General features: G+C 70.9%; 53 protein-coding genes, 1 tRNA gene, 1 rRNA gene and 1 pseudogene (1 of these 56 running past the window's edge). 16 read left to right on the top strand and 40 right to left on the bottom strand.

What is annotated here, in order from left to right; translation table 11 throughout:
- From ACFPM7_RS23505 to ACFPM7_RS23475, 7 genes and pseudogenes are all read right to left on the bottom strand, one after another.
- On the bottom strand, nt 1–2,215 hold the 5' portion of the coding sequence (locus ACFPM7_RS23505) for a hypothetical protein (RefSeq protein ID WP_378249901.1). It extends 218 nt beyond the left edge of the window; the window shows 2,215 of its 2,433 coding nt (coding positions 1–2,215); the start codon lies at nt 2,213–2,215; its stop codon lies beyond the left edge, outside the window.
- Nucleotides 2,216–2,662: 447 nt separating this feature from the next.
- Nucleotides 2,663–3,830: pseudogene (locus ACFPM7_RS23500) on the bottom strand (IS3 family transposase).
- Between the two features lie 38 nt (nt 3,831–3,868).
- Entirely contained in the window at nt 3,869–4,075 is a 207-nt protein-coding gene (locus tag ACFPM7_RS23495; protein ID WP_378249900.1) for a hypothetical protein, read from the bottom strand.
- Nucleotides 4,076–5,054: 979 nt separating this feature from the next.
- Nucleotides 5,055–6,419 carry an AAA family ATPase gene (locus tag ACFPM7_RS23490; protein WP_378249899.1) on the bottom strand — a complete coding sequence of 455 codons (1,365 nt, stop codon included), beginning with the start codon at nt 6,417–6,419 and terminating at the stop codon, nt 5,055–5,057.
- A 276-nt stretch (nt 6,420–6,695) separates the two neighbouring features.
- The gene (locus ACFPM7_RS23485; RefSeq protein ID WP_378249898.1) at nt 6,696–9,929 is read right to left on the bottom strand and encodes a type I restriction endonuclease subunit R; all 3,234 of its coding nucleotides are present in this window, start codon (nt 9,927–9,929) and stop codon (nt 6,696–6,698) included.
- Nucleotides 9,926–11,116, bottom strand: coding sequence for a restriction endonuclease subunit S (locus ACFPM7_RS23480; protein WP_378249897.1), 1,191 nt, complete (start codon nt 11,114–11,116; stop codon nt 9,926–9,928). The genes ACFPM7_RS23485 and ACFPM7_RS23480 overlap by 4 nt, the downstream gene beginning before the upstream one ends.
- Nucleotides 11,117–11,133: 17 nt before the next feature.
- Nucleotides 11,134–12,774, bottom strand: coding sequence for a class I SAM-dependent DNA methyltransferase (locus ACFPM7_RS23475; RefSeq protein ID WP_378249896.1), 1,641 nt, complete (start codon nt 12,772–12,774; stop codon nt 11,134–11,136).
- Between the two features lie 157 nt (nt 12,775–12,931).
- Here ACFPM7_RS23475 and ACFPM7_RS23470 point away from each other — a divergent pair, with 157 nt between their 5' ends.
- Nucleotides 12,932–13,279 (top strand): helix-turn-helix domain-containing protein, encoded by a 348-nt coding sequence (locus ACFPM7_RS23470; protein WP_378249895.1) that lies wholly within the window; start codon nt 12,932–12,934, stop codon nt 13,277–13,279.
- A gap of 84 nt (nt 13,280–13,363) precedes the next feature.
- Here ACFPM7_RS23470 and ACFPM7_RS23465 read toward each other — a convergent pair whose 3' ends face one another.
- The 4 genes from ACFPM7_RS23465 to ACFPM7_RS23450 form a co-directional block, all read right to left on the bottom strand.
- A complete protein-coding gene (locus ACFPM7_RS23465) occupies nt 13,364–13,714 on the bottom strand; it encodes a transposase (protein ID WP_378250025.1) in 351 nt (116 codons plus the stop codon).
- Nucleotides 13,715–14,869: 1,155 nt separating this feature from the next.
- Nucleotides 14,870–14,943 (bottom strand) — tRNA-Pro (locus ACFPM7_RS23460).
- Between the two features lie 186 nt (nt 14,944–15,129).
- Nucleotides 15,130–16,287: a sensor histidine kinase gene (locus ACFPM7_RS23455; protein WP_378249893.1), complete on the bottom strand. Its 1,158-nt coding sequence runs from the start codon at nt 16,285–16,287 to the stop codon at nt 15,130–15,132.
- Between the two features lie 150 nt (nt 16,288–16,437).
- The gene (locus ACFPM7_RS23450; protein WP_378249891.1) at nt 16,438–17,103 is read right to left on the bottom strand and encodes a response regulator; all 666 of its coding nucleotides are present in this window, start codon (nt 17,101–17,103) and stop codon (nt 16,438–16,440) included.
- A 66-nt stretch (nt 17,104–17,169) separates the two neighbouring features.
- Here ACFPM7_RS23450 and ACFPM7_RS23445 point away from each other — a divergent pair, with 66 nt between their 5' ends.
- The 3 genes from ACFPM7_RS23445 to ACFPM7_RS23435 all read left to right on the top strand — a co-directional run bounded on the left by ACFPM7_RS23445 (nt 17,170) and on the right by ACFPM7_RS23435 (nt 20,111).
- Nucleotides 17,170–17,964 (top strand): alpha/beta fold hydrolase, encoded by a 795-nt coding sequence (locus ACFPM7_RS23445; RefSeq protein WP_378249890.1) that lies wholly within the window; start codon nt 17,170–17,172, stop codon nt 17,962–17,964.
- 121 nt (nt 17,965–18,085) lie between these two features.
- Nucleotides 18,086–19,633, top strand: a complete 1,548-nt coding sequence (locus ACFPM7_RS23440; RefSeq protein ID WP_378249889.1) for an MDR family MFS transporter — start codon at nt 18,086–18,088, stop codon at nt 19,631–19,633.
- Between the two features lie 4 nt (nt 19,634–19,637).
- Nucleotides 19,638–20,111 (top strand): universal stress protein, encoded by a 474-nt coding sequence (locus ACFPM7_RS23435; protein ID WP_378249888.1) that lies wholly within the window; start codon nt 19,638–19,640, stop codon nt 20,109–20,111.
- Nucleotides 20,112–20,113: 2 nt separating this feature from the next.
- Here the strand turns inward: ACFPM7_RS23435 and der are convergent, their stop codons facing one another.
- From der to ACFPM7_RS23400, 7 genes are all read right to left on the bottom strand, one after another.
- Nucleotides 20,114–21,523 (bottom strand): ribosome biogenesis GTPase Der, encoded by a 1,410-nt coding sequence (gene der / locus ACFPM7_RS23430; RefSeq protein ID WP_378249886.1) that lies wholly within the window; start codon nt 21,521–21,523, stop codon nt 20,114–20,116.
- Nucleotides 21,520–22,155, bottom strand: coding sequence for a lysophospholipid acyltransferase family protein (locus ACFPM7_RS23425; RefSeq protein ID WP_378249885.1), 636 nt, complete (start codon nt 22,153–22,155; stop codon nt 21,520–21,522). The genes der and ACFPM7_RS23425 overlap by 4 nt, the downstream gene beginning before the upstream one ends.
- Entirely contained in the window at nt 22,152–22,841 is a 690-nt protein-coding gene (gene cmk, locus ACFPM7_RS23420; protein ID WP_378250024.1) for a (d)CMP kinase, read from the bottom strand. The genes ACFPM7_RS23425 and cmk overlap by 4 nt, the downstream gene beginning before the upstream one ends.
- A 111-nt stretch (nt 22,842–22,952) precedes the next feature.
- Nucleotides 22,953–23,705 (bottom strand): M50 family metallopeptidase, encoded by a 753-nt coding sequence (locus ACFPM7_RS23415; RefSeq protein ID WP_378249884.1) that lies wholly within the window; start codon nt 23,703–23,705, stop codon nt 22,953–22,955.
- 52 nt (nt 23,706–23,757) lie between these two features.
- On the bottom strand, nt 23,758–24,921 hold the full coding sequence (locus ACFPM7_RS23410) for a kynureninase (RefSeq protein WP_378249883.1): 1,164 nt from the start codon (nt 24,919–24,921) through the stop codon (nt 23,758–23,760).
- Nucleotides 24,918–25,724 (bottom strand): tryptophan 2,3-dioxygenase, encoded by an 807-nt coding sequence (locus ACFPM7_RS23405; RefSeq protein ID WP_378249882.1) that lies wholly within the window; start codon nt 25,722–25,724, stop codon nt 24,918–24,920. The genes ACFPM7_RS23410 and ACFPM7_RS23405 overlap by 4 nt, the downstream gene beginning before the upstream one ends.
- Complete coding sequence (locus tag ACFPM7_RS23400; RefSeq protein WP_378249881.1) at nt 25,721–26,512, bottom strand: PaaX family transcriptional regulator; 792 nt, start codon at nt 26,510–26,512, stop codon at nt 25,721–25,723. Before ACFPM7_RS23400 ends, ACFPM7_RS23405 begins: the two co-directional genes overlap by 4 nt.
- An 86-nt stretch (nt 26,513–26,598) precedes the next feature.
- Here ACFPM7_RS23400 and ACFPM7_RS23395 point away from each other — a divergent pair, with 86 nt between their 5' ends.
- Genes ACFPM7_RS23395 through ACFPM7_RS23345 form a run of 11 tightly spaced genes read left to right on the top strand, consistent with a single transcriptional unit; the run spans nt 26,599 to nt 36,896 of the window.
- Entirely contained in the window at nt 26,599–27,429 is an 831-nt protein-coding gene (locus tag ACFPM7_RS23395; protein ID WP_378249880.1) for an LLM class flavin-dependent oxidoreductase, read from the top strand.
- The gene (locus tag ACFPM7_RS23390; RefSeq protein WP_378249878.1) at nt 27,426–29,465 is read left to right on the top strand and encodes an FAD-dependent monooxygenase; all 2,040 of its coding nucleotides are present in this window, start codon (nt 27,426–27,428) and stop codon (nt 29,463–29,465) included. Before ACFPM7_RS23395 ends, ACFPM7_RS23390 begins: the two co-directional genes overlap by 4 nt.
- The gene (locus tag ACFPM7_RS23385; RefSeq protein WP_378249877.1) at nt 29,447–30,172 is read left to right on the top strand and encodes a creatininase family protein; all 726 of its coding nucleotides are present in this window, start codon (nt 29,447–29,449) and stop codon (nt 30,170–30,172) included. Before ACFPM7_RS23390 ends, ACFPM7_RS23385 begins: the two co-directional genes overlap by 19 nt.
- Entirely contained in the window at nt 30,172–31,668 is a 1,497-nt protein-coding gene (locus ACFPM7_RS23380; RefSeq protein WP_378249876.1) for a benzoate-CoA ligase family protein, read from the top strand. Before ACFPM7_RS23385 ends, ACFPM7_RS23380 begins: the two co-directional genes overlap by 1 nt.
- Nucleotides 31,669–31,670: 2 nt before the next feature.
- Nucleotides 31,671–32,342 carry an SDR family NAD(P)-dependent oxidoreductase gene (locus tag ACFPM7_RS23375; protein WP_378250023.1) on the top strand — a complete coding sequence of 224 codons (672 nt, stop codon included), beginning with the start codon at nt 31,671–31,673 and terminating at the stop codon, nt 32,340–32,342.
- Entirely contained in the window at nt 32,339–33,160 is an 822-nt protein-coding gene (locus tag ACFPM7_RS23370; protein WP_378249875.1) for an enoyl-CoA hydratase family protein, read from the top strand. The genes ACFPM7_RS23375 and ACFPM7_RS23370 overlap by 4 nt, the downstream gene beginning before the upstream one ends.
- On the top strand, nt 33,157–33,555 hold the full coding sequence (locus ACFPM7_RS23365) for a RidA family protein (protein WP_378249874.1): 399 nt from the start codon (nt 33,157–33,159) through the stop codon (nt 33,553–33,555). Before ACFPM7_RS23370 ends, ACFPM7_RS23365 begins: the two co-directional genes overlap by 4 nt.
- The gene (locus ACFPM7_RS23360) at nt 33,552–34,649 is read left to right on the top strand and encodes an acyl-CoA dehydrogenase family protein (protein ID WP_378249873.1); all 1,098 of its coding nucleotides are present in this window, start codon (nt 33,552–33,554) and stop codon (nt 34,647–34,649) included. The genes ACFPM7_RS23365 and ACFPM7_RS23360 overlap by 4 nt, the downstream gene beginning before the upstream one ends.
- Before the next feature lie 31 nt (nt 34,650–34,680).
- On the top strand, nt 34,681–35,220 hold the full coding sequence (locus ACFPM7_RS23355) for a DUF4240 domain-containing protein (protein ID WP_378249872.1): 540 nt from the start codon (nt 34,681–34,683) through the stop codon (nt 35,218–35,220).
- Nucleotides 35,217–35,699: a cation:proton antiporter regulatory subunit gene (locus ACFPM7_RS23350; RefSeq protein ID WP_378249871.1), complete on the top strand. Its 483-nt coding sequence runs from the start codon at nt 35,217–35,219 to the stop codon at nt 35,697–35,699. Before ACFPM7_RS23355 ends, ACFPM7_RS23350 begins: the two co-directional genes overlap by 4 nt.
- A 12-nt stretch (nt 35,700–35,711) precedes the next feature.
- Entirely contained in the window at nt 35,712–36,896 is a 1,185-nt protein-coding gene (locus ACFPM7_RS23345; protein ID WP_378249870.1) for a cation:proton antiporter, read from the top strand.
- Nucleotides 36,897–36,922: 26 nt separating this feature from the next.
- Here the strand turns inward: ACFPM7_RS23345 and ACFPM7_RS23340 are convergent, their stop codons facing one another.
- The 9 genes from ACFPM7_RS23340 to xerD all read right to left on the bottom strand — a co-directional run bounded on the left by ACFPM7_RS23340 (nt 36,923) and on the right by xerD (nt 43,917).
- Nucleotides 36,923–38,023 carry a DUF1015 family protein gene (locus ACFPM7_RS23340; protein ID WP_378249869.1) on the bottom strand — a complete coding sequence of 367 codons (1,101 nt, stop codon included), beginning with the start codon at nt 38,021–38,023 and terminating at the stop codon, nt 36,923–36,925.
- Between the two features lie 3 nt (nt 38,024–38,026).
- Complete coding sequence (locus tag ACFPM7_RS23335; protein WP_378249868.1) at nt 38,027–38,770, bottom strand: pseudouridine synthase; 744 nt, start codon at nt 38,768–38,770, stop codon at nt 38,027–38,029.
- Nucleotides 38,760–39,452 (bottom strand): SMC-Scp complex subunit ScpB, encoded by a 693-nt coding sequence (scpB, locus tag ACFPM7_RS23330; protein WP_378249867.1) that lies wholly within the window; start codon nt 39,450–39,452, stop codon nt 38,760–38,762. Before scpB ends, ACFPM7_RS23335 begins: the two co-directional genes overlap by 11 nt.
- The gene (locus tag ACFPM7_RS23325) at nt 39,449–40,279 is read right to left on the bottom strand and encodes a segregation and condensation protein A (RefSeq protein ID WP_378250021.1); all 831 of its coding nucleotides are present in this window, start codon (nt 40,277–40,279) and stop codon (nt 39,449–39,451) included. Before ACFPM7_RS23325 ends, scpB begins: the two co-directional genes overlap by 4 nt.
- A gap of 50 nt (nt 40,280–40,329) precedes the next feature.
- Complete coding sequence (locus ACFPM7_RS23320) at nt 40,330–40,575, bottom strand: hypothetical protein (RefSeq protein ID WP_378249866.1); 246 nt, start codon at nt 40,573–40,575, stop codon at nt 40,330–40,332.
- The gene (locus tag ACFPM7_RS23315; protein WP_378249865.1) at nt 40,572–41,522 is read right to left on the bottom strand and encodes a ParA family protein; all 951 of its coding nucleotides are present in this window, start codon (nt 41,520–41,522) and stop codon (nt 40,572–40,574) included. The genes ACFPM7_RS23320 and ACFPM7_RS23315 overlap by 4 nt, the downstream gene beginning before the upstream one ends.
- Before the next feature lie 94 nt (nt 41,523–41,616).
- On the bottom strand, nt 41,617–41,925 hold the full coding sequence (locus ACFPM7_RS23310) for an ArsR/SmtB family transcription factor (RefSeq protein ID WP_378249864.1): 309 nt from the start codon (nt 41,923–41,925) through the stop codon (nt 41,617–41,619).
- A gap of 33 nt (nt 41,926–41,958) precedes the next feature.
- A complete protein-coding gene (locus tag ACFPM7_RS23305; RefSeq protein WP_378249863.1) occupies nt 41,959–42,963 on the bottom strand; it encodes a Gfo/Idh/MocA family protein in 1,005 nt (334 codons plus the stop codon).
- A 27-nt stretch (nt 42,964–42,990) separates the two neighbouring features.
- Nucleotides 42,991–43,917 carry a site-specific tyrosine recombinase XerD gene (xerD, locus tag ACFPM7_RS23300; protein WP_378249862.1) on the bottom strand — a complete coding sequence of 309 codons (927 nt, stop codon included), beginning with the start codon at nt 43,915–43,917 and terminating at the stop codon, nt 42,991–42,993.
- A gap of 72 nt (nt 43,918–43,989) precedes the next feature.
- On the opposite strand from xerD, the gene ACFPM7_RS23295 reads away from it, so the two are divergent.
- Nucleotides 43,990–44,502 carry a DUF1707 domain-containing protein gene (locus ACFPM7_RS23295; RefSeq protein ID WP_378249861.1) on the top strand — a complete coding sequence of 171 codons (513 nt, stop codon included), beginning with the start codon at nt 43,990–43,992 and terminating at the stop codon, nt 44,500–44,502.
- On the opposite strand, the gene ACFPM7_RS23290 is transcribed toward ACFPM7_RS23295, so the two are convergent.
- From ACFPM7_RS23290 to rrf, 13 genes are all read right to left on the bottom strand, one after another.
- Complete coding sequence (locus ACFPM7_RS23290) at nt 44,492–45,118, bottom strand: NUDIX domain-containing protein (protein WP_378249860.1); 627 nt, start codon at nt 45,116–45,118, stop codon at nt 44,492–44,494. The two genes, ACFPM7_RS23295 and ACFPM7_RS23290, sit on opposite strands and share 11 nt — an antisense overlap.
- Nucleotides 45,115–46,815 carry a CTP synthase gene (locus ACFPM7_RS23285; protein ID WP_378249859.1) on the bottom strand — a complete coding sequence of 567 codons (1,701 nt, stop codon included), beginning with the start codon at nt 46,813–46,815 and terminating at the stop codon, nt 45,115–45,117. Before ACFPM7_RS23285 ends, ACFPM7_RS23290 begins: the two co-directional genes overlap by 4 nt.
- Before the next feature lie 113 nt (nt 46,816–46,928).
- Entirely contained in the window at nt 46,929–47,570 is a 642-nt protein-coding gene (locus tag ACFPM7_RS23280; protein WP_378249858.1) for a hypothetical protein, read from the bottom strand.
- A gap of 176 nt (nt 47,571–47,746) precedes the next feature.
- Nucleotides 47,747–48,688: a copper transporter gene (locus tag ACFPM7_RS23275; protein WP_378249857.1), complete on the bottom strand. Its 942-nt coding sequence runs from the start codon at nt 48,686–48,688 to the stop codon at nt 47,747–47,749.
- Nucleotides 48,685–49,869, bottom strand: coding sequence for a putative cytokinetic ring protein SteA (gene steA / locus ACFPM7_RS23270; RefSeq protein ID WP_378249856.1), 1,185 nt, complete (start codon nt 49,867–49,869; stop codon nt 48,685–48,687). The genes ACFPM7_RS23275 and steA overlap by 4 nt, the downstream gene beginning before the upstream one ends.
- A gap of 114 nt (nt 49,870–49,983) precedes the next feature.
- On the bottom strand, nt 49,984–51,783 hold the full coding sequence (gene recN, locus ACFPM7_RS23265; protein WP_378249855.1) for a DNA repair protein RecN: 1,800 nt from the start codon (nt 51,781–51,783) through the stop codon (nt 49,984–49,986).
- Nucleotides 51,784–51,826: 43 nt separating this feature from the next.
- A complete protein-coding gene (locus tag ACFPM7_RS23260) occupies nt 51,827–52,711 on the bottom strand; it encodes an NAD kinase (RefSeq protein WP_378249854.1) in 885 nt (294 codons plus the stop codon).
- A complete protein-coding gene (locus ACFPM7_RS23255; protein WP_378249853.1) occupies nt 52,708–53,505 on the bottom strand; it encodes a TlyA family RNA methyltransferase in 798 nt (265 codons plus the stop codon). The genes ACFPM7_RS23260 and ACFPM7_RS23255 overlap by 4 nt, the downstream gene beginning before the upstream one ends.
- A gap of 2 nt (nt 53,506–53,507) precedes the next feature.
- Nucleotides 53,508–53,681, bottom strand: a complete 174-nt coding sequence (locus ACFPM7_RS23250) for a hypothetical protein (protein WP_378249852.1) — start codon at nt 53,679–53,681, stop codon at nt 53,508–53,510.
- 9 nt (nt 53,682–53,690) lie between these two features.
- Complete coding sequence (locus tag ACFPM7_RS23245) at nt 53,691–54,683, bottom strand: HAD-IIA family hydrolase (RefSeq protein ID WP_378249851.1); 993 nt, start codon at nt 54,681–54,683, stop codon at nt 53,691–53,693.
- Between the two features lie 3 nt (nt 54,684–54,686).
- On the bottom strand, nt 54,687–55,916 hold the full coding sequence (locus ACFPM7_RS23240; protein ID WP_378249850.1) for a tetratricopeptide repeat protein: 1,230 nt from the start codon (nt 55,914–55,916) through the stop codon (nt 54,687–54,689).
- 20 nt (nt 55,917–55,936) lie between these two features.
- Nucleotides 55,937–56,419: a hypothetical protein gene (locus tag ACFPM7_RS23235; RefSeq protein ID WP_378249849.1), complete on the bottom strand. Its 483-nt coding sequence runs from the start codon at nt 56,417–56,419 to the stop codon at nt 55,937–55,939.
- Nucleotides 56,420–57,551: 1,132 nt separating this feature from the next.
- Nucleotides 57,552–57,668: ribosomal RNA gene (rrf, locus tag ACFPM7_RS23230) — 5S ribosomal RNA — on the bottom strand.
- Between the last annotated feature and the right edge of the window lie 3 nt (nt 57,669–57,671).

The raw sequence follows: 57,671 nt of genomic DNA, 5'->3' as shown, positions 1-57,671 counted from the left end.
TGTACTCGCGGAGACGCTGTTGCGACGCCTTCGTGGAAATGGCGGGCGCCGTGGTCATCAACACAAGCAGCACGCTGTCGCCGCGTCGCGTGCCCATGGGGATGGCTTGGCTATGAGGTAGGCCGTCGGCTCTAGTCTGGGCTGCGAGGCGAGTGCCGGCGGTCGCGCAGTGGCGCTGAGCACTCTCGTCGAGGTGCAGCAGGGTCGCGGTCAAAGCGAGCCAGCCCGAGTCGCGCCGTTCGGCGAGTTCGTCGATGAGGTTCAGCATGGCGAGATTGGCCTTCATGCGGGGCTTGTCGATCGGTGTGGCGCGGATGCCGAGCTCGTGGAAGTACCAGGCGTCTAGGGGGTCTGTGAGACTGGTCAGCAGCTCCAAGCCCTGCCGACGGTGTCGGCGCCGATCTCTGGTGCGGGGTGCGCCGAGTTGGGGCAGCGCGTCATGGACTTCGTCCGGGTCGGGCTCGACATAGAGCTGCGCGGCGAGGAAGTGCAGGAAGAAGTCGAGTTCGTCGACGGCGTGGAACCGGCGAGTGGTGTCAGGTTCGGTGCGGCGGCGCAGGTAGAGCAGCAGTTCGGCGGGGCGGTCGATGAGTTCGCTGATGATGCGCAGGTCATGTAGAGAGACGGTCCAGGGCAGGTCGTCGGTGGTCAACAGGCCGCTGGTGACCAGTTCGCTGGTGATGGTGGCGATGCCGGACAGGTCTTCGAGGCTGACCGCGACGGTGTGGATCTCTCGGATTGTGGTGAGGTCGAGCCAGGTCTCGTCGCGCAGACGCAGTCCTCGGTCGTGGAAGATACGGCGGCGGAGACGGTCGCCCTGGTCGGCGGCATCGGTGACGATGCGGCGCAGATCCTGGCGCAGTCGAAGTGGATCTCCGGTGCGTGAGCGCGGCCTCAGGGCCACGGCCTTGGCCTCGATGATGATTGCGATGTCGTCGAGCAGCAGCAGGCCGTCCCCCTCGACGAGCTTGGTGTAGGAGGCGGGGTGCCTCTCGGTGTCCCGCGCGGGGACGAAGTACTCGAACCCGAGGTGTTGTGCGCAGCCGGGCAGATGAACGGTGATCAGGCGGGCCGCCTCTGCTTCCAAATACGCGCCGCGGTGTTTGCTGTAGATGTTCCAGGCGTCGGTGTCATGACGCAGCGCGTCTTCGACGCGTTCGCGAATCGCCGGAACCAGCAGCGCGTGGTGCACCACGGTGTACTCGCCTTCGGGGGTGGCGAGGACCGGGCGGGTGCGGAAAGGCGATTTGCCCTCGAAGAACTCAAGGACTGCGTCGACGGGCGGGCGAACGCTCATCGGGGTCGAGAACAGGTCCAACACGGTGGCGATCGTCCGGACATCGAGGTCGACTGCGGCGGCGAGCGTCTCAGGGGTGTGCATCGCGTTCGCCCCAGGGCCCACGGCGAGGCGACCGAGCAACCGCCGTGCCTGTTCGAGGTCGGAGGCGCTCAGGTCGGTGACCCCACTGTCCGCCAGACCGGCCAGCCTCTCCAACGCATCGAGGTTGTTCGTCCAACTGTCGGCGGTGAGCCGCTGCAACACCGCGAACACCGTGCGGATATCGCTCACGGTGCAGCCCAGGACTGAGCGGCACGCCGCTTCCACCGCAGGCTCGTCGAACAGAGCGGTGAGCGTGTCCTCCACCATGTGAGGGTAGGAGGAGTTACGCACCGCCACCTCGCGCAACCGCGTCCCGAAACTGATCCGGTGCAACGCGTCGTCGCGATCGACGCTGAACATGTTCAGCACCTGGCCCGCATCCATCAAGTTTTGGAGGTGCGCCTGCAGCGCACCGATGACCTCGCTCGGGTTTGGCTCCACATCGCCCGGCGGCGTGGTGCCCGGCCGGGCACCACGCGAGGCGAGGATGAGCGCGGTCAACTCAATCATCGCCACGGTGGCGCCGTGCTCGCTTTCCCGGTACGTCTCGGGATCGACCAAGGAGGCCCGGAGCTTGACGGCCTCCAACACGTCGAAGGTGTCGACGTGGGCCACTGCGGCGGCGATCTTCTCGACCGCGTCGTCGAGGCGTTGCCTGGCCAACGGAACAACCGCCGCCGGATCACCGGACAGCGCCAGGTACGAGTCCAACCGGACCGCGCTGTCCAGCAGCACGCTCGTCGAAGGGAACTGATCAACGCTCGTGTGAACCCTCCGTGCCGCGCGCTCCCGCTTCTTGCGCTTCGCGGTCCGCTTCCGCTGCTGCTTGGACATGGCGGGCACCGTACAGACCAGCACCGACAAAGTCCGTACGGTCGACTTGCGGTGAGCTTGAAACTGCGGTGAGGCGTCGTTTCCGAGGCATGAGCGAGTGCTGTTGATTGAGCCAAGTGGCGACTACGTTGCGGCTCCGGTGCAAATTGCGCGATAGGCGTGGCGTGCCGGAATTGACCTTGGTTTTCGAAAGTCCGGCGGCCTCATGATCAAGAGAATGCCTCAGGGACCAGGTTCTAGGTTGCGACGATCGCACCGCTGAACCTCGGCGAGCGCGTAGGCGGGACGCCACGCCACGTCCTCGAAGGCGGTGTTGGCGATCGAGGCCGCAGGGTTGAAGTGGCTGCCGCTGACCGAGCTGAAGATATACGCCGACTACATGTTCGGCTTCATGCTGGTTCGGCGTCACTCGAACGGGTCTGCTGCACCGATAGGTGACAGTGGTAGTCACGCGGCCTGGTTGGCCGGTGGGGTCATGCTGGTCTCGTACTCGATGGGGGTCAATCGGGTCAGGGATCGTTGGCGTCTGCGGCGGTGGTAGGTGCGTTCGATCCAGGTGACGATCGCGGTTCTCAGGTGTTGGCGGGTTGGCCAGGTCTGTCGGTCGAGGACGTTGTTCTGGAGCAGACCGAAGAAGGATTCCATGGCGGCGTTGTCGCCTGCGGCGCCGACTCTGCCCATGGAGCCGATCATGTTGTTCTGGTGGAGGGCGCGAACGAACTTTCGTGATCGGAACTGGGATCCGCGGTCGGTGTGGACCACGCATCCGGCCACGTGACCGCGTCGGGCGACGGCGTTGCGCAGGGCGTTGACGGCCAGGCGGGACTTCATTCGCGAGTCGATGGAGTAGCCGACGATCCGTCTCGACCAGGCGTCCTTGATCGCGCAGAGGTAGAGCTTGCCTTCCGTGGTGCGGTGTTCGGTGATGTCGGCCAGCCACAACCGGTTCGGTCCGTCGGCGGTGAAGTCGCGCTGGACGAGATCGTCGTGCACCGGCGGCCCTGGCCTGCCGCCCTTGCCCCGCCGCCGCGTGCGGCTGAACGCGCTCCACCAGCGCATGCCGGAGCAGATCTTCCAGGCGGTGCGCTCTGCCATCGGCTGCCCGGCAGCGTGGGCCTCGTCGGCCAGGAACCGGTAGCCGAACTCCGGGTCGTCGCGGTGGGCTCGAACAACGCGTCCGCACGGTATGCCTCGGCCAGTTCGGCGTCGGTGACCGGGCGGGTGAGCCACCGGTAGTAGGGCTGTCGAGCGATGTTCAAGACCCGACACGTCACCGCGACGGGGATCCCGTCGGCGGCCAGCTCGGTCACGAGCGGGTAGATCCTTTTCCCGGCAAGTTCGCTTGCGACAGATACGCCGTCGCCCGCCGCAGGACCTCGTTCTCCTGCTCGAGCAGCTTGATCCGCTTACGCGCCTCGCGCAGCTCGGCCGAGTCGTTCCTGGTCACACCAGATTTCACGCCCTCGTCGACCTCGGCCTGGCGCAGCCACTTGAACAACGTCATCGGATGGACCCCGAAGTCCTTCGCGATCTGCTCGACCGTCACGCCGGGCTCACGCTCACGCGCGACCCGCACGACGTCATCGCGGAACTCCCGGGGGTAGGGCTTGGGCACAGCGACATCCTCCCAGGCCAGCCTCACGGCTAGCCAACTCAGATGTCACCAATCCGTGCAGCAGACCCCGCCTTCCACTGCAGGTCGCGCACGTAGCTGACGGCGGAGCCGCCGAAGATGCCGTCGATGTCGCCTGCGGCGTAGGCGATGCCGGAGTTGCCGGAGCCGTGGATGGCCGGGATCTGCCAGGGGATGGCCAGGGTGCCGCTGTGGTCGCCGGTCCACTGCACGGCGCGGCGCTGCACGCCTGCCCAGCCTCCGGGCCATCCGCAAGGATGCGGTCGCAGAGTTGCTGTGTCCCGTGCTGCTCACGTTGGCCGTCACCGTCGCAGAGCATCGGGACGCGCACTCCGGGGAGGAGTCGCTGGCCGATACCGCGCTGTGGGCGAGGCTGCGGCTGTTGCCCTGGCCGATGCCGTCGAACGGGTGGGTAGCGACAGCCTGTGACGCCCCTTTAGCAGGCTTGCCTCTGTAAGCTCGACAACTTGATTTACAGATTCTACTCGGCTTGGTCCGCGAGGATCCACGCCGTCAGCGATTCTGATAGCTCTTCACCAAGCGCTTCCCACGCATAAGGAAGCCGCGCCAATTTCTCCAAAGCCCGTAGTACATCGCCGAAGGGTTCGCGACGCAAAGCGGCCGCAGACAGCGCAGCCCCTTCAATGTTTCCAGCAAGAACTTTACGATACCAAGAATTCAGTACGTCACATGATGTGACGTACGCATCGAATCGACCCTGTATCAGATCTTTTCGATTTAGGCCGAACACTCTGATACTCTCCACCCCCTTCCGAGTACGCCCTTCATATTCCCCTATTGTTATCATCAATTCAAGATGGTCGGCAGGGTCGTCAACAGAAGGATCGATGAGGAGGCATTCCCCAGTCTTATCGTCGCAGGGGTACTCTTCTCGCTTAAAGTTGCTGTTGCAGCGCGAGCATGCAAGCAGGTGATTATGCCAACAGAAGGTATTCAGTGGGGTGCGAGCTATAGGCTCGAAGTGGTCGATATCAGTACCAAGACTATCGAGACAATACATACAGCGCAAAACGCCAGGCGCCATCTTTTCCAGAAGAGTGCGAATCTCGTCCTTTGCGGCATCCGCGAGCCGCCAAGTATCCCTTGCCGCTTTACTGGTCGCTCCCAGACTTTGAATAGCCTCAGTGCGGGTGCAGCAAAGTCTGATGAGTCTTTCGGTGGCTGGCGGCCGATTGACTGGAATCATTAATCATCGTCCAGTCGCGCTGCCACCTCGCGTACCCTCGCGGAACGCGAGCTACGCAGTTCTGCCGCTAGATCGCGATACTCGAAAGCTTCCTGATCTGTAGCTTCCCCCGCAAGGACCTTCCGTTCCAGTCTGACGAGATTCCGACGTTGCTCTTCAGCCCGGCTGGAGTATGGGGACTCCAGGCCAAACAGTTCCGATAGCACTGCATCTTCCGCACTGCCGTACACGATTCTGTGGTATAGCGCGTCATCAACGACCTCTGGCGGGCTTTTCTCCTCTGGCCCCGGTAGACGGATTAGGCCGCCAGGGTCAGCCGCCTGGCAGATGTACGGACTATGGGTGGTGACAATGAACTGAACCTGCGGAAAATGGGTGCGCAGCCATTCTCCAAGTCGACGCTGCCAGGTAACATGTAGGTGCGCATCCACCTCATCAATGATCACGACGCCGGGCATCTGAACCACAGTCTGACCTTTATCGCCTGTGTACACGTTCAGCGCCCCGTAGGCGTTCTGCAGTTGCCTTACGACATCCAAGACAAGTGAGGCAACGGTGCGAAATCCGTCACTCATCTCGCTGAGTGGATACGCACGTTCACTCTCACCGGCTGGCGATATCCAGAGCCCCTCTGAACTGACTCGCATTGCTTTGTAACCGTCTGGCAAAAGCCCGTCGGAGAGCAGGGCCAACACAGTCTGTAGCAGTTCAGATGCCTGCGCTTGTTCTTCCAACGCTCTCAGATGTAGCTCTTTAAGCCAGTTCACACCTTCGGAAAGAGAAGCGTCTTCATGGAAGAGTGATGCCATTCGACCTGCCGGACCAGGTGCAAGCATCAACCGCTGAGCCTCACCGGATCCGCCGGTAAGGCGCCGGAATGGCCCGTATCCAGCACAGAACCAGCCTTGTGGCTGGTCAGCCCAAGGCCCGCGTGCCGCACTTTCCCATCCTTCGATAGTATTGTGGGGTGACAACTTGGGTTGACGCGGTGTGGAATAGGGCGACCAGCTTGGCGCGTCTTCCGGAACAGCCCAATCCAATCCAAGCAGAATGGGAACATCAGGCGCCCGACCACGCCCAGTGAGTTTATCGACAGAATAATTTGGACGTACCTGCACCCGAGTCGATGCGGCAGCTCTGCCACTTGTGATCCAGCCGCTGAAATCCTGCATCAGCGTGCGGGCCACTTGAGGACCGGCAAGTGTGAGTGCGAGAGCGCGCAGGAGTGTGGATTTCCCTGAACCGTTACGGCCAGCGATCACTGTCCAGCTACCACCGTCTTTGGAAGGTAGCGCGATTTCATTTACAGCACGCGCCCCCGTGAATCCTCGAACGTTCGATAGACTGATCCCGGTAACATACATTCGCCCTCCTTCCTGTGCCTGACGCTCGTGGCGTCAGCCTCTCATGCCGCACCGACACAGACGAGGAGGCGCTCGCCTTGTTGGCCGCAGTCCATCAACAACGGGTGAACGCTCCTGTCTGCCGCACCGGCCGGCGCTGCTCAGCGAGAGGTTGCTGGTTGCAGCGCACGGCTAGGTGAGGCCAGACACCCAGACGCAGGACGACGTCCGCGACGCGCTGTTGGACGAGGTAGGTCGCAGCGCGGACTGTCTCCTTGGCGGGTTCCGACCAGGCTTTCAGGACCACTCTTCCGCTTTGACCTCAGTTTGCTTCAGGACGCGGTCGATCGCTTCTGGCGCCTTGTCCGGTGGGTAGCCGTAGTAGTTCAGCAAGAACTGAACCTTGGCGCGGATGCGATCACGTGCCTGGTTCTTGATCCTCCAGTCCACGGTGACGTCTTCAGACACCAGTCTGTGAAGGTGCTGAGCGATCTGGCGGAGTATCTCGTCGCCCATCTGCAGGGCGGAGGGGTTGGCGGCTACTGCGTCGTAGAAGGCGAGTTCGTCTTCGGTCAGGCCGAGTTCTACAGCACGGACCCGGTCGGCGGAGACTTCACGAGCGAACTCGACGAGGATGTCCATCGTCTGGGCGGCGGTGATCAGTCCGTTGTGGTACTGGTTCATGGTCTCCTGCATGCGCTCTGTGAAGGCGCGCTGCCGGGTGATGTTGCCGGGGTGCGAATCTCGAATCTCTTTCAAGAGCGAGCGTCGAAGAGCTTCGAGAGCCAGGTTCGGGTGGCGGCTTTCCTTCAGCTGTGCGACGAACTCTTCGTCGAGGTGCGAGAGGTCCGGCTTGGTGAGGCCTGCGGCGTCGTAGATGTCCACCACCCCGTCGGCGACGACTGCCGCAGCGTTGAGCTGTTCGATGTAGCGGAACTGATCGGCGGCGGTAGCTAGGCCCTGAGCGGCCCGGTCATCGACGTCGAGTTTCTCGCGCGTTGCGCGCACGACAGCAAAGAATTGGATGTCGTCAAGAAGGTCCTTGACGCCCTCGTGGGTGGGGCAGAGCGAGAAGGCTTGGGATAGCAACTTGCTGAAGTGCATGAAGCGCTGCAGACGGGTCGGCCTTCCTGGTTGTAGTGCCGGCTCAGCTTCCCGGAGGAATTCGAGAACGTCGTACAGAGCGTCTTGATAGCCAAGGGAGCTAAGTGACTCGCGCCACCGACAGTTGTGGAGCAGCTCGGTGATCGACTGATGCTTCTCACGTACGACCTTGACGGCTTCGGAGGTGTCTGCGCCGATGGTCTCTTCATCACGGTCGTCGTCCGAGGTGTACTCGGCGATGGCCTCCGTGAGATTTCTGGCCACTCCCAGAAAGTCGACAACCAGGCCCGACGGTTTCTCGCCCCATGTCCGGTTAACGCGAGCGATAGCCTGCATCAAGGCGGCGCCGCGCATTCGGCGGTCGAGGTAAAGGGTGTGCAGCGGTGGCGAGTCGAAGCCAGTCAGCCACAACGACTGGACAATGACGAGCTCGAGTTCGTCTTCGGGGTTAGCAGCTCGTGCCTGGATAGCCTTGAGTTTCTCGGGGGTACGAACGTAGGGAGCGATCTCAGCGTCGTCTTTGGCTGGATTGCCGGTGTAGACGACTCGGATCTTGCCAGTGTCGTCAGGCAGCAACCCAGTCTTCTTGTCAGGTTCGCCGACCCAGGAAGGACGACGAACAGCAAGAGCATTGAAGAGTCGAGCGGCGATTCTGCGAGAGGAACAGACGACCATCCCCTTGCCGGATTGGCCGGTCAGCTTCGCTATTTCCAAGCTGCGGTTGTCCCAGTGCGATAGGAGGGTGTCGGCAACGTTCGCGATGCGTTCAGGCGCGCCGATGACGCTCTCGAAGGTAGCAAACTGAGCCCGGGCACGGTCCTGCTCAGCCTGACTCAAGCCCTCGACGAGCCCCTCAGCTTGCGCATCCATCTCGTCCAGGTCTTTGTCTTCTGGAAGTTTCACCTTGTGGAGGATCGGCTCGTAGAAGACTCGGACCGTGGCACCATCGTTGACCGCCTGCGTGTGGTCATACGTGTGGATTGTCGGTCCGAAGACAGCGAGGGTGTTGCCTGTCCGGTTGTCGATCGGAGTGCCGGTGAAAGCGATAAATGTGGCATTGGGAAGCGCGTCTCGCAGGTGTCTGGCGAAGCCGTCCTCGAAGTCGTAATGGCTCCGGTGCGCCTCGTCGACAATAACGATGACGTCCCGGCGGTCGGACAGCAGCGGGTGCCGAACTCCTGCAATCTTCTCCGCTTTGCTGATCCGGAATTTGTGGAGCGTGGTGAAGATGACACCGCCGCCGCCCTGCCGTCGGGTGAGTAAGTCCTTCAACTGACTACTGTCGTACGCCTTCTCCGGCAGGCCGCCGATGGCTCGATGAAGGCTATGGCTGGCGTTGAACGTTTCGAAGAGTTGAGTATCGAGGTCGATCCGGTCTGTGATGAGGACGACTGTAGGAAGAGGTAGACCAGGTAGACGCCCCACCATGCCGGTGTAGAAAAGCATCTCCTCGCTCTTGCCCGCGCCCTGGGTGTGCCAGATGACACCGGCCCTACCATCGGTAACAGCAGCTGACGCGGTGGCGGCTAGAGCTGTGTTGACGGCGATGTACTGGTGAGCCTTAGCGAGTTTCACCGTGTCCACGCTGCCGCCGGTGCCTTCGGCGGAGTAGGACAGGAAGTTGGCGATCATGTCGAGGAAATGGTCGGGGTCAAGGGATCCGGCGATCATCCGTTTCAGAGCACGCCCGTCCTCACGTTCTTCCTTTCTCTTGAGCAAGACCCCGTCCTCCGCGTGCCAGGGGGCCATGTGCTCCCACGGCGTGAACGGCGTGCCGACACGGGCGGTTACCCCGTCGGTGGCGACAGCGAGACACACGGTCCGAAAAGTACCGTCGCTCTTCAACTCGCGCCGGTAGTTCTGGACCTGCTCGTATGCCGTGCGTGAGTCATCTGGCCCGCTGGCCTTCTTCAACTCAATGATGCACAGAGGAAGCCCATTGACATATAGGACGATGTCAAAGATGAATGCTCGCTCGCTAGCGGCGCGTATCCGTACCTGCGAGGAGGCGACGAGATCGTTGCCGCGCGGGTTAGTGAAGTCGATGGGCCGGACGGTGACGCTGTGCTTCTTGTCCGTAACCGTGTCTGTGTAGCTGACCTTCAGGCCGCCAGTGAGCTTCTTGTAGAAGTCCCAGTTCTTACGGATGTCACTGCCTGGCGTGTGCCGTAGTAGGTCCGAGATTGCTTCCTCAACTGTGTGGGAGGGGAGCTGGGGGTGGCGGGTTGCGATCGCGGTACGCAGTCGGGGGTACAAGACGAGGTCCCCCCAGTCCTTGCGGTGACCGCTGCTCGGATTAAGCTGCTTGGCGGGAAAGTGCTGCCAGCCGAACCTAGCTAGCTGATCGAGAGCGAACGCTTCCCACTGCGCCTCCGAGGAGCCGTCGAAGAGCTGCTTCTCGGCCTCAACAGCGCTTTCCTCACTCATGACTCAGCATCCTCCACGACGCGCACGGCGTCCTCGACGCGGATCTTTCCGGTGATGAGCTGAGGGAGCAGAGTGTTGCGGAGCTCGGCAAGAGTGTGGTTCTCGCGCTTCGCGGCGCTCGCACGCTGGGCAAGAGACCGAACGGTCTTGGTAAACGCTGTTCCAGTCCCGCGGTCGGGGAGCTTGATCCGCAGCTTTTCGATCCGGTCGGTGCCGAGACGGCCTGTTCCGTGCCCAGCGGTGTCGACGAGACCGAGGATGTCCTGAGCCCTGGATCGCAGAGCGAGGAGCAACACGACGGGATCGACACCGCGGTGCGGGATAAGTGCCTTGCAGTCCTGACCAAAAGCTACTTCAAGTTGCGTCAAGCCGACCCGGAACTCTGAGATGAGGCTCATCCCACGCACCACGAAGATGATCGTGCCGGCAGGTACGAGCCGGGTTCCGTTCTCCGCCCCGAGCCGGGTGACTCTACGTTCCGAGTCATCAAGCCATGGAGACTTGAGACTTGCCGCAGAGATCCAGGGTATGTCGCCGCCCCAGTAACTGGCCTCGCTGGTCTTGGGGGTACCTCCGGATTTCCAGGTCGCAGTGTCCAGCAGCGCGACCTCGTGCCAGCCCTGCTCGCATGCGGAATCTCGTACGTACAGAGCCTCGGCTAGAACAAGCGACGCGTCGGCGATCCGCTCGTTGACGGCGATCTTGTCGTCAAGCACGCCAAGGACCTCGGCGATCGCTCGTTGCTCGGACAGAGGAGGAACACGGAGCGGCCACGTTGCGATTTCGGCGATGGGAATCCGATCGACTGTGGCACCACGGACAGCGCGGGCTGAGATTTCCTGCTGGAAGTCCGGTCCAAGGTAGGCGTACAGGAGGAACCGTTGATCAACCCGCTCTTTGTTGGGCCGTAGTAGTCCCATGCGTCGCCCAAGGCATGCCCTTACGCCAGATGGCATGAGTGCAGCAGCGCCCAATCGGGTTTCGTAAGAGAAGAGGAGGTCGCCTTCCTCCGGAGTGACTCGCCGAGTCCACTTGGCGAAGTCCGCCTCGCTAAGGTGCGCGGACTCGGCCAGGTCCAGCCGACCTTCCCTAAGACTGGAAATGCTTAGGAACCAAGGGCCTGCTTCTGTCTTCTTCGGTGTAGCGTGCGGCCCATCGAAGACTGTGGCGAGACTTCCAATGGGCATCGTTTGCCATTGGCCAGTCACAGCCTCCCCACCTGCTCCCGCACTTCTGCTTCCAGCCGAGCGGCTTCCTCGAAGTGCATGAAAAGCTCTTTCGTCAGCCGCTCCACTTTTGCTTCCGCCGATTCAGAGTCCGGATCCTGTTCGGCCTCGGCGACTCCCACGTACCGCCCTGGTGTCAGAGTGAAGCTGTTGTGCTGAACTTCTTCAAGGGTCACACTCCGACAGAATCCAGGTGTATCTGTGTAGGAATTCGAACCCTCGACTCCGCGCCACGAGCGGAATGTTGAGGCGATTCGCTCAATATCCTCTTCTTTTAGTTCCCGCAAAGTGCGCTCTTCCATTGAGCCCAAACCGCTTGCGTCGATGAACAGCACTTCACCTGCGCGCCCCTTAACCCACTTCGCGTGGCGCTTACCTTTACCCTCTGCGAGGAACCATAGACAAGCCGGGATTTGAGTTGACCGGAACAGTTGCCCCGGCAGCGCCACCATGCACGCCACCAAGTCGTCCTCGACCATGCGTCGTCGGATGTCGGCCTCGCCTCCCGACTTGCCACTCATGGAGCCGTTGGCTAGCACGATGCCCGCGCGCCCTCCAGGGCGCAGTTTGTTTACCATGAGTTGGACCCATGCGAAGTTCGCGTTGCCCACAGGTGGCACGCCGTATTTCCAGCGGGGATCCATACCGAGTCGTTCGCCACCCCAGTTTGAGATGTTGAATGGCGGGTTCGCGAGTACGACGTCGGCCTTAAGTTCAGGATGCTGGTCGTCGTGGAAGGAGTCGGCAGGTTCTTCACCGAGGTTGGCGTCAATGCCGTGGATGGCAAGATTCATCTTAGCCAGCCGCCACGTCGTGAGATTGCGTTCCTGGCCGTACACCGAGATGTTGAAGCGGTTACCCTCGTGCAGTTCGATGAACTTCTCGGTCTGGACGAACATGCCGCCCGAACCACATGCCGGATCCAGGACGCGCTCACCCTCTTGCGGCTCCAGCATCTCTACAAGGAGCTGGACGATGCACTCCGGCGTGAAGAACTCTCCGCCTTTGCGTCCTTCAGCGAGGGCAAACTGAGCGAGAAAGTACTCGTACACCTCTCCCATCAGGTCCCTGGCCCCAGTGCGCTTGCCGTCCTTACTTACCTGGGCCTGGAATTCGAGGCGATCGAGGAGCTTCACCAGGCCGGCCAGTGTCGCTTCATTGATCCGCGGACTGTTGTATTCTTGAGGGAGGGTACTCCTGAGCGCGGGATTATACTTCTCGATGGTGCCCATCGCGTCATTGATCACTTCGCCAAGAGATTGCCCCTCCAGGGTTCCCTTGGCTCGTTCCATCACGACTTCCCAACGGGCAGTCGGTGGTACGTAGAAGAGCCCTGCGCCCGTGTACTGCTTGCGGTCCTCAACCGTCTGGGCGATCAGCGACTCCGAGGCTGTGCCCGCAAGGCCGAGGGAGGAAAGCATGCTGCCGTTCCGGAGCCCTTCCTCAAGCTGCGCCCGCTTCTCCGCCATGGCCACGGAAACGTACTTCAGGAACACGAGCCCGAGTACGAAGTGCTTGTACTCGGCGGCGTCCAGAGTCCCCCGCAGCTGGTCGGCGGATTCCCAAAGGATCGCCTTCATCGGCTTGGGCTTGGATTCCTTCTTCTTCCGTGGTGGCACGGGTGCTCGCTTCTCTCATGGCGCCGCGTAGAGCGGATGTTGCCGCACTACCCCTGGTATAGGCATCCTAGTGGCTCGTCGCAGATCGTCGACCCGGTAATCGATCTTCCGAGCTGACCGGCAGGCTGGTCCCTCATGTCGAGTGCGGGAGGTGGCTGTGGCTCGTCGACCGAGCGTGTTCGTCCGGCCGTTGTCCATGGAAGAAGGCCGCAAGCTGCAGCGGATCAGCCGGAGTTCGAAGGACCCGGTCCGGCTGCGGCGGGCGATCGTGGTGCTGATGTCCGGCCAAGGCCAGGCGGTCCGCGACATCACCTCGTTGCTACAGGTCAGCGAGGACTTCGTGCGCGACGTTATCCACGCGTTCAACGAGCGGGGGTTCGCGGCGCTAGACCCAAGATGGATACCGTTGGCGAACTCCGGCTTGTCGCTGTCAGGCGGCGGGCCGGAGTGCTGCGAAGTGACGTGCGGGTTGTCGCGAGGGGTGCGTTGTCCCATCGGGCGTTGAGGCGGTTGAGGTTGATTCCTGCTGCTGTGAGCAGGTGTTGCAGGTTGGTCTTGGCCAGGCCGCGGTAGCGACCTCCCGACCCCATCAGCCCCGCGCGGGCACAGGCCTCCAACACCGCGTCCGGGACCGCTGTTCCAGCCCGCCAGCCACCGTCCGAGCGCGGAACTCGCTGAGCACCGAGTGGTCGAGCCCCTGATCGACCAACTCCAAACCGAGGGCATACTCCCAGTCGATCCGCGCCCGGACGGCATGCGCGGCTTGGCGATCGCTCAATCCCTCGGCGAACTGCAAACACAGACACCGACACCAACGCCAGCGACGCGGGCGACACCGCAGGCCGGCCCCGACAAGAGAACACCGCCGCGAACTCCGCGTCGGTGAACACCACCCCAAGCACGTCCCGGGCCCGCATCGCCAGACACCTGTCCGGGACACCACCCCAGCCACCCGGGCCGTCTCCTCCAGAACCCCGCCCCACCTGCGCGGACGCAACGACAACACGACCTCCACCACCGACCGTGCCCGACATGACCAGGTTGATCATGCCGGGCACGGTCACACCACCCGCATTCGCCAACAGTATCCAAAATGGAGCGGGGGACGCCCGAAGACGATCGGTGAGAGGATCGTGAACGGATCCGGCTGATCGCCAGGACGTCCCCCGCAGACTGGGGCATCACCGCGTTCTTCACCTGGTCTCTGTCCAAGCTGCGCGACCACCTCCTCGACCGCGGCACCGTGGTCGCGATCAGCCGGGAGACGCTGCGCCGGATCCTGCGCGACGGTGGTGTCTCCTGGCAGGCCACCACGACCTGGAAGTCCTCCACCGACCCGGACTTCATCGCCAAGGTGCACCGCATCCTTGACCTTACGACAACCCACCAGCGAGCCGTCCGATCAGGTGCACAAAGTGTCCGGCCAGCGTAATGCACAGGAGCCGAGCAGCAGGTAAGCGGTGGGCGGTTCGGCCACGCTCCGCCCACCGCTAGTCACTCACTGGACGGCTGGAGCCCAAAGCAGCCTTCGACCACTAGGCCGCCGCAATAGACCCGCTGGTCAGCCCTGTTCCCATCCTTTGGTACTCCCGCCGGGGAGTCGAACCTGCGCATCTCTTGCGTCGATCGCTGGTGGTGGGTGCTCGTCGCCGCATTTCGTCTCGGGTTGTCGCTGTAGCGCCGTGGCCCATTCGCGTGGGGCGCGCCTGGGTGCCATAGGCGCTCTGCGCTCGTTCGGGAAGCTGCGCCGACCGGCGCGGACGGTGCTCAACCATCGGCAGCACGCTCACAGCCAGGCGGACATGCGCCATCTGCCACCATCTGGCGGCTACGTGCGCAGACCGCAATCGGTACGGGTCAGACCAGCGCCGATGGGGTCGGTTGGGCGCGGTTGACGAAGTTCACCCGATCGGGAAGATCGACTGCGACCCCTTGACCGAGTCTGGAGGACCATTTCTCCAGATTCGCTCCTTACCGGCCGGTAGATCACCATTCACGGTCCACAAGCGACGATCAACAAGGGATCAACACTGAAAGATCGAAACGCCCGCCGACCTGGCGATTCATCCAGGACGACGGGCGTTTCCACAGACCGTCGGGCTGACAGGATTTGAACCTGCGACCCCTTGACCCCCAGTCAAGTGCGCTACCAAGCTGCGCCACAGCCCGATCTGGTGTTGCGGGGAAAGACTAGCGTACGGCCCCCGCACCGATCGACACCGGGGGTGGCCAACGTGCGAACCGGGAGTGGGATGAGGGGACCTGCCCCCCGGCTGCAGGTCCCCTCATCACCCCTAGAAGCTCTGCGCGCTCCCCGAGGGCGGACAGAGCATCCGCCGACTATGGCCGACCGATCTACAACTGGCTACCGCCGGAAGTTGGGGGTCCGGGGGCTACTTTCGTCGGATCGTGGGCGGGGAGGGTCGCCTGGAGGGTGAAGCTGCCGTCGGGGTGGGGTTGGGTGGTGAGGGTGCCGCCTGCGGTGGTGACTCGTTCGGTCAGGCCTTCTAGGCCGGTGCCGCTTTGGGCGAGGTCGGGGCGGGGAGCGGTGGGTGGGCCGTTGGTGATGGTGGTGAGGATGCGGGTGGTGTCGCGGGTCAGGGTGATGGCGATGGGGGCGCCGGGGGCGTGTTTTACGGCGTTGGTCAGGGCCTCTTGGATCACGCGGTACAGGGCGCGGCCGATCAGGGGGCTGGGGGTGGCGTCGGTGGGGGTGTAGGTGATGTTCAGGCCTGCTGTGCGGGCCTGGGTGATGAGGGTGGGGATGTCGGGGTAGCCGTTGTGCGAGGTGGCGCCTGCCAGGCCCAGGGCCGAGCGCATCTCGGCCAGGGACTGTTTGGCCAGGTGGCGTAGTTGCTCGGCGGTTTGGCGGGCGGCGGGGTCGGTGGTGGTGGCGGCCAGGGCGGCGGCTTGGACGGCGATGAGGGTGGTGTTGTGGCCTACCGCGTCGTGGATTTCGCGGGTGATTCGGGCGCGTTCGTCGGCTCGGGCGGTGTCCAGGCGGGCGGTGAGTTCGGCGCGGCGGGCGGCGTCGCGTTCGGCGAGGGTGGCGGTGAGTTCGGCGCGGAGGCGGATGAGGACGCCCAGGGCGGCGGGGCCCGCGGGGACGACCAGGGAGAACATGGCGCTGACGATGAGGTTGGCCAGGGGTTCGTCGAGGTTGAACTGGTTGGCCACCTGGACGGTGACGAAGACGCCTGCTACGGCCCACACCGCGGTCGACACCCTCTTCGAGCACATGCCGACGCGGAACAGGGCCACCAAGGCGGGGGGCCAGCCGAGGCCGCCGTAGAGGGCGGGTAGGCAGATGGCGTAGGCCAGCCACGGCCAGCGCAGGCGCAGCGGCAGCGCCAGGCACGCCACGACCGCTACCGGCAGCGTCCACGGCTGCGGCGGGTACGACATGAGCACGGCTAGCAGCGGCACGCCGACGGCCAGCACCTCAAGCCCGATCCGCTTGCCCACCGGGCCCGGCGTGCACAGCTCGCGGAGGCGGACGCGGAGTTCGCTCACCACTCACCTACCGGGCCTGGCGTGCGCGGTTGACGGAGGCGGACGCGGGGTTGGCTCGCCACTCGGGCCTGGCGTGCGCGGATGCGGAGTCCAGTCACCACTCACCCACCGGGCCGGCGCGCGGGTCGAGCGGGCAAGAACGGAGCGCCGTCACGGGCGGTCCTCGGTCAGGACGTCGACGCCGTGGAGGAGCAGGGCGGCTTGGACGCGGTTGTGGACGCCGAGTTTGGTGAGCACCTGGGACACGTAACTCTTCACCGTCGCCTCGGTGAGGCCGAGGAGTTCGGCGATGGCGGCGTTGGCGCGGCCGTCGGCGATCTGGTCCAGGACCTGGCGTTCGCGGACGCTCAGGGCGTCGATGGACCGGGCGTGGCGCAGGGACAGGCCCGCTGTGCGGAGTCGGGGCAGCAGGCGGGCGGTGATGCGCGGGTCGAGGACCGCGCCGCCGGAGGCCAGGTCGGCGACGGCGCGGACGAGGGTGTCGGGGTCGGCGTCTTTGAGCAGGAAGCCCGCGGCGCCCAGTTCGAGGGCGCGGGCGACGTATTCGTCCAGGTCGAAGGTGGTGAGGATGGCGACGGCGACCGGGACGCCCGCCAGGTCGCGCAGGGCGGTGAGGCCGTCGGTGCCGGGCATCTGGACGTCGAGGAGCAGGACGTCGGGGCGGTGGGCGTGGACGGCGCGGACGGCTTCGGCGCCGTTGCTCGCCTCGGCGACGACCTCCACCCTGCCGCTCGCGGTCAGCAGTACGCTCAGACCGTGTCGCAGCAGCGGCTCGTCGTCGGCGATGACCACGCGAATCGGTGTGTCTGCTGCCACTCCGCCCTCCCCCCGCTAGGGCTCCGAGCCTAGCCTTGACCAGGCCTGACGACAGGAGAAACCGCCGTGCCGATCGCCGATCTGGGTGACCGTTCACTGCACTACGAACGGCGCGGTTCCGGCGAGCCGCTGCTGCTCATCCAGGGCATGGGCGGGCACCACCGCATGTGGCACGAGCCGTTGTTGGCCGACATCGAGCGTGACTTCGACCTCGTCGTCTACAACCACCGCGGGGTCGGCGACAGCAGCCGCGCCCTGCCGCCGTACGAGATCCCCGACCTCGCCGACGACGCCGCCCGGCTGCTGAGCGCGCTGGACTGGGCGGACGCGCACGTCTTCGGCACCAGCATGGGCGGCGCGGTCGCCCAGCGGATCGCGCTGCGCCACCCCGAGCGGGTCCGGTCGCTGGTGCTGGGGTGCACGTTCGCCGGGCCCGCGGGCGGCACGCTCGTCGCGCCCGGCCTGCTGCGCATCGCCGAGTCGCGCAAGACCGGCGACCTGCGCGACCTGCTGCGCTCGACCTACGACACCAACTTCTCCCCCGCCGCCCGCGAGGACCCGGCGCTGTGGGAGCTGTTCACCGACCGCATGCTGTCCGAGCGGGTGCCCGCCGCGGTGATCGTCATGCAGCAGCTCGCGGCGATGAAGCACAACGCCTCCGCGCAGCTCGACCAGCTCGCCGCGCCGACGCTGGTCATCCACGGCACCGCGGACGAGATCGTGCTCCCCCGGCACGCCGAGCACCTCGCCTCGACCATCCCCGGCGCGCGCCTGGAGCTGCTGGACGGCGTCGGGCACCTCTTCTGGTGGGAGGCGCCCGCGCTCACCGCGAAGCTGCTCAGGGAGCACGCAGGCGTCTGACGTGGCCGAGGTCTCCATCGCACCAGCCCGACCACCGGAGTAGTGTGCCCACTGTGCAAGTTTGCACAGTGGGCACTAAACCGGTGGGCATCCAGCCGGTGAGCGATGGAGTGGGGCGGGCATGAAGGTCGGGGAAGCCGCGCCGATGGGGCATCGGCAGGTGTTGGAGTCGCTGTCCGGGCTGCTGTTGGCGCTGTTCGTGGCGATGATCAGTTCCACGGTCGTGTCGACCGCGCTGCCGCTGATCATCGGGTCGCTGAACGGCACCCAGACGCAGTACACGTGGGTGGTCACGGCCACCCTGCTCACGGCCACGGCCACGACGCCGGTCTGGGGCAAGCTGGCCGACCTGTTCAACAAGAAGTCGCTGGTGCAGGTTGCCATCGTGATCTTCGTCGTCGGCTCGGTGCTCAGCGGGTTCAGCCAGGACACCGGGCAGCTGATCGCGGCGCGGGCGTTCCAGGGCATCGGGATCGGCGGGCTGCAGGCGCTGGTGCAGGTCGTGATCGCCTCGATCATCCCGCCGCGCGAACGGGGCCGCTACAACGGCTACCTCGGCGCGGTGATGGCCGTGGCCACCGTCGGCGGGCCGCTGCTGGGCGGGCTCATCGTGGACGTGCCGTGGCTGGGGTGGCGGTGGTGCTTCTTCGTCGGGGTGCCGATCGCGCTGGTCGCCTTCGTCGTGCTCCAGCGCACGCTCAAGCTGCAGACGGTGCGCCGGGATGACGTGCGCGTGGACTACCTCGGCGCCGGGCTCATCGCGGCGGGTGTGAGCGTGCTGCTCATCTGGGTGTCGTTCGTGGGCAACTCCTTCGCGTGGCTGTCGTGGCAGACCGCGGCGATGGCCGGCGGCGGGGTCGTGGTCCTCGGGCTGGCGGTGCTGGTGGAGTCCCGCGTGCGCGAACCGGTGGTGCCGCTGACGATCGTCGTGCAGCGCACGCCCGCGCTGGCGATCGTGGCGAGCCTGGCCGTGGGCATGGCGATGTTCGGCGGCGCGGTGTTCCTGGGCCAGTACTTCCAGGTCGGGCGCGGCTACACGCCCACCCAGGCCGGTCTGCTGACCATCCCGATGATGGCGGGCGTGCTGGTCTCCTCGACCGTCTCCGGGCGCATGATCAGCCGCAGCGGCATGGTCAAGCCCTACATCGTGGCGGGCACGATCATCCTGGTGCTCGGGTTCCTCGGGCTGGGCATGGTCGACCACGACACCGCGCTCTGGCTGGTGGGCGTCGACATGGCCGTCGTCGGCGTCGGCGTGGGCATGACGATGCAGAACCTCGTGCTGGCCGTGCAGAACAGCGTGCCGATGCGCGACCTCGGCGCGGCGAGCGCGTCGGTCACGTTCTTCCGCTCGCTCGGCGGCACGATCGGCGTCTCGGTGCTCGGCGCGGTGCTGGCCAACAGGGTCACCGCCGACCTGGCGGCGGCGTTGCGCGTCCCGGCGGGGCAGACCGGCACCGGCGACGTCAGCGCGCTGAACCTCACAGCCCTGCCGCCGGAGGTGCAGACGGTCGTGCACACCGTCTACGGCGACGCGACCGGGCACATCTTCCTGATCTCCGCGGCCGTCGCCGTGGTCGGCGTCGTCGCCGCGCTGCTGCTCAAGCCGATCACCCTGCGCTCCACGATCGACCTGGACACCCCCGCCGCGGACCCGGTCGCGAGGTAGCACGGTGGGCACGGCCTTCGAGTCCACGGCGGAGCGGCTGGGCCCGCGCCGCGGCGGCACGGCCAGGAGGATCCTGGTCGGGGTCGACGGCTCCGACACCGCCATGCGGGCGGCGGCCTTCGCCTTCGGCGCGGCCCGGCGCGAGGGCGGCGGGCTGGTCGTCGTCTACGTGGCGTGCCACTCCGCGCTGGCCGCGTTCGGCCCGGCCATCGCCTCGGCCGCCGAGCACGAGGCCGCGGCCTGCCTGGGCGAGGAGCTGCGCGAGCAGGTCCGCGCCGCCGCCGAGGAACTCGATGTGCCGGTCACCTTCATCAGGACCCACGGCGACCCGTGCACGGCGCTGCGCGAGGCCGCCGACGACCACCAGGCCGACATGGTCGTGGTGGGCGCGTCGCAGAGCGCCGGGCACCGGTTCGCCGGGTCCGTGGCGACGAAGCTGATCAGGACCGGCCACTGGCCGGTCCTGGTCGTGCCCTAGGTCTAGCGGCGCTGCTTCTTCTCCCGCACGCGCACCGAGATGCGGATGGGGCTGCCGGGGAAGCCGAACTCCTCGCGCAGGCGGCGCTCGATGAAGCGGCGGTAGCCCGCCTCCAGGAAGCCGGTCGTGAACAGCACGAACGTCGGCGGCCGGGTGGAGGCCTGGGTGGCGAAGAGGATCTTGGGCTGCTTGCCGCCGCGCACCGGCGGCGGGGTGGCGGCGACCAGGTCGTTGAGCCAGCCGTTGAGGCGGCCGGTCGAGATGCGCTGGTCCCAGGAGTTCAGCGCGGTGCGCAGCGCGGGGGCGAGCTTGCGGACCGCGCGGCCGGTGAGCGCCGAGACGTTGACGCGCTCGGCCCAGGTCACCCGGACCAGGCCGCGCTCCAGCTCGCGCTCCAGCTCGTTGCGGCGGTCCTCGTCCACCAGGTCCCACTTGTTCAGCGCGAGCACGCAGGCCCGGCCCGCCTCGACCACCATCGTCAGCACGCGCAGGTCCTGCTCGGCGATCGGCTCGCTGGCGTCGAGCAGCACGATGACGACCTCGGCGGACTCGATCGCGCCCTTGGTGCGCAGCGAGGCGTAGTACTCGGTGCCGCTGGCGAAGTTGACGCGCTTGCGCAGTCCGGCGGTGTCCACGAAGCGCCACACCTGCTCGTCCAGCTCGACCAGGGAGTCGACCGGGTCGACGGTGGTGCCCGCGACCGAGTCGACCACGGCGCGGTTCTCGCCGGTGAGCTTGTTGAGCAGGCTGGACTTGCCGACGTTCGGCTTGCCGATCAGCGCCACGCGGCGCGGACCGCCCACCGCGGCGGTGTAGGTCTCGCGCGGGGTCTCCGGCAGGGCGGCCAGGATCGCGTCGAGCAGGTCGCCGGAGTTGCGCCCGTGCAGGGCGCTGACCGGGTGCGGCTCACCGAGGCCGAGGGACCACAGCGACGCGGTGTCGGCGAGCAGGCGCTCGTCGTCGACCTTGTTGGCGACCAGCAGCACCGGGCGCTCGGAGCGGCGCAGCACCCTGGCGACGGCCTCGTCGGTGGCGGTCGCGCCGACGGTGGCGTCGACCACGACGAGCACGGCGTCGGCGTGCGCCATCGCGTACTCGGCCTGCGCGGCGACGGCCGCGGCCATGCCCTCGGCCTTGGGCTCCCAGCCGCCGGTGTCGAGCACGGTGAACTTGCGGCCCGACCACTGCGCGTCGTAGGCGACGCGGTCACGGGTCACGCCCGGGGTGTCCTGCACGACCGCCTCCCGGCGGCCCAGGATGCGGTTGACCAGCGTGGACTTGCCCACGTTCGGCCTGCCGACCACCGCGAGCACCGGCTGCGGCGGCGCACCGCCCTCACCGTCGACGTCGCCGTCGTCCTCGACCGCGGTCCACTCGGCCTCGTCGGTCCAGGTGCCATCCAGTTCGGTCATGCCCGCCGCTTCTCGTCTAGTTCGTGCACCAGGCCCGCCAGGCGGACCCGGATCTCTTCGGTGGCCTCTGTCAGGCCGCTTCGACCTTTGCCGACCACCAGGGTGAACGGCGCGCCGACCAGGACGTCGACCACCGGCCGCAGACGCCTGCGGGCGCCCTCCGGCCTGCGCGTGCCCCGGGTCGCCACCGGCAGCACGAGCGCCCCCGACGAGCGCACCAGCCACGCGGCGCCCTGTTCGGCGGCGGCCACGTCGCCCGCGCCGCGCGTGCCCTCGGGGAACACGCCCACCAGACCGCCGGCGCGCAACACGCCCACCGCCGTCATCAGCGGGGCGCGGTCGACCTCGCCCCTGCTGACCGGAACCTGGCCGATGCCGCGCAGCAGCCGCCCCGCGATGCCGCGGAACAGCTCCCGCTTGACCAGGAACACCGACCGGCGCGGCAGCATTCCGAAGATGATCTGCGGCTCGACCAGCGAGCTGTGGTTGGCGACCAGCACCACCGGACCCGTCAGCGGGACATTCTCCCTCCCGGCGATCCGCACCCGGAAGGCGGGCCTCATCAGCCAGGTGCCGATCCAGCGGGCGAAGTCGGCCAGCCGGGGCGAGGCGCCCTCGGGCAGGTCGGTCATCGGCCGTTGGCCTCCGCCGTGGCGCGCAGGCCCCGCTCCTCGACCAGGTCCATGAGCCGGTCGAGCACGCCGTCGATGTCCAGGTCGGTCGTGTCGACCTCGACGGCGTCGGCCGCCGGTCGCAGCGGCGAGACCGCGCGACTGGAGTCCAGGCGGTCGCGGCGCTCGACGTCGGCCAGGGTGGCGTCGACGGTGTTCGCCCGGCCCGCCGCCGAGTCCTGCCTGGCCCGGCGCTGGGCGCGGGCGTCGGCGCTGGCGGTCAGGTAGACCTTGAGCGCGGCGTCGGGCACCACCACGGTGCCGATGTCGCGGCCCTCGACCACGATGCCGCCGCGGACGGCCTTGGCCTCGCTGATCAGGCGGCGCTGCAGGGCCACCAGGCGCTCGCGCAGCTTCGGCACCGCCGAGACGGCGGAGACGTGCGCGGTGACCTCGGGCCCGCGGATCTCGGCGGAGACGTCCTCGCCGTCGATGGTGGGCCGCGCGCCGACCTCGGTCGCCAGCGACAGGTCGGTGGACTCGGCGACGCGCAGCACCTCGGCGGAGTCGGCCGGGTCGACGCCCGCGCGCAGGACCGCGAGCGTCACGGCGCGGTACATGGCGCCGGTGTCGAGGTAGGCGGCGTCGAGCCGCTCAGCGAGGCGCTTGGCGACGGTGGACTTGCCGGTGCCGGAGGGGCCGTCCATGGCGACGACTCCGCGCAGCTGTGGTTGTGCCACCGGTGGGCCTCCCCTGCTCGTGGTGCGGGGACATTCTGCCTGCTGGGGACCCGGGCCCTGCCGGTGGGTCCGTGGGCCCTACGGCCACAGCAGCGGGACGGCGGTCCAGCAGGACCAGCCGATGACCGCGGCCCAGGCGGCGATCCAGATCGGGGCCGGAGCGCGGGTGAGCGCGGCCAGGGCGTGGGCGTCGCCGTGCGCCCCGCCGCGGCGCCAGAGGCGGACGAGGGCGAGCACACCACCGGCTTCGGTGAGCAGCAGCAGCCAGGCCAGCGAGTAGGCGATGGCCTGCTGCGGCAGGGGTCCGCCCCAGTGCAGCGCGCAGAACGCGGTGCCGCCGACGGCCAAGACGACGAGGAAGGTGAACCAGCCGCGCGCCACCAGCAGCACGAAGGCCGAGACGGCGAGGGTGATGGTCAGGACCGCGGGGGCGCGGCCCTGGTCGAGCAGGGCGGCCGCGCCCAGCCCGGCCAGCGGCGGCGCGGCGTAGCCCGCGAACGTGGTCAGCAGGTTCGACAGCCACGACGGGAACCAGGTCCAGGTCACCCCGCTCTCGGCGCTGTCGACGCTGATCGTGCGGACGCCCCCGCCGGTCGCGATCGCGGCGAAGGCGTGCCCGGCCTCGTGCACGAGGGTGCCCAGCGCGACGAACCCGGCGAGCGCGCGGCCGTGGGAGCGGGCCCGCGACCGCTGCCCGGCCAGCACGGAGGCCGCGGCCAGGACTCCGGTCCCGGCGACGAGCCACCAGCCCGGTGCGGGCAGCGCGGCCGAGAGCCTCCCGCCCAGCAGCTCACCGTCCACCGCGCCCCCCGCTGATCGGCGTGCAGCCATGATCACCCCATGGGGTGGGGCACGTCGATGCTCCGGTCGGGCGGCCTTCGCCCTACCCGGCCGCGATCTCGCCGAGGATCGCCATGGCCTCGCGCAGTTGGTCGTCGGCGAGGTAGGGGGCGGGGCCGAAGCGCAGGTGCTCGCCCCGGTTGTCGGTGTGGACGCCCGCCGCCTTGAGGGACCGCTGCCACCGCGCGGCGTGCGGGGTGCGGATGGCGAGGAAGCCGCCGTAGGAGGTCCTGGGCAGCGCGCGGTCGCGGGTGGCGGTCGTGTCGGGGAGGCCGAGGGCGTCGAAGGCGGTGGCCAGCAGGGTGGTCTGGTGCAGGGAGATCTCGCGGAGGCGGTGGTCGGTGAGGCCCTGCTCGGCGAAGAAGTCGGCGACGCGGGCGGCGCGGTAGTGGCTGGTCGGGTCGTAGGTGGAGCCTGCGAAGCGGTGCGGGCCCGGGGCGTAGTCGACGTGGGCGGGGTCGCGTTCGGCGGCGAGGGTGTCGAACTCGGCGAACCAGCCGGTCAGCACCGGGCGCAGGTCCTGGGCGTGCGGGGGCAGGCGCAGGAAGCAGACGCCCTCGCCGAACTGGAGGTACTTGTATCCGCCGCCGACCACCCACGTGTCGGCCAGGCCCTGCTCGGCCAGCGGGAAGGGGACCACGCCCAAGGCGTGGTAGGCGTCGATGAGGACCTCGGCGCCGTGGCGGGCGGCGGCGGTGGCGACGGCGGCGAGGTCGGGCACGACGCGGGCGGTCTCGAACAGGACCGCCGAGACCAGGACCGCGGCGGTGCGTCCGTCCACTTCGGCCGCGAGCCGTTCGGCGAGGCCTTCGGCGGGCTCGGCCGGGACCCGGACGACCTCCAGGCCGTGCTCGGCGAGCCGGGACAGCTGGCGGCGCAGGGTGTGGAACTCGCCGTCGGTGGTGACCAGGCGCCTGCGCCCGGCCAGGTCCAGCGCCGACAGGAAGCGGATCACCAGTTCGTGGGTGTTCTGCCCGAGCGCGATGTCGCCGCCGGGGTCCGACAGCAGGGCGGCGTAGTGCGCGCGGACGCGGTCGGCCTTGGCGAACGCCTCGTCCCACTTTCCGTCCACATCGGAGGCGGCCGCGTCCCAGGCGGCCAGCTGGGCGTCGCGGGCGACGTCGGGCCAGGCCTGGTGCGAGTGGCCGGTCAGCAGCAGGCGCTCGGCGACGCGGAAGCGGCCGTAGTGCTCGGCGAGGCAGTTCACAGCTCGCCCCGCACGGCCCACAGGTCGGGGAAGACCGGGGCGAACAGGGTGCCGCGCAGGTAGGCCGCGCCCGCCGAGCCGCCGGAGCCCATCTTGTCGCCGATAGTCCGCTCGACCATCTTCACGTGCCGGTAGCGCCACTCCTGCACGCCCTCGTCGAGGTCGACCAGGTGTTCGGCGACCGTCGACGGGCCGGAGTCGTCGGCGTAGACGGCCAGCAGCACCCGCTGGAACTCCTTCGACGGCTCCCAGGGCGACGTCACGTCGCGCCCGGCCACCTCCTCGGGGACCTCGTAGCCGTGGGCACGCAGGTAGGCGGCGAAGGAGTCCATCAGCGACGGCCGCGACATGGCGGCCTCGATGGCCGCGCGCTGCGCGCCGCCCGCCGGGTAGTGCGCGAACGCCCGCCGGTCGCGGCGGCCCAGCACCGCCTCCAGCTCGCGGAACTGGGCGGACTGGAAGCCGCTGGAGGACTCCAGCCGGGCACGGAAGCTGGTGAACTGGCGCGGCGTCATCGTCTCCAGCACGTCGATCTGGGCGACGATCACCTTGAAGACGGTCAGCACCCGCCGCAGGGTCCGCACCGCGTGCGCGGTGTCGCCCGCGGCCAGGCGGGCCTGCAGGTGGGCCAGCTCGTGCAGGATCTGCTTGAACCACAGCTCGTAGACCTGGTGGATGACGATGAACAGCGGCTCGTCGTGCTCGTCGGAGCGCGGGCGCTGCGCGCCGAGGACCTCGTCCAGGGCCAGGTAGGAGGTGTAGGTCAGCGCCGCCTGCTGGTCGGCCGCCTGCGGATCGCTCACGGGGTCATCACTCCGTCGAAATGCCGCCGCGCGGGGATCTCCAGCGCGGGGTAGCGCTCGTGGAACAGCCGCACGGCGGCGGCCCGGTCCGGGGGTGGCGCGACGATGTCGGCGGGCAGCTCCGGGTCCAGCAGGGCGAACTGGCGGAACGCGTGGACCAGGCGGACCCGCAGGTGGAAGGCGTCGGCGTCGGTGTCGGCCCGGGCGTCGGCGAAGGCGGCGACGAAGGCGGCGTAGCGCTCGGCGATGGCGTCGAGGTCCCAGACGCGGCGGGCGAACCCGGCGAAGTCGGGCACGGGCGCGCCGACCAGGACGCCGGTGTGCCGCGCCACGCCGAGGTCGGCGCACAGGGCGGTGACCTGCGCGGACCGGTCGTGCGCCGCCAGCCAGGCGCCGTCGTGGACCTGCCCGAAGCCCAGGAAGCGCAGCCTGCGCACGAGCCGGGCCCGGGCGTCGCGGCGGTCCTCGGGGATGGCGTGCCACAGCACGGTCCAGGTGGCCGGGCCGGGGCGGGGCTCGCCGAGGGAGAAGATCCGCGCGTCGCCCTCGGCCAGCACGTGCCGGGCGCGGTCGGTGAGCGTGTAGTGCACAAGCCTGCCCTCGCGGGTGCGGTCGAGCAGCCCGGCGTTGACCACGCGGGTCAGCGCGACGCGTCCGGCGCCCGCGCTGAATCCGAAGCCCTCCAGCAGCGCGACCAGCCCGCCGGACCACACCACGGCCGTCTCCCGGGGGCGCGCGTGGGCCCCGAGGATGGACAGGACGAGGTCCTGCGGCGCGGTCTCGGACACGGTCGCAGTTTAGTTGACACCCCACCCGAGTCAACCGTAACGTTTGGTGTCCGGAGTGACCGTCGGCGCACAGGGTGGTGTGGCTGGTGCAGGTCGGGATCGGATTGCCCACAACGGTTCCCGGGGTCACCGGCCCCGGGCTGCTGGACTGGGCGCGGCGCGCGGACGCCGGGCCGTTCAGCACGCTGGGCGTGCTCGACCGCTTCCGCTACGAGAGCGTCGAGCCCTTCGCCGCGCTGTCGGCTGCCGCCGCGGTGACCGAGCGGATCGGCCTGGCGACGATGATCGCCATCGGCCCGCTGCGCTCCCCCGGCCTGCTGGCCAAGCAGGCCGCCGCGGTCGAGGCGCTGGCCCCCGGCAGGCTCACGCTCGGCCTGGCCGTCGGCGCCCGCCGCGACGACTACGAGACCGTCGGCGCCGACCACCGCACCCGAGGCAGGGCGCTCTCGACGCAGCTGGCCTACCTGCGCGGCGAACTGGCCGAGTTCCCCGCGCCCCGCTTCGGCGGTGGTGGCGTCGGCCTGCTGGTCGGCGGCGCGAGCGGGCCGGCGCTGGCGCGGATGGCGCGCTACGGCGACGGCTACGCCCACGGCGGCGGCCCGCCCAGGGCGTTCGGGTCGGCGGCGGCGAAGGCCAGGGCGGCGTGGCAGGACCTCGGCAGGCCGGGCGAGCCGCTGCTGTGGGGCCAGGGCTACGTCGCCCTCACCGACGCCGACCGGGGCCGCGACTACCTGCGCGACTACTACGCCTTCACCGGGCCGTTCGCCGAGCGGATCGCCGCGGGCGCGCTGACCACCGCGCGCGAGGTGCGCGACTTCGTCCGCGGCTACGCCGACGAGGGCTGCGACGAGCTGATCCTGTTCCCCGCCACCACCGATCCGGCCGAGGTCGACCTGCTGGCCGAGGCCCTCTCATGAAGGTCACCGTGGTCGGCGCCGGCCCGGCGGGGCTGTTCCTGGCGGTCCTGCTGCGCAAATCCGGCCACGAGGTCACCGTGCTGGAGCGCAACGCCCCCGACGCCACGTTCGGCTGGGGCGTGGTGTTCTCGGCGGGCACACTGGGCGCGCTGCGCGACGCCGACGTGCCCACCCACCAGGCGATCACCGACTCCTTCGCCCGCTGGACGGCCGTCGACATCCGCTTCGGCGGCGAGCTGGTCCGCGCCAGGGGCAACGACTTCGCCGCGATCGCCAGGACCCGGCTGCTGTCCCTGCTGCAGGAGCGCGCCCGCGGCCTCGGCGCGGACCTGCGCTTCGGGGTCGAGGTGCAGCGGCTGCCCGATGCCGATCTCGTGGTGGTCGCCGACGGGGCCAACAGCCGCTTCCGCGACCCGCGCCGCTTCGGCGCCACGGTGCGCCCCCAGGGCGGCAAGTACGTCTGGTTCGGCACCGACGTGCCCATCGACGCGTTCACCTTCAGCTTCCGCCAGACCGAGCACGGCCTGTTCCAGGCGCACGCCTACCCCTACGACGAGCGGATGGGCACCTGGATCGTGGAGTGCGCCGAGCCGGTGTGGCGTGCGGCCGGGCTGGACGGGGTCGGCGAGCAGGAGAGCATCGCCTTCTGCGAGCGGGTCTTCGCCGAAGACCTCGCCGGGCACTCGCTGCTGTCCAACCGCTCGCGCTGGCTGGACTTCCCCAGGGTGCGCTGCGAGCGCTGGTACGAGGGCAACACCGTGCTCATCGGCGACGCCGCGCACACCGCGCACTTCTCCATCGGCTCCGGCACGAAACTGGCGATGGAGGACGCGGTCGCGCTGGCCGCCGCGCTGGAGCGCAACCGGGACCTGACGGCGGCGCTGGCCGAGTACGAGGGCGAGCGCCAGCCGGTGGTGGAGCGGTTCCAGAAGGCCGCGGGCGACAGCGCCGACTACTTCGTCAACACCGCGCGCTACACCGGCTACGACCCGGTGCGCTTCGCGGTGAACCTGCTGACCCGCAGCGGCCGGGTCTCCCACGCCAACCTCGCCGCCCGTGACCCCGACCTGGTGCGCGTGGCCGACGCCCGGTTCGCAGGCGCCGACCCGCGCGCGGTGGTCCCGCCGCCGCTGTTCACCCCGCTGGACCTCGGCGCGGTGCGGCTGCCGAACCGGGTCGTCGCCCACGCCGAGCCCGACACCGCGGTCGACGCCGCGCGGGCCGGGGCGGGCCTCGTCGTGGTGTCGGCCGCCATCTCCCCCGACGGCCGGGCGCATCCGGGCACGCCGGTGGTCGAGGCGGCCGAGCCGTGGGCGAAGCTCGCCGATGAGGTCCGCGCCGCGGGCGGCCGCCTCGCCGTGCGCCTGACCCACGCGGGCGCGCGCGGCGCGACCCGCCCGCCCGCCGACGGCGCCGACCTCCCGCTGCCCACGGCGGAGCGCTGGCCGCTGGTCGCCGCGTCCGCCCGCCCGTACGCCCCCTTCGGCGCGGTCCCGGCGCCGCTCACCGACCTCGACGGCACGCGGGAGCGCTACGCCGAGGCCGCGCGCGCCGTCGCCGCCGCGGACGTGCTGGAACTCGACATGGCCGACGGCCACCTGCTCGCCGGGTTCCTCTCCCCGCTGACCAACCCCGACGGCGACCGCGACTTCCCGCTGGCGGTGCTCGACGCGGTCCGCGCCGAGTGGGACGGTCCGCTGGTGGTGCGCCTGTGCGTGGACGACCTCGCCCGCGGCGGCCTCACCGCCGACGACGGCGTGGCGCTCGCCCGGCGCGTCGCCGAGCGCGGCGCGGACGTCGTGCACGTGCGGGCCGGGCACACCACGGCCGAGAGCAGGCCGGAGTACGGACGCGGGCACCTGACCGCGCTGTCGGACCGGGTGCGGGCCGAGGCGGGCGTGCGCACGCTCGTCGGCGGCTACCTCACCACCACCGACGAGGCCAACACCGCCCTGGCCGCGGGCCGCGCCGACCTGTGCGCGCTCACCCCGCGCCCCAACCCGTTGGAGGACCTGCGGTGGACTTCGCCGACCTGACCTCCCCGGCGGCGGGCGCGCTGGCCGCCGACCCGCCGGTGCTGCTGCTGCCGCTGGGGGCCATCGAGCCGCACGGCCCGCACGCGCCGCTGTCGACGGACCTGCTGATCTCGCAGGGCATGTGCGAGCGGGCCGCCGCCCGCCGCCCGGTCCGCGTCCTGCCTCCCCTGCCCTACGGCGTCACCACGTTCGGGGCTGCGTTCCCCGGCGCGGTCGGGATCGCCGAGGACACCCTGCACGACCTCATCGTGCAGATCTGCTCGTCGCTGGCGCGGCAGGGATTCCCGCACGTGGTCATCGTCAACAACCACTTCGAGCCCGGCCAGGTCGCCGCCGTGCGCCGGGCGGTGGCCACGCTCGCCGAGCAGGGCGTGCGCGCCGGACACCTCGACCTGACCCGGCGCGCGGTGGCCGCCCGGCTGACCGAGGAATTCCGCTCGGGCTCCTGCCACGCGGGCCGCTACGAGACCTCCCTGGTGCTGGCCGAGCACCCCGGGCTGGTCGACGCCGAGGCCATGGCCGGGCTGCCCGAGCACCCCGTCGACATGCCCGCGCTGATGCGCGGGGGCGCGCGGGACTTCCCGTCGATGGGCATGGACCGCGCCTACTGCGGAGCGCCCGCCGAGGCCACCGCTGCCGAGGGAGAGTCCACTTTCGACACTCTGGCCGACCTGCTGGTCGCCGCGATCGACGAGGTGGTGCGGTGATGGAGGCCAATCTCGCCGCCCGCTTCCTCGACCCGGCCGACCCCGCGCGCACCGCGCTGCTGACCACCGCCGGTCCCGTCACCTACGGCGCGCTGACCGAGCGGGCCGACCGGATCGCGAACGTGCTGTCCGCCCTCGGTGTGACGCGCGGCAGGCGGGTTCTGCTGGCGCTCAACGACGGCGTCGACTTCGTCGCGACCTGGTTCGGCGCGCAGCGGATCGGGGCGGTCACCGCCGAGGTCTACACGTTCCTGCCCGCCAAGGACGTCGCCTACTTCCTCGGCTACACCGACGCCGCCGTCGTCGTCGCCGACCCGCAAACGCTTGCCCGCGTGCGCGAAGCGGGCACCGACGGCCGCCGGGTCCTGGTGGCGGGCGCGGGCGGGATCGACCTGCGTGACAACGAGTTCGACCTCGACGTGCTCGCCGAGGCGGCCGAGCCGCGCGCCGAGACCGCGCCCGTCGGCCTGGACGACGAGGTGCTGTGGAAGTTCACCACCGGCAGCACGGGCGCGCCGAAGGCGTGCGTGCACACCGCGCGCGGCCCGCTGGAGAGCCACCGCGCCTACGCCGAGGGTGTGCTCGGGCTGCGCCGGGACGACGTCGTGCTGCCGGTGCCGAAGCTGTTCTTCGGCTACGCCCGCGACCTGGCCGCCATGTTCCCGTTCGGGGTGGGCGCGGCGGGGATCGTCTTCGGCGAGCGCACCACCGCCGAGCGGGTGTTCGAGCTGATCGCGCTGCACCGCCCGACGGTGCTGGTGAACGTGCCGACGATGATGAGCCAGATGGTCGCCCATCCGTCCGAACAGGACCTGAGCTGCGTGCGGGTGTGCACGTCGGCGGGCGAGGCGCTGCCGCCGGAGCTGCACCGCCGGTGGGTGGAACGCTTCGGGGTCGAGGTGGTCGACGGGATCGGCTCGTCGGAGGCCTACCACATCTTCCTGTCCAACCGGCCGGGCGCGCCCCGCCCGGGGACCATCGGCGTGCCGGTGCCAGGCTACGCCGCGCGGGTGGTCGACGACGACGGCGCGGAGCTGCCCGACGGCGAGGTCGGCACGCTGGAGGTCGACGGCCCGAGCGTCGCGCTGCGCTACGAGGGCGATCCGGAGAAGTCGGCGCGCACCTTCCCCCGGCCGGGCACCGTGCGCACCGGCGACCTGGTCAGCCGGTCGGCCGACGGGTCCTTCACCTACCGGGGCCGCGCCGACGACCTGCTGAAGGTCAGCGGGGTGTGGGTGGCGCCCGCGGAGATCGAGCACTGCCTGATCGGCCACCCCGCGGTGATCGAGTGCGCGGTGACCGGCCACGACACCGACGGTCTGACCCGGCCGTGGGCCTACGTCGTGCTGGCGGACGGGGCGAGCGCGGGCGGCGAGGAGCTGCGCGAGTACGTCAGGGCGCGGCTGTCCCCGCACAAGGCACCGGAGCGGGTGGTGTTCCTAGACTCCCTGCCGAGGACGGCGAACGGCAAGCTCGACCGGAGGGCGCTGCGGTGAGGGTGGTGGTGACCGGCGGGACGCGCGGGATCGGCGCGGCCGTGGCGGCGCGCTTCGCCGCGGCCGGCGACGAGGTCGTCGCGCTCGGCCGCGCGGACTGCGACATCACCGACGAGGGGCAGGTCGCCGCGCTGTTCGACCGCGTCGGGCAAGTCGACGTGCTGGTCAACAACGCCGGTGTCGCGGTGAGCGCCCCGCTGGCGAGGACAACACTCGACCAGTGGCGTTCCACCATGGACGTCAACGCGCTCGGCGCGTTCCTGTGCACCCGGGCGGCGCTGCCGGGCATGCGCGAGCGCGACTTCGGCCGGATCGTCACGATCGCCTCGACGGCGGGCCTGCGCGGCGCGAAGTACACCGCCGCCTACTCCGCGGCCAAGCACGCCGCGGTCGGGCTCATGCGCGCGGTCGCCGCCGAGGTCGCGGGCAGCGGCGTCACCTGCAACGCGGTGTGCCCGACGTTCGTGCGCACGGACATGACCGCCGAGTCGGTGCGCCGCATCGCGGCCATGACCGGCAAGTCCGAGGCCGAGGCCGAGGCCTCGATCGCCGGGCTCTCGCCGCTGGGCAGACTGCTGGACCCGGACGAGGTCGCCGACGCGGTGCTGTACCTGGTGGGTGCGGCCGCGGTCAACGGCCAGTCGCTGGTGTTGGACGGAGGAGGAGTCGCATGAGCCCGTACCGGGCGTCGGCCGCGTTCACCCGGGAGTGGGAGCACTTCCGGTTCGCGGTGGAGGACGGGGTCGCCACGGTGACCCTGGACCGGCCGGAGAAGCTGAACGCGCTGACCTTCGACTCCTACGCCGACCTGCGCGACCTGATCGCCGAGCTGCCGCACCGCGGCGACGCGAAGGTGCTGGTGCTGCGCGGGCAGGGCCGCGGGTTCTGCTCCGGCGGCGACGTCGAGGAGATCATCGGCGAGCTGCGCGCCCTGGACACCGCCGGGCTGCTGGAGTTCACCAGGATGACCGGCGCCGTGGTCAAGGCGCTGCGCGAGTGCCCGCTGCCGGTGATCGCCGCGGTGAACGGCGTCGCGGCGGGCGCCGGGTCGGTGCTGGCGCTGGCCGCGGACTTCCGGCTGCTGGCGCGGCAGGCGAAGTTCGCGTTCCTGTTCACCAGGGTCGGCCTGGCGGGCGCGGACATGGGCTCGGCCTACCTGCTGCCCAGGATCGTCGGGCTCGGCCGGGCCACCGAGCTGCTGGTGCTGGGCGACTCGGTCGACGCCGAGCGGGCCGAGCGGATCGGGCTGGCGACCAAGGTGACCGACGACCTCGACGCCGAGACCGCCGCTCTCGCCCGGCGGTTGGCCGATGGCCCCGCAGCGGCGTACTCGGCCACGAAGGTGCTGTTGACCAGGGAGCAGGACATGGACTTGGGCAGTGCGATCGAGCTGGAAGCCATCACCCAGGCGCTGCTGATGCGCACCGCCGACCACGCCGAGTTCTACGCGGCCTGGTCGGCGGGCCGCAAGCCGCACTGGAGCGGACGATGACGCGCCACCGGATCGTCACCGCGCCCGAGCTGGCCAAGCCCGTCGGCTTCGCCCACGCCGTCGCCGCTGCCCCCGGCAGCACAGTCTACTTGGGAGGCCAGACCGCGCAGGACGCCTCGGGCGCGATCGTCGGCACGGGCATGGCCGAGCAGTTCGACGTGGCCGCGGGCAACGTCGTCACCGCCCTGCGCGCCGCGGGCGGCGAACCCGGCGACCTCGTGTCGGTGCAGATCTTCGTCACCGACGTCGCGGCGTACAAGGCGGCGCTGGAGGAGCTGGGCCCGCTGTGGCGCAAGCACTTCGGCCGCCACTACCCGGCGGTGGCGCTGTTCGGGGTGGTCGAGCTGTTCGACTCCGAAGCGCTGATCGAACTGGTGGGGGTGGCAGTCGTATGAGCCTGCGCGAACGGGCCGAGGAGCTGGCCGCCGGGCCGCTGCGCGCCGCGGCGGCGACCGGCGAGCCCGGCAGGCTCAACCGGGGGCTGCTGGCCGCGCTCGCCGAGCACGGCCTGCTCGCCGAGATCTTCCGGCGCGAGGACGGCCGCTACCTGACCACGTCGGCGGTCGCCCTCTGCCAGATCCGCGAGGGGCTGGCCCGGCACTGCACCGAGGCGGAGACCGCCTTCGCCCTCCAGGGCCTCGGCGGCTACCCGATGCTGCTGGCGGGCAGCCAGGAGACCGTCGCGCGGTGGCTGCCGGAGATCGCCGCGGGCCGCGCCGCCGCCGGGTTCGCCCTCACCGAGCCGGACGCGGGCACCGACGCGGGCGCGCTGTCGCTGGCCGCCGCGCCGGACGGCGCGGGCTGGCGGCTGACCGGGGCGAAGGCCTACATCTCCAACGCCCCCGACGCCGACGTGTACTCGGTGTTCGCCCGCACCGGGGAGGGCACCCGCGGCATCACCGCCTTCGCCGTCCCCCGGGACAGCCCCGGCCTCAGCGGCGCGCACCTCGACCTGCTGGCCGCCCACGCCATCGGCACGCTGGCCTTCGAGGACGTGCCGGTCGGGCCCGAGCAGGTGATCGGCGAGGTCGGCGGCGGCTGGTCGGTGGCGATGCGCACGCTGGACCTGTTCCGGCCCAGTGTCGGCGCGTTCGCCGTCGGGATGGCCCAGTCCGCCCTCGACGCCGCCGTCGCCCACGCAGCCCAGCGGCAGGCCTTCGGCCGGGCGCTCTCCTCGTTCCAGGGCGTGTCCCACCAGCTCGCCGATGTCGCCACCCGTCTGCGCGCGGCCCGCCTGCTGGTCTACGACGCCGCCACCGCCTACGACACCACCCCGGGGGCGAGCGGGCACCTCTCGGCGATGGCGAAGCTGTTCGCCACCGAGACCGCGCAGGTCGCCGTCGACCTCGCCGTTCAGGTCCACGGCGCCCGCGCCCTGGTCCGCGGCCACCTCCTCGAACACCTGTACCGCGAAGTGCGCGCCCCCCGCATCTACGAGGGCACCTCGGAGATCCAGCGCGAGATCATCGCCCGCAGCCTGTTCCGCTGAACTGTCAGTGGTTTGTGTGAGCATGATCCGCATGGGGATGACACGGGACGCGTTCTGGGACCTGCTGCGGCGGGCCTCGGAGCGTCCCACCGAGCGCGAGCGCACCGAGTACGTGGTGACCGAGCTGCTGCGCCTGCCCGCGCCCTGCACCCCCGACTTCCACCACCACCTGTCCGCCGTCCGCGTCGACACGGCCGGGCTGCGCGCCGCCGGGCGGGTCATCCTCGGCAGCGCGCTCACCGACGACGCCTACTGGGACTTCGGCCTCTGGCTGCTGTCGCTGGGCCCCGGCGCGGTCGAGCGCGCGGTCACCGACCCGGACACCCTCGCCGACGTGCCGAAGGTGCGGGCGCTGGCGGGCGGCTGGTCCGCCGACGGCCATCCCGGCTGGGGCTCGCTGGCCGACGCCGTCCCCGAGGTCGCCGACCTCGGGTGCGAGTGCCACCTCGCCGCCCCGGAGCCGCGCGGTGGCCCCGTCCCGCCCCTGCCGCGGCTCACCGCGCTTTTCGACAGCGCGTTTCCCCCGGTCCGGAACGAATCCGACGCCCCGGTTGTTACGGTGGTGTGGTGAACGTCGAGGTGACCCCGCTGCCCGGGATAGGCACGCGTCAGGACTTCGTGGCCAAATCGGGCCGCCGCATCGGAGTCATCACCTATAGAGACGGACATTTCGACCTTATCGTCTCCAAGCGCGACGATCCCGACTCGTGCGTGGCCTCCATCCCGCTCACCGTCGAGGAGTCCGGCGCGCTGGCGAACCTGCTCGGCGCGCCGCACCTGGTGGCCCAGCTGGAGGAGCAGCACCGCGAGGTGACCGGCGTCACCACTCGGCAGCTGCCGCTGGCCCCCGCCTCCCCCTTCGACGGGCGCACCCTGGGCGACACCGCCCTGCGCACCCGCACCGCCGTGTCGGTGGTCGCGGTCGTGCGCGGCGGCACCGTCCACCCCTCACCGCGGCCGGACTTCCGGCTCTCCGGCGGGGACATGCTGGTGACGGTCGGCACGGCCGAGGGGCTGGCCAAGGCCGTCGAAGTTCTCGAAACCGGCTGAGGGGCCCCCGGAGTGCATCACACCGCGATCTCGTTGATTGAGCTCGGGGCGGTCTTCTTCGGCCTCGGCCTGCTCGGCAGGCTGGCGTGGCGGATCGGCATCTCCCCCATCCCGCTGTATCTGATCGGCGGTCTCGCCTTCGGGGCCGGCGGGCTGGTCCCGCTGGAGGGCATCGAGCCCTTCACCGAGATCGCCGGGGAGATCGGCGTCGTCCTGCTGCTGTTGCTGCTGGGCCTGGAGTACTCGGCGGCCGAGCTGGTGACCGGCCTGAAGCGGTCGTGGCTGGCGGGCGTGCTCGACATCGTCCTCAACGCCACCCCGGGCGTCGTCGTGGCGCTGCTGCTCGGCTGGGGCCCGGTCGGCGCGCTCGCCATGGCGGGCGTCACCTACATCTCCTCCTCCGGCATCGTCGCGAAGGTCCTCGGCGACCTCGGCCGCCTCGGCAACCGGGAAACCCCGGTCGTGCTGTCGATCCTGGTGTTCGAGGACCTGGCGATGGCGGTCTACCTGCCCATCCTCACCGCGCTGCTGGCGGGCGCGACGCTGATGGGCGGGCTGACCGCGGTCGGCATCTCGCTGGTCGCGATCACGATCGTGCTGGTGATCGCGCTGCGCTTCGGCCGGTTCGTGTCCATGGTGGTCGACAGCCCCGAGCCCGAGGTGTTCCTGCTGCGGGTGCTGGGCGCGGCGCTGCTGGTGGCGGGCATCGCCTCGCAGCTGCAGGTCTCGGCCGCGGTCGGGGCGTTCCTGCTCGGCATCGCGATCTCCGGGTCCACCGCCGAGAACGCGACCAAACTGCTGGAGCCGCTGCGCGACCTGTTCGCCGCCGTGTTCTTCGTGGTGTTCGGCCTCAACACCGACCCCCAGCAGATCCCGCCGGTGCTGGGCTACGCGATCGCGCTGGCGGTCATCACCACCATCACCAAGATCGCCACCGGCTGGTTCGCCGCGCGGCAGCAGGGCATCGCGCGGATGGGCCGGGCGCGGGCGGGCGCGGCACTGGTCGCGCGCGGGGAGTTCTCCATCGTCATCGCGGGCCTGGCGGTGAGCGCGGGCGCCGTCGACAGCCAACTCGCCCCGCTGGCGACGGCGTACGTGCTGCTGATGGCGATCATCGGGCCGATCGCGGCCCGCGTGGTCGAACCGGTGTCGCTGGCGCTCTACAAGCGGATGAAGCCCGCGCAGCCCCAGGCCTAGGCCGTGTTTCCGATGTGGGGCACGGCCTAGCCTGCCGCGCTCTCCAGGGAGGCGAGGAGCAGGCCGCTGCGGGGCTTCGGGGTGAAGAACGTGCTCTTGCGCGGCATCCGCTGGCCCGCCGCGTGCACGGCGAGGACATCGGCCAAGGGCACCGGGGCGAGGTAGAGCAGCGCGTCGGCATCGGCGGGCTCGCGGCCGTCCGGGAACGGGCGGACCAGCGGGCCGGCCGGATCGATGCCCGCCCGCTCCAGCATCGTCTCCACGGCGGCGTGGTCGATCCCGGAGCCGGGCAGCGTGATCGCGTACCGGTCGGGGCCGAGGTGGGCGACCAGCGTGCCGGGCCGGGTCGGCGGCATGGCCTCCGGCGCCGAGCGCGGGTCCAGGTGCGCCCAGGCGGCGCGCAGCGCGTCCGGGGAGATGCCGCTCAGCGCGCGGTGGAAGGCCCGGATGCGCAGGTCGGGACCCGCGGTGACGAAGGCGAGCAGCCCACCGGCGCGCTCGGCCGCGGCGACGCGGTGGTTGCCGTCGGCCACCATCAGCGGCGCGGCCGACGCGGCGGCCAGCAGCTCCGGGGATTCCAGCAGCCACAGGCGGTGCCTGCGCCCTGAGGTGTCCACGGTGGACACATCGGGCGAGCCGGTGATCGCGCCGGTGACCGCCGCCGTCAGCGCGTCGCCGCCGTGCACCGGCACGAGCAGCGCCGCGCTGGTGGCGCAGCCGAGGCCGGTGAGCACGCGGGCCCGCTCGGCGACGACCCCCGGGTAGACGTCCTCGCTGTGCCGGACGAACCGCGACCCCACGGCCTTCGGGTCGACCATGCACAGCACGCCCGACGCCGAGCCGTCCGGCCCGTCGACCTGGTAGGCGGCGACCACGTCGGACACCGGCCGGTAGGCCCTGCGGGTCAGCGTCCGCAGTGCCGTGCGCGCTTCCGGCAGCGCCTGCTCCAGCGTCAGGCCCGCGGCCAGCGCCCGCGGGGTGCGGTGCGGGTGCTGCACGGCCAGCAGCGTCCCCTCCCCCGCGCGGGCCAGCGCGGCGGTCACCTTCGGCTCGTCGGCGAACTCGTCCACGTCGGGTCCGGGGACCTCGGCGCGCACCACCCAACCGCGCGCGATGGGGCTCAGCACCGGCTACAGGCCCACCGCGGAGTACAGGGAGCCGACCTCGTTGCGGTTCAGCGCCCGGATCGCCCCCGGCCGCTGGTTGCCCAGCGCGACGTCGGCGATGCGGGTGCGGACCAGGCTGTGCACCGGGTGGCCGACCTCGTCCAGCAGGCGGCGCACGATGTGCTTGCGGCCCTCGTGGATCACGACCTCGACCAGCGCGCGGTTGCCGAAGTTGTCGACCAGCTTGAACGAGTCGACCTTCGCGGGCCCGTCCTCCAGCACGACGCCGCCGCGCAGCGTCTTGCCGACGTCGCGGCCGACCGGCGCGGGCACCTCGGCCAGGTAGGTCTTCTTCACCCCGTAGGAGGGGTGCATGAGCCGGTGGGCCAGCTCGCCGTCGTTGGTCAGCAGCAGCAGGCCCTCGGTGTCGGCGTCGAGCCTGCCGACGTGGAAGAGGCGCTCGGCCCGGTTGCGCAGGTAGTCACCGACGCAGGGGCGGCCCTGGTCGTCCTCCATCGTGGTGTGCACGCCGCGCGGCTTGTTCAGCGCCAGGTACACCCGGTCCTCGCGCACGTTGACGCGCATCCCGTCGACGTGGATCGCCGCGGTCAGCGGGTCCACCCGCTTGCCCTGCTCGCGGACGACCTTGCCGTCCACGCTCACCCTGCCCTGGTCGATCAGGTCCTCGGCGGCGCGCCGTGAGGCCACTCCGGCCTGGGAGAGCACCTTCTGCAGGCGGATTCCCTCGTTGGCGGTCTTATCCGACATCGTCGATCGCATCCACTTCTGGCAACAGCGGGGCGATCGGGGGCAGGTCCGCCAGCGAGGACAGCCCCAACCGCTCCAGGAACAACTCGGTTGTGCGGTACAGGTGGCCGCCGGTGTCGGGGTCGGTGCCCGTCTCCTCGACCAGACCGCGGACCACCAGGGTCCGCATCACGCCGTCGACGTTCACCCCGCGCACCGCCGCCACCCGCGAGCGCGTCACCGGCTGACGGTAGGCGATGACCGCCAGCGTCTCCAAAGCGGCCCTGGTGAGCTTGCTGCGCTGGCCGTCGAGCAGCAGCTTCTCGACGTAGGGGGCGTAGACGTCGCGGGTGTAGAACCGCCAGCCCTCACCGGTGCGCCGCAGGTCGATGCCGGAGCGGCGCAGGGCGTAGCCGTCGGCCAGCCTGCGCAGCGCCTTGCGCACCCGCGGGACCTTCTCGCCGAGGGCGCCCGCCAGGGAGTCCTCGTCCACCGGCGAGTCGACCACCAGGAGGACGGCTTCGAGCGCGGCGTCGAGGGTGTCCTCGTCGGCCAGCGGCGGCTCGTCGCCGACCGGGACCAGGTCCTCGTCGGCCTCCGGCGGGGTCTCCTGGGGCCCTGACACCTGAGGCCCTGACACCTGAGGCCCTGACTCCTGAGGCTCTGACACCTGAGGCTCTGACTCCTGGGACTCGGGGGTCACCCGTACTCCTCTTCCTCGTCCGGCGCGCTCGCCGCCGACGCCGCCCTGACGTCGTCGACGGTGCCGCCGGTCCACTCCACGCGCAGTTCGCCGAGCGGGTCGGCCTGTTCAAAGAGGACGGTGGCTTCCCGGTACAGCTCCAGCAGCGCCAGGAAGCGCGCCACGACCTCCATCGTGTGCTCGCAGTCCGAGGTCAGCTCGGCGAAGGTCGCGGTGCCCAGCTCGGCCAGGCGCACGCGCAGCAGGGCCGCGGTCTCCCTGACCGACACCTTCCCCATGTGCAGGTGGTCGATGGAGACCGTGGGCGGCGGCTTGGGCCGGAACACGACGGCGGCGATGTCGGCGAACCGGGTCGGGTCGACGCCGAGCATCACCTCCGGCAGCAGCTCCTGGAAGCGGTCCTCCAGCGCGACCGAGCGCGGGTACCGGCGCAGCGCTCCGGCTTCCAGCTCGCTGAACAGCGCCGCGACCTGCTTGTACGCCCGGTATTGCAGCAGCCGGGCGAAGAGCAGGTCCTTGGCCTCCAGCAGCGCCAGGTCGTCCTCGTCCTCGACGTCGCCCGCGGGCAGCAGCCGGGCCGCCTTGAGGTCGAGCAGCGTCGCGGCGATGACCAGGAACTCGGTGGTCTCGTCCAGGCTCCACTCCGAGCCCATGGCCCGGATGTGGACGATGAAGTCGTCGGTGACCCGGTGCAGGGCGACCTCGGTGACGTCGAGCTGGTGCTGCGAGATGAGCTGGAGCAGCAGGTCGAACGGGCCCTCGAAGTTCGCCAGCCGCACCGTGAACCGGCCGTCGGGGGGCGCGGGCGGGTCGGGCGCCGCGGCCACCGGCGGGTCCGGCGCTGGCTGGTCGGGCACTGGCTGGTCGGACACCAGCGTCACGGCTCGCTGTCCCGGCGCAGCCGCCGGACCAGCATCGAGTCGGCTCCGTTGTCCTGCAGGTCGGCGAGCATCACGGCCACAGCTTCGCGCACCACCCGGCCGCGGTCGACGGCCACCCCGTGCTGGGCGCGCAGCGCCAGCCGGGCGTGCTCCAGGGCCAGCAGCTCCTCGCCGGAGACGTAGACGGTGATCTTGGCGTCGTGCTTCTGCCTGGGGGTGGCGCCCGGACTGCCGTCGGTCACCGGGCGATCACCTCGCGGGCCAGCTGGCGGTAGGCGCGCGCGCCCGCCGAGCGCGGCGCCCACGTGGTGATCGGCTCCCCGGCCACGGTGGTCTCCGGGAACCGGACGGTCCGGTTGATGACGCTGTCGAACACGGTCTCGCCGAAGGCCTCGACCACGCGCGCCATCACCTCGCGGGAGTGCAGCGTGCGCGGGTCGAACATGGTGGCGAGGATGCCGGTGATGGCGAGCTTCGGGTTGAGCCGCTCGCGCACCTTGTCGATGGTGTCGATGAGCAGCGCCACCCCGCGCAGGCTGAAGAACTCGCACTCCAGCGGGATGAGCACGCCGTCGGCGGCGGCGAGGGCGTTGACGGTGAGCAGGCCGAGCGAGGGCTGGCAGTCGACCAGCACGAAGTCGTACTCGGCGACGATCGGGCGCAGGGTGCGCAGCAGGGCGTGCTCGCGGCCGACCTCGGACACCAGCTGCACCTCGGCCGCGGAGAGGTCGATGTTGCTGGGCAGCAGGTCCATGTTCTCGACGCAGGTGCGCAGCACGACGTCGCGCAGGTCGATGGTCTGGCCGATCAGCGCGTTGTAGATGGTCTTGTCGAGCTGGTGGGCGGGGATGCCGAGGCCGACCGACAGCGCGCCCTGGGGATCGAAGTCGACCAGCAGCACGCGGCGGCCGAACTCGGTGAGCGCCGCGCCGAGGTTGATGGTGGACGTGGTCTTGCCGACCCCGCCCTTCTGGTTGCAGATCGCCAGCACCCGCGCCGGGCCGTGCCGCTCCAGCAGCGGCGGCTCGGGGATGTGGCGCTTGGGCCGCCCGCCGGGGCCGGTGCCGTTGGTCGAGACGTCGTCGAGCAGCTCGTCGTCGGCGTCGGACGCTGCGCGCGGCGCGATGGACAGCTCGACCGTGCCCACCGTGCCGCCGTGCCGGGCGCCCGGAGTCGGAATTGTCGACATGGCGATCTAGCTCCTTGTCGCCTGCGATCGGTCTTACCGCAGCGTAGGTGCGCACGGGTGACCCACCAACGCGGCTCGCCGGGGAAGGCCCTGCTTAAACGTTCGCGCTCGTGAGCGCGCCGAGGACCGCGTCGAGCAGGCCGGGGAAGGCTTTGTCCAGGTCGCCGCGGCGCACCGACAGCAGGCGCTGGGTGCCGTCCGGCCGGGTGTGGGTGATCCCCGCCTCGCGCAGCACCCGCAGGTGCTGCGACAGCGTCGACTTCGCCACCGACACCGCCAGCGCACCGCACGGCATCTCCTGGGCGGCCGTCAGCTGGGCCACCACGGCGAGCCTGGTCGGGTCGCTGAACGCGGCCAGCACGGCGGCCAGTCTCAGCTCGCTCGGCTCGTCGACACCGGTCATGGCCGGAGAGGGTAGACCGAGGCGGGCCCGCTGTCAGCCATCAGCCGGGTAACGCACCCCCAGGTCAGCACGCGCCTCGTCCATCAGCCCCATGATCGCCGCGGTCTCGGCGAGCGGGACCAGCGGGCTCTGCGGCAGCCCCGCCCGCAGGCAGCGCTCGACCTCGGCGACCTGCGGCCCGTAGCCGTTGCCCGGCAGCGCCTCGGTCAGCACCTCGGTGCCCGCGGCGCGGGTGCTCACCCGCAGCTCGCTGGGCTTGTAGAAGGGGTAGCCCAGGCGCAGCCAGCCGTCGGTGCCGACGACGGTGCCCTCGCACGGCGTCGACGACTCGGTGGTGCAGGTCACATGGGCGTAGCGGTCGTCCTCGTAGTTCCACTGCATGGCCAGCGTCGAGTCCGAGCCGGTCGGCGACAGGTGACCGGTGGTCGTCACCGACGCGGGCTCGCCGAGGAACATCCAGGCGAAGGTCGCCGAGTACACGCCCAGGTCCAGCAGCGCGCCGCCGCCCGCGCCGAGGTCGAACAGCCGGTGCCCGGCGTCGAAGGGGAAGCGCTGCCCGTGGTCGGCGGTGACGCTCAGGACGCGCCCGATCGCGCCGCCGCGCACCATCTCCAGCGCGCGGATCACCAGCGGGTTCATCCGCATCCACATGGCTTCCATGCAGAAGACGTCGTTGCCGGCCGCGGCGGCGATGACCTCGTCGGCCTGGGCCTTGGTCAGGGTGAACGCCTTCTCCACCAGGACGGGCTTGCCCGCCTCGATGGCCAGCAGCGCGTGCTCGTGGTGCTGGGCGTGGGTGGTGGCGACGTAGACGACGTCCAACTCGGGGTCGGCGACCAGTTCCGCGTAGGAGCCGTAGGCGCGCGGCGCGCCGAGTCGGTCGGCCAGCCTGCGGGCGCGGTCGAGGTCGCGGGCGCCGACGGCGGCGACCTCGCTGTGCGGCGACGCGGCGATGTCGGCGCCGACGGTGCCGGCGATCCCGCCGGCTCCGAGCAGGCCCCAGCGGACGGGACGGTCGGAAGGCACTGAGGTGGGCACGATTCAGAACCTACCCCACCCCGGTGCTCACCCCAAGGCTCTCGGGTGGGCGCTGACGTAGACCTCGCGCAGCGTCGTCACCGTCACCAGCGTGTAGATCTGCGTGGTCGTCACCGACGCGTGCCCCAGCAGCTCCTGCACGACCCGCACGTCGGCGCCGCCTTCGAGCAGGTGCGTGGCGAAGGAGTGGCGCAGGGTGTGCGGGGACACCTCCGCGGAGATCCCGGCGGCGTCGGCCGCGGTCTTCAGCGCCGCCCAGGCGCTCTGCCGCGAGAGCCTGCCGCCCCGCACGTTGAGGAACACCGCGGGCGAACCGCGGCCCCCCGAGGCCAGCACCGGGCGCCCGCGCACCAGGTAGGCCTCCAGCGCGGCCAGCGCCGGGCGCCCGACCGGCACGATCCGCTGCTTGCCGCCCTTGCCGTCCAGGCGCACCGCCCGGTCGGTCGCGTCGACGTCGTCCACGTCGAGGCCGACGGCCTCGGAGATGCGCGCGCCGGTCGAGTACAGCAGCTCCAGCAGCGCCCGGTCGCGCAGCCCGCCGGGACCGTCCTGCACCGGGGTGTCCAGCAGCTTCAGCACGTCGTCGACCGGCAGCGCCTTGGGCAGCCTGCGCGGCGGGGTGGGCGGCTTGACCGCGCGCGCCGGGTCGTGCGCGGTGATCCCGTCGAGCACGGCGAAGCGGTGCAGCCCGCGCACGGCGACCAGGGCGCGCGCCGCCGACGACGCGGCAAGCGGGGGGTGGTCCGCCGTGCCCTCGCGCAGCGCGGCGAGGAACCCGGAGACGTGGCGCTCGGTGACCTCCGCCATGTCCTCGACCCCGTCGGCGGCCAGGTGGTCGCGGTAGCGGCGCAGGTCGCGGGTGTAGCCGTCGAGGGTGTTCGCCGAGGTGCCGCGCTCGACAGCGAGGTGGTCGAGGTAGCCGTGCACGACGTGCTCGACGCGGGAGGACGCCACGGCGCCGAGGGTAGTCCGGCGCGCCGACCGGAACCCCCGCGCACCGCCGGACGTCTCCGTATCGTGGTCATCGTGGGTGAAGGTGGAGGCGACGCGCTGCGGATCGGCACGGCCGAGCGCGAGGACGCGATGCGCGTCCTCGGCGAGCATTTCGGCGCGGGCAGGCTTCAGATCGACGAGTACGAGCAGCGCGTCGACGCCGTGACGACGGCCGTGACCAGGGGCGACCTGCGCGCCCTGTTCGCCGACCTGCCCGCCCCGTACCCGCCCTTCATGGCCCCGCCGATGTGGGCCGCTCCGCCGCCGCCGCCGATGCCGCCGCCCGCCTACGGCGCGGTGCCCATGTACCCGCCGCCCTACGCGCCGCCGCCGGTCGTCTACTCGCCGAAGTCGAAGCTGGCCGCCGGGCTGCTGCAGATCCTGGTCCCGCTCGGCGCGGGCCGCTTCTACACCGGCCACTACGGCATCGCCGTCGCCCAGCTGCTGACCTGCGGCGGCTTCGGCATCTGGTGCTTGATCGACGGCATCATCCTGCTCGTCGGCCGCGACCAGACCGATGCCGAAGGCCGCCTGCTCAGCGATTAGCGACGCGGTCGGTGAACGCGGTCGGCCGGTCGTCCCACGGCGCGTCGGCGGGCCGGGTCGGCGCGCGGCCCACGAGTGCGGTGTGCGCGGCGAGGATGCCCGCGACGGCGGCGGCGTTGATCACCTCACCGGCCAGCACCATGTGCATCGCCTCGCCGAGCGGGACGCGGTGGACCTCCAGGTCCGCCTCCTCCTCGCCCATGTGCACGCGCTCGGTCTCGGTCAGGCCGGTGGCCAGGTAGACGCGCAGCAGCTCGTCGGTGAAGCCCGGCGACGCGGCGACGTCGACCAGCACCGCCCAGTCCGCGGCCTCCAGCCCGGCCTCCTCGACCAGCTCCCGCTTGGCCGTGCCCAGCGGGTCCTCGCCCGCGTGGTCGATCAGCCCGGCAGGCAGCTCCCAGAGCCGCTTGCCCATCGGGTGCCGGTACTGGTGGACAAGGGCGACGCGGCCCTCATCGTCCACCGCGGCCACCGCGACCGCGCCCAGGTGCTCGACCACCTCGCGGCTGTGCACCGCCCCGCCGGGCATGCGGACGTCGTCCACCCGCAGGGCCAGGATGCGCCCGACGTGCACGTCGCGGCTGGCGACGACCTCGAAAACATGCCGATCCGTCATGCGTTGACCTTCTCCGAGGTGGTCTCGTCCAGCTCAACCGGCAGGCGCTGGGCCCGCAGGTGGTCCACGGCCGCCTTGATGAAGCCGGCGAACAGCGGGTGCGGGCGGGTGGGGCGGCTCTTGAGTTCGGGGTGGGCCTGGGTGCCGACGAAGAACGGGTGGACCTTGCGGGGCAGCTCGGCGAACTCGACCAGGCGCCCGTCCGGGGAGGTGGAGAACACCAGCCCGGCCTTGACCAGCTTGTCCCGGTAGGCGTTGTTGACCTCGTAGCGGTGGCGGTGGCGCTCGGTGACCTCGCGCGCGCCGTAGACCTCGGCGGTGATCGACCCGGCGGCCAGCACCGCAGGGTAGGAGCCCAGGCGCATGGTGCCGCCCATGTCGCGCTCGCCTGCGACCACGTCCTGCTGGTCGGCCATGGTGGAGATGACCGGGTTCTTGGTCTGCTCGTCGAACTCGGTGGAGTCGGCGTCACCGATGCCCGCCAGCGAGCGGGCCGTCTCGATCACCATGCACTGCATGCCCAGGCACAGGCCGAGCACGGGCACCTTGTTGGTCCTGGCGTAGGAGATCGCGCCGATCTTGCCCTCGATGCCGCGCACGCCGAAGCCGCCGGGCACCAGCACGCCATCCACATCGGACAGCGCCGCCGCCGCGCCCGCCGGGGTGCCGCAGGTGTCCGACGGCACCCAGCGGATCTCCACCTTGGCCCGGTGGGCGAACCCGCCCGCGCGCAGCGCCTCGGTCACCGACAGGTAGGCGTCGGGCAGGTCGACGTACTTGCCGACCAGCGCGATCCTCACCGTCTCCTTGGGCTTGTGCACGCGGTCGAGCAGGTCGCCCCACACCGCCCAGTCGACGTCGCGGAAGGGCAGGTCCAGCCGGCGCACGACGTAGGCGTCGAGGCCCTCGCGGTGCAGCACGCGCGGGATGTCGTAGATCGAGGGGGCGTCGGGGGCGGCCACGACGGCGTCGGTCTCCACATCGCACATGAGCGCGATCTTGCGCTTGAGGCCGTCCGGGATCTCCCGGTCGGCGCGGCAGACGATCGCGTCGGGCTGGATGCCGATGTTGCGCAGCGCGGCCACCGAGTGCTGGGTGGGCTTGGTCTTCAGCTCGCCGGACGGGGCCAGGTAGGGCACCAGCGAGACGTGCAGGAAGAACACGTTGTCGCGGCCGACGTCGTGGCGGACCTGGCGGCAGGCCTCCAGGAAGGGCAGCGACTCGATGTCGCCGACGGTGCCGCCGACCTCGGTGATGACCACGTCCGGGGTGATGCCGGAGCCGTCGGGCTCGGCCATCGAGCGGATGCGGTGCTTGATCTCGTCGGTGATGTGCGGGATGACCTGCACGGTGTCGCCCAGGTACTCGCCGCGGCGCTCCTTGGCGATCACCGCGGAGTAGACCTGCCCGGTGGTCACGTTGGCGTTGGCGGCCAGCGCGCGGTCCAGGAACCGCTCGTAGTGGCCGATGTCCAGGTCGGTCTCGGCCCCGTCGTCGGTGACGAACACCTCGCCGTGCTGGAACGGGTTCATCGTCCCGGGGTCGACGTTGAGGTAGGGGTCGAGCTTCTGCATGGTCACCCGCAGGCCGCGGGCGGTGAGCAGCTGGCCGAGGCTCGACGCGGTGAGCCCCTTGCCCAGCGAGGAGGCGACACCTCCGGTGACGAAGACGTGCTTGGTCGTCCGAGCGTGCTGCAACGGGGCTCCCGTGGTGTCCGGTATCCGTCCGCGGCCGGTTCGGCCGCAGGTCCACGGAAGTCCACCCTAACACCACGGGGCCCCGACGCAGCGCGGGCCCGGACAGCCTCAGATCACGGGGTCGGCGAGCACGCGGTGTCGCCGAGCACGACCTCGCCCGCCAGGTCCGAGTCGGGGGCGAACTCGATGCGCAGCAGCGTCATGGCGATGCTGCCGTCGTTCGGGGACGGGAACCGGATGCCGTTGAAGGTCGCGGTCGCCAGGAGCGTGCCGTTGGACTTCTTGATCTCGCGCACGTAGTTCTGCGGGACGGGGTTGGGCAGGGCGGCCAGGCCGGACATGCCGCTGAAGGACCAGCCGACGTTGGTGCCCTGGTCGGTGGCCGTGCAGGTCACCTGCCAGTTGGCGATGCGGATCCTGGGCCCGCCCTCCAGCACCAGCGCCGAGAGCTCGAAGCCGGTGCCGCTGGCCTTCGAGACGGTCTTGGTGGTGTCGGCGTCGGGGTCGAGCACGGTGGTCTCGCAGGAGGAGGTGGCACTGGTGAACTTGACGCCGGAGCCGGTCTGGAGGCCCGCGCTCGCGGTGGTCGGCCCCTCGACCGCGCAGGGGGCCAGGGGCGCGATGGCGATGTCGCTGCCGTTGCGGGTGTAGCTCGCCGAGCCCGCGTCAGCCACCCCGGCCGGATTGGACGCGGCGGCCGGGACCGCGCCCGCGACCATGACCAGTGCCGTGAGCGCGCCGATTCTTCTGAACATGACGGATCCCCTTTGTTCGAGCGGTGTTCTGCTCGATAATCGGCGCGCTCTGCCCGCTCCGAACCAGTCAGGAACTCCCCGCACCCGTTCGAGAATCGGTTTCAGCCATTCGTGCCCGACGCGCGTACAACCGGCTACCGATTTGACCGTCGATTCGCCACATTCACCCCGCCCGGCTATTCCTGCGGAGCCCCCGGCGCGACGCCCTGCGCGGTGCCCGCGATGCCGTAGCGGCCCGCCTGACCGTCCAGCTGCTCGACCAGCGCCATCACCGTGACCACCCGGCCCGCCGGGGAGTCGGCGTTGTCCACGGTGGACAGCACCGATGTCGCGGCGGTGTCGACCCTGACCGCGCCGATGGCGCCCGTGCCGTCGGCCGATCCCCTGCCGCCCACCAGGACGGCGCCCGCGCCGGAGCGGTCGACCTGGGTGGCGAAGCGGGCGATCGTGGCGGCCCGGTCGCCCGCGGCGTCGCCGGTGTTGGCCCCGCCGGTGATGACGACGGCGAGCTGGGCGGGCTTGATGTCCGGGGTGGCCTTGAGGAATCCGCCGTCGGCGAGGCCGGTCAGCGCGGCCGCGGACTCCTCGGCGCTGGCCTGCGGCTTGTTGTCCTCTTTGGAGATCAGCAGGACCGGCCCGAGCAGCCCGCCCGCCAGCGTGCCGGGGTCGGTCGCCGCGGGCAGCTGCACGCCCGCGGGCAGCAGCCGCATGGCGATCTCCTTCAGCTCGTCGGCACGCGCCTGGTCGCCGAAGGCGTCGCTGAGGGTGACCTCACCGGTCACGATGCCGCCCGCGGCCTTGACCATCTCGCTGACGCCGTCGCGGTCCTCGGGACGCGCGTCGGGGGTGGTGATCAGCACGACGGTGCGCTTGTCGAGCGCGCCGCGCACGGCCATCGGCCCGACCGCCGCGGCGAACGCGTCGGCCTCGGCCAGCTGCCCGGTGAGCGCCGTGCGCTCGGCCGAGAGCTGGTTGACCTCGGTGCCGAGGTCGCTGTTCTCCGACGACAGCCCGGACAGCAGGGTCCGGCTCAGCGTTGTCGAACCGAGCACGACGCCCACGGCCAGCGCGAGGAACACCGCGGCGATGGAGATGACGTGGTAGCGCAGCGAGATCACGAGAACAGCCCCTTGGCCCAATCGACAATCGAGTTCCAGACGCCTGCGGCCCAGTCGAAGTAGGCGCCGCCCACCCCGGACACCGCGAGCGCGGCGACGACGGCGGCCGCCGCGGCGAGCACCAGCAGCGCCACCGCGCCCGCGGAGACGCGGCTGCGGTGCAGGGTGGCGACGGCCTTGCCGTCGACCAGCTTGCCGCCCAGTCGGAGCCGGGTGAGGAAGGTGGACGGGTTGGACCCGGACCGGCCCCGGTCCAGGAACTCCCGCAGCGTCGCCTGGAACCCGACGGTGACGACCAGGCTCGCGTGGTGGGTGTCGGCCAGCAGCAGCGCCAGGTCCTCGGAGTTGCCCGACGACGGGAAGGTCACCGCCCCGATGCCCAGGTCCTGGATGCGCGGCAGCCCCGGCGCGTGCCCGTCGGTGTAGGCCGGGACGACGACCTCGGCCCCGCACCGCAGCGTGTCGGTGCTGATCCCGTCGGGGTTGCCGACGATGATGTCCGGCTTGTGCTTGAGCGCCCGCAGCGTGTCCGCCCCGGCCTCGACCCCGACCAGCACCGGCTTGTGCTCGGCGATGTAGCGCTTGAGCCGCTTCAGGTCGGCGACGTGCTCGTGCCCGGGGGCGACGATGAGCACCTGCCGCTCCCGCATCGCCGTCTCCAGCTCCGGCACCCCGACCCCGTCGAGGATGAGCGTGCGCTCTCGTCGCAGGAACTCGATCGTGTTGGCCGAGAAAGCCTCCAGCTGCGCCGACATCCCCGCCTTCGCCTCGATCATCTGATCGGCGACGGAGTCCGGCGTCTGCCTGGTCCCCTGCGCGACCTCGCGCTCCCCGATGAAGACCCCGCCCTCGTGCAGCCGGAGCCTGCTGCCCTCGCGGATCGCGCGCAGCGCCTCGGCGCCGACGTTGTCGATGAGCGGGACCCCGGCCGCGAGCAGCACCTCGGGCCCGAGGTTGGGGAACCGCCCCGAGATCGACGGCGAGGCGTTGACCACCCCGACCACCTCGGCGGAGACCAGGGCGTCGGCGGTGGCGCGGTCGAGGTCGAGCTGGTCGAGGACGGCGACGTCGCCCGGGGAGAGGCGCTTGAGCAGGTCACCGGAGCGGCGGTCCACCCGGGCGATGCCGATCACCCCGGGCAGGGTCTGCTGAGATCGGTTGAGCAGTCCGGGCAGCTTCATGCCGCGATGGTGACAAAGGTTCGCGGGCGCGCCGGGGTGCCACGCCGCACCAGACCGGGTGGTCCACCCCCCATACGGGTGAGCGGCGCTGGTGCGGACGGTCGCCGGGCCTGCTCAGGTCGGTCGGCGCTTGGACCGGGACGGGCGCGGCCTGCCGGAGAGCGACTGGTCGTGCTTCTCCCCGTCGGCCAGGGCCAGCAGCTCCTCGGCGTGGGCGCGGCCGGACTCGGTGGACTCCATCCCGGCGAGCATGCGGGCCAGCTCGATCACGCGCTGGCTCTCGTCCAGGGTGCGGACGTCGCTGCGGGTCACCCCGCCCGCCGCGCTCTTGTCGACCACCAGGTGCCGGTCGGCGAAGGCGGCGACCTGGGCCAGGTGCGTGACCACGATGACCTGGTGGCTGCGGGCCAGCCGGGCCAGGCGGCGGCCGATCTCCACCGCCGCGCGCCCGCCGACGCCCGCGTCGACCTCGTCGAAGACGAGCGTCGGGACCGGGTCGGTGTGGGCGAGGACGACCTCGATCGCCAGCATCACCCTGGACAGCTCGCCGCCGGAGGCGCCCTTGTGCACCGGCAGCGGCTGGGCGCCGTCGTGGGCGATGAGGAGGAGTTCGACCTCGTCCACGCCGTCGGGACCGGCGTGCAGGCGGACGCCGTCGACATCGATGCCGTGCGGGTCGGTCGCGTCGGCGGGCTTGGGGCGGACGGTGATCCGCAGGCTCGCCTGCCCCATCGCCAGGCCGCTCAGCTCGTCGGTCACCTCTTTGCCCAGGTCCTCGGCGCTGTGCCCGCGCGCCTCGCTCAACTCGGCGGCGATGCCCGCCAGTTCGACGGCCAGCGCGTCGCGGCGAGCGGCGAGTTCGGTCAGGGCCTCCTCCGAGGTGTCCAGACCGGCGAGCTTCTCCGACGCCGACGCCGCCCAGGCGATGACGCCGTCGATGTCGGCGGCGTACTTGCGGGTCAGGGACTTCAGCTCGGCCTGCCGGGCCAGGACCTGCTCCAGCGCGGACGGGTCGGCGTCCAGCGAGTCCAGGTACGAGGTCAGCTCCGCGCCGATGTCGGTGAGCAGCACCGCCGCCTCCACCAGGCGCGGCTCCAGCTCGCGCAGCCGGGGGTCCTCGCTGCCGGAGAGCCGCCGCTGCGCCTCGCCGATGAGGCCGAGCGCGCCGGGGACGTCCGGGTCGCCCTCGGGGGAACCCGACACCGCGTACGACGCGCCGGTGGCGGCCTCGCGCAGCTGTTCGGCGTCGGAAAGGCGGCGGGCGCGGACAACCAGTTCCTCGTCTTCGCCCGGCTGCGGGTCGACGGCGGTGATCTCCTGCACGCCCAGCTTGAGCAGGTCGGCCTCGCGGGCCAGCTCGCGGGCGCGGGCGGTGCGGTCGGCGAGCTCGGCGGCGACCGCGACCCACTCCTCGCGCACGGACCGGTAGCGGGTGAGCACCTTGGCGATGTCATCGCCCGCGTAGCGGTCGAGCACGGCGCGCTGCTCGGTGGGACGCAGCAGGCGCAGCTGGTCGTTCTGGCCGTGCACGGCGATCAGGTGGTCGGCGAGGTCGGAGAGCAGGCCGACCGGCGCGGAGCGGCCGCCGACGTGGGCCCGGGAGCGGCCGTCGGTGGCGATGCTGCGCAGCGCGATCAGGCTGCCGTCCTCGTCGGGCTCGGCGCCCGCCTCGGTCGCCAGGGCAGCCGCCCGGGTTCCGCTGAGGTTCTCGAAGCGGCCTTCGACCACGGCCTTGGTCTTGCCGCTGCGGACGCGCGACGTCTCGGCCCGGCCGCCGGAGAGCAGGTGCAGGCCGGTGACGACCATCGTCTTGCCCGCCCCGGTCTCCCCGGTCACCACCGTGAACCCCGCGTGCAGGTCCAGCGTGGCCTCGTCGATCACGCCGAGGTCCTGGATGCGCATCTCGGCTAGCACACGGCGCACCCTACTTGGTCGCGGCCGGGCGTGGGGATGGCGTTCACCGCGAGCGCCACCCCTGCACCGGCAGATCGAACTTGTCCACCAGCCGGTCGGTGAACGGATCGTCGCGCAGGCGGGCCAGCAGCAGCGGCAGGCTGCCCCCGACGACCTCCATCCGCGCCCCCGGCGGCACCTCGACGGTGCGGCGGCCGTCGCAGCACAGCACGGCCGGGTGCCCGTCGGGGGCGACCTCCACGGAGACGACCGAGCGCCGCGAGACCACCAGCGGCCGGGAGAACATGGCGTGGGCGTTGCTGGGCACCACCAGCATGGCGTTGACGTCGGGCCACACGATCGGCCCGCCCGCCGAGTAGGCGTAGGCGGTGGACCCGGTCGGCGTCGCGCACAGCACGCCGTCGCAGCCGAAGGAGGACACCGGCCTGCCGTCGACCTCGATGCGCACGTCCAGGATGCGCTCGCGGCTGGACTTCTCCAGGCTCGCCTCGTTGAGCGCCCAGGTGCGGGCCAGCACGCGGTCGCCGATCCTCGCGGTGACGTCGACGGTCATCCGTTCCTCGACGTGGTAGCGGCCGTCGGTGACCTGGGCCACGGCCTCGTCCAGCGCCTCGGGCTCGGCCTCGGCCAGGAAACCGACCCGGCCGAGGTTGACCCCGAGCACCGGCACCCCGGCGGGCCGGGCGGCCTCGGCCGCGCGCAGCAGCGTGCCGTCGCCGCCCAGGACGAAGACCAGGTCGACACCGCGGGCGGCGTCGTCGTCGAACGGCACGACCGAGCTGTAGCAGGAGCTGTCGAGGTCGGCGGCCTCGTCGTCCAGGGCGCGCAGCCGGATGCCCGCCCCGGCGAGCCGGGCGGCCACCTCCTCGGCGGTGCGCCGGTTCTCTTCGCGTCCTGTGTGGACGACCAGCAGGATCTCCTTGTTCACGCGGGCCCCTCCCGGACGGCCGTCGCGACCAGTTCCGCGGCGTCGGCGGGTTCGCCGCGGCGCAGCCAGAGGAAGTACTCGACGTTGCCCGACGGGCCCGGCAGCGGGCTCGCGACGACGCCGTGCGCGCGCAGGCCCAGCCGCGCCGCCTGCTCGACCACGCCCAGCACCGCCTCGGCGCGCAGGTCCGGGTCGCGGACGACACCACCGGAGCCCAGGCGCTCCTTGCCCACCTCGAACTGCGGCTTGACCATCGGCAGCAGGTCGGCGTCGGGGGCCGAACAGGCCATCAGCGCGGGCAGCACGATGCCCAGGGAGATGAAGGACAGGTCGGCCACAACCAGGTCGACCGGCTCGCCGACGGCGGCGGGCTCCAGCGCGCGGACGTTGGTGCGGTCGAGCACGGTGACCCGCTCGTCGGTCTGCAGGCGCCACACCAGCAGCCCGCGCCCGACGTCGGCGGCGACCACGTGCCGCGCGCCGCGGCGCAGCAGGACGTCGGTGAAGCCGCCGGTGGACGCGCCCGCGTCCAGGCAGCGCTTGCCCTCGACGGGGAGCGCGAACGCGTCGAGCGCCCCGATCAGCTTGTGCGCGCCGCGAGAGGCCCAGTTCTCGTCCTCGGCGTCCTCGCGGACGACGATCGCGACATCGGACTCCACGCCGGTGGCGGCCTTGGCGGCGACGGAGCCCCGCACGCTCACCCGGCCCGCGGCGATCAGCGACCCGGCGTGCTCGCGGGAGCGGGCCAGCCCCCTGCGGACCAGCTCGGCGTCGAGCCGCGCCCTCCTGGGCACCGTCAGACCTTGTCGATGCTCGCGAGCGCCGCCGTCAGCGCGACGTGCACGGTGTCGAACCGCTCCACGTGCTCGGCAACGGGCACGGCGTCGAGACCGGTCAGCCCGGCGACCGCGGCATCGATCGCCTCGTCGTGCGCAGGCGGCGGTCCTGGGCGGGGGAAGTCTGGGTGCACGTCTCCACGCTAACCGATCGCGCTGATGGACAGGCCCAGCGCCGTCAGCGCGCGGTCAGCCGCGTCGCCGTCGGCGCGCAGCCGGGGCAGGCCGGTGGACCAGGCCACCGCGCACAGGGCGCGCAGGAGGTCGAGCGGGTCGCCGTCGCCGCGGACCGTGCCGCCGGCCACCGACCAGGCGGCCTTGGGGCCGACCGCCAGCTCGGCTTCGGGGCGGAAGACGCCCGCGACGTCCCGGGCGACGTGCGTGGGCCTGCGGTGCGGCTCGGCGGCGAGCAGGCTCGCCGGGGTGTCGACACCGCTGAGCACGAACAGCGACGGGATGCCGACGGCGGCGGCGCCTTCGATGTCGGTGTCCAGCCGGTCGCCGACGACCAGCGGCGCCTTCGCGCCCGATGCGGCGATGGACGCCTCCATCAGCGGCGCGGCAGGCTTGCCCGCGACCACCGGCTCGGCGTCGGTGGCCTCGCGTACCGCGGCGACCAAGGCCCCGTTGCCGGGCAGCAGCCCGCGCTCGGTCGGAATGGTCTTGTCGACGTTGCACGCCACCCACAGCGCGCCCGCCCGCACGGCGACCGTCGCTTCGGCGAGCAGCGGGTAGGCGATGTCCTGGGCGAGCCCCTGGACGACGGCAGCCGTGCGCGGGCCAGCGTGGTCGGTCGGGACCAGGCCCACGGCGCGCACCTCGTCGGCGAGCGCCGGTGAGCCGACGATCAGCACCTCGGCGCCGGGGGCGAGGTGCTCGGCGAGCACCAGGGCGCCGGCCTGGGCGCTGGTGCTCACCTCGCCGGGGTCGGCGGTGATGCCGAGCCCGGTGAGGTGCGCGGCGACCGCGCTGGGCGACCGCGAGGCGTTGTTGGTGACGAACCGGACGGCCACCCCATCGGCGCGCACCGCGTCGAGCGCGGCGGGCACCCCCGGGACGGCCTCGCCGCCCCGGTAGACCGTGCCGTCGAGGTCGACGAGGAGCGCGTCGCAGGTGTCGAGCAGCCGTCCGGCCATCGGCTAGCGGCCGCCCTCTGCGGGGCCGTCCTGGTCGGCGGACGGCACGGAGATGCGGGCGGCGTCCTCGGGGTCGCTCCCGGGAGCGGCCGGGGAGCCGTCCTCCGGGGCGTCCGCCTCGTCGGCCTTGTGGTCGGTCGCGGCCTGCGGGGCGTCCTCGGGGTCGGGGTCGTCCTGCGGTCGAGCGCCGTCGGAGGAGATGTCCTCTTCGGACTCTCGGGGCCTTTCGGCGCTGTCCGGGGAATCCGCGGAGTCCGCACTGTCCAGGCTCTCGTCGGCGCTGTCGGCACTGTCGGCACTGTCGGCACTGTCGGCGCTGCTCGCACTGTCCGTGCTGGCAGCACTACCGGCGCTGTCCGCGCTGGCACTGCCGGGCGCACCGTCAGCGGTGGCGGCGGGGACGGCCGCCGGTGCGGTGCGCTTGCGCGTGGCCGGGTCCTCCATCAGCTCGACGATCGTCTCCTGGCGCGCGGCGGCGACGGCGGACTCGTCGGCGCCCAGCTCGAAGGCGCGCTCCGGGGCGTCGGTCTCGTTGTCGTCGTCGGCCTGGGCGGCGTTGAGGAACCAGCGGATCGCCTCGTCCTGGCGGTCCGCGGCGGCGAGGTTGTCGGCGTAGGCGTAGAAGAGGCGGGCGCTCCACGGGTCGCGGCGCTTCGGGTCGAGGTCGGGGCCCTGCAGGCCCACCACGGCCGCGTCCAGCTGCCCCATGTCCCGGCGCGCCCCGGCCACCACGATGCGCAGCTCGACGGCCACGTCCGCAGTCACATCGGGGCTCGCTTCCTTGGCCAGCTCGATGGCTCGCTCCGGCCTGCCCAGCGCGCGCTCGCAGTCGGCCATCACCGCCAGGTGGTGGTCGCCGCCGCTCATGCGCCGAGCGGCGCGCAGCTCCGAGAGGGCCTCGGCCCACTCCCCCGCGTGGTAGGCGGTCAGCCCGGTGGCCTCGCGCACGACACTGACCCGCGAGGCGCGGGACCGGGCGTAGCGCGCGTGCACGAGTGCCCGCTCGGGGTCCTCGTCGATCAGCAGCCCGGCCGCGGCCAGGTGCTTGCCCACGCGCTCGGCGAGGGTCTTGGGCAGGCTCCGCAGCCCGGCCCGCACCTCGACGTCCAGCGCGCTGTACTCGGCGCCCTGGGGGACGTCCGGCTCCCGCTCCCTGCGGTCCTCGAACTCCCCGACCTGCTCCACAGCCCTCTCGACGGCCTGCGCGTCGCCCTGGACGCCCTCGGCCCCCACCTCAGCGGGAACAGCGGCGTCTACCGGCTCTCCGGCGACAGCCTCGACACGCTCTTCACGCGGAGCCCGCGGCGCCCTGTCGTCGCGCCAGGAACCCCGCTCTTCCCGTTGGAATCCGCGGTCGCCGCGAGGCCCACGGTCATCGCCGCGGGAACCCCGGTCATCCGAGCGGGGCCCGCGGTCATCACGGCGAGGCCCACGGTCGTCACGATGGGGACGCGGTCCACGGTCGTCCCGGAACGCGCGGGGTCCGCGATCGTCCCGCGATCCCCCGTAGCCACGGTCACCACGGGCACCACGGTCACCACGATCGTCCCGCGCCCCCTGGTACCCGCGGTCCTCACGCGCACCCCGGTCGTCGCGCGGCCCGCGATTGTCACCGAAGCCGCGACCGTCGCGTCCGCCACGGTCATCGCGCCCGCCGCGGTCATCGCGGTAGCCCCGGTCGCTCCCGGAACCGCGATTGTCCTGGTACGGCCGGTCCTGGCGGGGACGGTCGTCACGGCGCGAGAAGTCCCGGTCCCCCGAGAACTTGCGCTCACCGCCGAACTTCCGGTCACCCCCCGGACGGTCCCCATACCTGCGATCCCCACCCGCACGGTCACCGAACTTCCGGTCACCCCCCGGACGGTCCCCGTACTTGCGGTCGCCACTGGGCCTGTCGCCGTACTTGCGGTCCCCACTTGGACGGTCCCCATACTTGCGATCCCCGTCCGGCCGGTCGCCGTACCTGCGATCCCCACCCGGGCGGTCGCCGTACTTGCGGTCACCACCGAACCGGCGGTCGCCGCCCTGCCTGTCGCCGTACTGGCGGTCACCGAACTTGCGGTCGCCACCTGGACGATCGCTGGGCTTGCGGTCGCCGCGGTAACCCCGATCGCCGCCGCGGTCGTCGCGGCCAGGACGGTCATTGCGGTAGGAGCGGTCCCCGCCACGGTCGTCGCGGCCCCGGTCGTCGCGGTAGGGGCGGTCGCCCCGGTAGCCGCCGCCGGAGGGGCGGTCGTCCCGACGCGGTCCGCGGTCGTCGCGAGCGGAGCGGTCACGGTCGCCGAAGGAGCGGCCGCCGCGGTCGCCGAACGAGCGCTCGCGATCTCCCCCATACGAACGGCGCTCCTGGTCGCCACCGTAGGAACGGCGCTCACGGTCACCGCCGAAGGAGCGGCGCTCACCCGAGCGCTCGCCGCGCTGGCCACCGTAGGAGCCGCGGGAGCCGTACGAGCCAGACCGGTCGCCGGACGGGCGGTCGCCGCGGAAGTCGCGGTCGCCGCCGCGGGAACCTCGGTCGCCGTCGCGGAAGTCACGCCTGCCGAAGTCCTTGTCGCGCGAGCGGTTGCGGTCGTAGCCGTCGCTGCGCGGGCGGGAATCGCGGGAGTCGTCGGAGCGGGGTCCCCGGGGACCGTCGCCGGAGTCGCGCCGCGGCGGTTTGCGGTCGCCGCGGTCGCCGCGGCTCTGGTCCGATCGGCGGTCGCCGCGGTCGCGGCCTCCGTCGTCGCGTCGCCCGAACTCCGACACCGAATCCTCCTGCACCTCAGGGCGGCCCATCCGCCCCGCTCAACGATGACAGACGCAGAAAAGGGGCTTGTGGGCGGGGCGCAGCAATGCTGCGTCCCCCCACAAACCCCTTCTCATAAAGAAGTCCGGCGGTGTCCTACTCTCCCACACCCTCACGAGTGCAGTACCATCGGCGCTGGCAGGCTTAGCTTCCGGGTTCGGAATGGGACCGGGCGTTTCCCTGCCGCTATAACCACCGAAACA

Origin of the sequence: Actinokineospora guangxiensis, assembly GCF_042657845.1 — a bacterium.
Taxonomy (GTDB): domain Bacteria; phylum Actinomycetota; class Actinomycetes; order Mycobacteriales; family Pseudonocardiaceae; genus Actinokineospora; species Actinokineospora guangxiensis.
Note: the sequence above shows the minus strand (reverse complement) of the source record. Positions and strands in the feature narration are given on the sequence as shown.

Coding starts and splice junctions, on each gene's coding strand:
- ACFPM7_RS23365 (WP_378249874.1), top strand. CDS start 33,157: ATGACGCGCCACCGGATCGTCACCGCGCCCGAGCTGGCCAAGCCCGTC.
- der (WP_378249886.1), bottom strand. CDS start 21,523: ATGACCGAACTGGATGGCACCTGGACCGACGAGGCCGAGTGGACCGCG.
- ACFPM7_RS23245 (WP_378249851.1), bottom strand. CDS start 54,683: ATGGCCGGACGGCTGCTCGACACCTGCGACGCGCTCCTCGTCGACCTC.
- ACFPM7_RS23280 (WP_378249858.1), bottom strand. CDS start 47,570: ATGTTCAGAAGAATCGGCGCGCTCACGGCACTGGTCATGGTCGCGGGC.
- ACFPM7_RS23415 (WP_378249884.1), bottom strand. CDS start 23,705: ATGGCTGCACGCCGATCAGCGGGGGGCGCGGTGGACGGTGAGCTGCTG.
- ACFPM7_RS23360 (WP_378249873.1), top strand. CDS start 33,552: ATGAGCCTGCGCGAACGGGCCGAGGAGCTGGCCGCCGGGCCGCTGCGC.
- steA (WP_378249856.1), bottom strand. CDS start 49,869: ATGAAGCTGCCCGGACTGCTCAACCGATCTCAGCAGACCCTGCCCGGG.
- ACFPM7_RS23425 (WP_378249885.1), bottom strand. CDS start 22,155: ATGACCGACCTGCCCGAGGGCGCCTCGCCCCGGCTGGCCGACTTCGCC.
- ACFPM7_RS23490 (WP_378249899.1), bottom strand. CDS start 6,419: ATGTATGTTACCGGGATCAGTCTATCGAACGTTCGAGGATTCACGGGG.
- ACFPM7_RS23315 (WP_378249865.1), bottom strand. CDS start 41,522: ATGTCGACAATTCCGACTCCGGGCGCCCGGCACGGCGGCACGGTGGGC.
- ACFPM7_RS23485 (WP_378249898.1), bottom strand. CDS start 9,929: ATGAGTGAGGAAAGCGCTGTTGAGGCCGAGAAGCAGCTCTTCGACGGC.
- ACFPM7_RS23355 (WP_378249872.1), top strand. CDS start 34,681: ATGGGGATGACACGGGACGCGTTCTGGGACCTGCTGCGGCGGGCCTCG.
- ACFPM7_RS23290 (WP_378249860.1), bottom strand. CDS start 45,118: ATGACGGATCGGCATGTTTTCGAGGTCGTCGCCAGCCGCGACGTGCAC.
- ACFPM7_RS23335 (WP_378249868.1), bottom strand. CDS start 38,770: ATGTCGGATAAGACCGCCAACGAGGGAATCCGCCTGCAGAAGGTGCTC.
- ACFPM7_RS23480 (WP_378249897.1), bottom strand. CDS start 11,116: ATGCCCATTGGAAGTCTCGCCACAGTCTTCGATGGGCCGCACGCTACA.
- ACFPM7_RS23440 (WP_378249889.1), top strand. CDS start 18,086: ATGAAGGTCGGGGAAGCCGCGCCGATGGGGCATCGGCAGGTGTTGGAG.
- ACFPM7_RS23370 (WP_378249875.1), top strand. CDS start 32,339: ATGAGCCCGTACCGGGCGTCGGCCGCGTTCACCCGGGAGTGGGAGCAC.
- ACFPM7_RS23390 (WP_378249878.1), top strand. CDS start 27,426: ATGAAGGTCACCGTGGTCGGCGCCGGCCCGGCGGGGCTGTTCCTGGCG.
- ACFPM7_RS23380 (WP_378249876.1), top strand. CDS start 30,172: ATGGAGGCCAATCTCGCCGCCCGCTTCCTCGACCCGGCCGACCCCGCG.
- cmk (WP_378250024.1), bottom strand. CDS start 22,841: ATGGACGGCCCCTCCGGCACCGGCAAGTCCACCGTCGCCAAGCGCCTC.
- ACFPM7_RS23310 (WP_378249864.1), bottom strand. CDS start 41,925: ATGACCGGTGTCGACGAGCCGAGCGAGCTGAGACTGGCCGCCGTGCTG.